This window comes from Halobacillus aidingensis, assembly GCF_900104185.1.
GTDB lineage: Bacteria > Bacillota > Bacilli > Bacillales > Halobacillaceae > Halobacillus > Halobacillus aidingensis.
This window is the reverse complement of record NZ_FNIZ01000006.1, coordinates 122,454-179,990: the sequence shown is the minus strand read 5'-3', so window position 1 is coordinate 179,990 and position 57,537 is coordinate 122,454. Positions and strand designations below refer to the sequence as shown.

The window sequence follows — 57,537 nt, the reverse complement described above, 5'->3', positions numbered from 1 at the left end:
TGGGAGTGGCGGTCAAGCACATGAAGAAACGCCCGAACAACCGCTATCGAACATCAAAGAGGAAATGCGCAAGCTTGATGGGGGATGATCAATCACCTGGAGTCAAAGCCTTGCTGAAAGAAATGATGGAACTACACCTGCCGACATTGTTGAACTATCCAGACATCATGAAATCCCATGAACGGGCGGAATTCAATCATGAGCGCCATGGAGAAGTGGTAGCAGAAACGTCCGCTCTCCTTGAGCATTTTGCCATTAAGAAAATTAAGCGGATGATCAAAGATAAACAAGTGACTTCTGTCGTTGATTTAGGTTGCGGACATGGAGGTTATTTAAGGAAGCTCGCCATGGAATATCCACACCTGGAGATGATCGGGGTAGATATCAATCAGAAGGTCATTGAAAAAGCGCGTACCTTATCAGAAGGTTATCCGAACATCAGCTTCGAAGTCGGGGATATTAATGAGTGGAAACCACGTGAAGGTGAGAATGTGGATGTTGTTTTACTGCATAACATCTTTCATTATATCCATCCGGCAGACCGCAGGGATCTATTGAACCATCTCCACACCTACGTGAAAAACCAAGGGCTGATATCTGTAATTACACCGATCAATGAAACGGAACATGGAGAAGCATTCTCTTCAGCATTTAACAGCTTCTTTGTCGCTCACTCCAACCTTTTTGCCTTGCCAAACAAAGGAGAATTGAAAGAGATCTCTCAAAACTGCAAATATGAACTGTTCGACCTTGATCCAATTATTAAAGAGGGATCGTGGTACACGTTTTGGTTGACCCCTACGAGTCCGGTAAGGGAAATGAAACATACGCAGATGGCGGGAAGTAGTGAACAAACACTTTCTACAAGCACTTCCTCTACAAATGAACTGACACGCAGCTCATAAATAAAAACCGCTATGGACGCGCCCATAGCGGTTTATTTACATTGACTATAATCGCCCACGGCCTTGCACAAGACGGACAATGAGTACAACGAGGGCTACCACAAGCAAAATATGAATCAAGTTTCCTGCAATACCCCCGAGTAAGCCTAATAGCCATAGAACGAGGATAATAATTAAAATCGTCCAAAGCATCGCAGCGGCCTCCTTTTTTGTAATAAGTAAACTTACTAGTATATTTTCCCTTAAGTGCATATTTAAAACGGACCCTCAGAAAAACTTTGTCCCTGGCTTGTGCTTCTTTTATAATGAAAGCATGGAATAGGAAAGGAGTCAGATTATGCTGGACATACAACAAATCAAAGAAATTATCCCACACCGTTATCCCTTTCTACTAATTGACCAAGTAGAAGAGATTGTAGAAGGCGAGCGCGCGGTCGGATACAAGAATGTAACGATGAACGAGCCGTTTTTCCAGGGGCACTTCCCTGATTACCCTGTCATGCCAGGAGTCCTGATTACAGAAGCCCTCGCCCAAATGGGTGCGGTCGCTATGTTGAAAAAGGAAGAAAACCAAGGGAAGCTGGCCTTTTTCACAGGAATCGACAAATGCCGTTTCAAGCGCCAAGTAAAGCCTGGTGACCGTTTGAAATTGGAAGTGGAAATCGTCCGTTTGAAAGGTCCTGTAGGAAAAGGAAAAGCAACAGCCTCTGTCGATGGAGAAGTCGCATGTGAAGCGGAAATCATGTTTGCCTTGAAATAACTAAGAAAAAGAATGCAGCCGCCGCTGCGTTCTTTTTTAGTATATGGCAGGATTGTGGAAGACTCAGTTTCGATACTTTTGTTGAGTGGATGGGGGCTTCGGGGAATGGCTCGTTTTCCGCGGGCCCCACACGAGGTGGGGTCGTTCGATGTTGGCACAGGACGTGCTGAACTTAATCGAACTTCCTCGTTCTCTTGAGCCTCCTCGAGCTTCGCTCTGCGGGGTCTCACAAAGCACTTTTTTCCTCTTAGATATCCGATTCCGGCGCCTAGCGGCTAGTGAGACTTCCCTCGCTTCTGTACGATAAGTCAACATCGAATCACTCCGTTCTTCGTGTTTCCTTTATCTCCTCCAGCTCAGTCCAGTCCATACGCCGCTGATCGAGGCGCCTGCACACTTAAGGTAGGAGTCTCGCCATTCCCCTCCGCCCTTTTAGCATGGGAGTGTCTCGAAACCACTTCTCGGAAACTCTGCTGGTATGCTCAAGCGAAGTGGATCATATAATACTCTCCCCAGTGTGAATCCGAATGTGAAAGCTTGGTATAGAGCGTTTTATACCTACTTCTAAGTGGGGTGGGAGCCGCCCCAGTGGGTAAAGGGGATCGTTTCTCACATGCATCGAATGGGGTTGTTGGGAAGCTGCGAGACTCCCGTGGGAGAAGGAGATAGACGAGATCCCACAGGACGAAGTCCGAGGAAGCTCGGCGCTCCCCCACAGGAAAGCGAGTGGCTTCCCAACCACCCCTGACACCAAATACGGCAAACGAACCCCGGTTATCACCAAACTGAGTCTTCCAGAAAAGGGAGCGTTACTGGAATAAGGGGATAGATGAAAAAATTTTAGTATATATGGATGAACTTACAGGATATGGACATACTAGTTTGGGAAATCATTAAAAGGAGGAAACATCGATGAAAGCATTACTTATGAAACTTTTGGTCGCGTTTTTTGCCGTATCCCTACTAGGAGCTTGTGCTTCTGAAGAAGAGCCTCAAGAAGAAGAGAACAACATGGAAGAAGAAGAAAATATGGAAGAAGGAAACAACAACGAAGAGGACAACATGGATGACGCTACGGAAGATGAAGGCGACATGAACGAAGAAGAAAAAGAACAAGATGATATGACTGACGGCGAAAATGGCGGAAATGGTGAAGACGGCCAAGACGGCATGACAGATGATGGTGCCACAACAGACGAAGAAAATAATAACGAATAAAAGAAAGCCGCCCTCTCAGCGGCTTTTTTTCATGGACAGAAAGGTGGCAATGGCAACCATACATATTCCTCCAATTGTAAAAACAGGGATGAAGAAATCCACAATGCTTAATGGTTGGAGGAGGTAGAGCCCTATGCCTACCATAAATAAAGTGAAACCGCTCAACGCTAATCCTTTCCCTATTGACATCACCCTCTTAAAGAGGAGCCAGTAGGAAAGTTTCCTACCAGCTCTAACTTTTTTATCCCTTTAAATCAATCCGGTTGCCGAGATCAGGGTGAGGAGCGGATTGGTTAAGCATTTCCACCATTTGGTTCCCCTTTTCTTCTGCATCCCCTTTTACTTTATCCATCAAAGCTAGACTGGATTGTTGCTTCAGGCTTGTTGTACTCATAGCCATTGATATTGCTGCGATGTCCATCTTATCCCTCCTTTTCTTATACCATCGGTTGGTTCTTCATAAACTCAAGCGAGAGAGGGGACGAACTATATCTTAGTCCGGATCTTTGAAAACCTTTGGAAAACGTTAGAATCTTATGTAGAATGGAAGTAGAAATATTCATAAAAACTTTACAATCAGGAGTTTTCAGGTTTCTCATGTGTGGAATAAGCGAATAGAGGTGATTATTGATGAAATACAGAACGGCAAGCGACCTGAAAGATTTGATCTTGGAAGACTATGAAAAAGTGGTGAACCGGATTCCACTGGAAAAATTGGATGTGTATCTCTATCTTCATACCGTCTTTCAAGATACTTATGTACCGGACGATACGCTCTATCAATTCATCTTTCGGCACTTCTTCCGCCTCGACAATCCAAGTCTGACGAAGGAGTTTGAAACGTACTATTTCAAACTGATGGAAGAACAACGTGGATATGAACGCCCGAACATCGTCCACATTACGAAAAGCCTTTATGAGGTGAAAAATCACAAAGGAAACCCGACGATGCAATTTCCATTAGCTGCTTCTATGCTGCATACCATTAATCCGAGTTTCCCAACGTACGATAGTGATATTGTCAAAGCCTTCGACTACTCATCCACGTATCATTTATCAGGCTTTGATAAAAAGATGAAGCGTTATATCGGACAGTATCAACATACATTCCGGACTTATGAAGAACTACTGGAAGATGAAGCACTAGAACCTGTTTTCGCCCACTTTGATGAACGTTTTCCAGGCTATGAGCTCCCGAAGGTCAAAAAGTTGGACTTGATCGTCGCCCAGCTCGGTAATAATCTGCAATAATACGAAGAAGCTGAACCTGATCCAAGAGGTTCAGCTTTTTTGTGCACTTTTTTATGCCGTTCATTTGATAACTAACTATTCATAACCGGTACGAGGTGCATGTCGGTCGGTACCAGGTACAGCTTTTTATCCTGCCGTACCTGGTACCGGAAAAAGCAATGGAGGGGCCAGGTATGAAAACGAATCACTTCCAAAATTAGTCACAATTTTGTCATTTTCGTAGGAATACTACAAGTTGCATTACAAATCGCGATTTAGTAACATTAATCGTAATTATGACTACATGGTCAGTGCGTTTGAATAGGGTATCCTCTCATCGGTTGAGGGGGAAAATAGAGAAGAAAAAGAAGATAAGTCCGGGAGATTTACGAGAGTCTGATATGGAGAGGAAGTCTTAGATGAAACGGTTGATTTTCATGTTCATGGTGCTCTTCTTTGTAACCGCTTGTAATCAGGAAGAAGCCAATGAAGAAATAGAGGAGCGGATCACGCCGGTCAAAGTGGAGTCCGTGAAAAAAGAAGATTTTGTCGTGGAACGTAAACTGGTGGCCCGTGCGACCGCTGCTGATACTTCACCTGTCCTGCCTGAAACCCCAGGAGAATTGGCAACCTTGAACGTTGCCAAAGGGGACAGAGTAGAAGAAGGTGAAACAGTGGCCGTCGTCCGTCCAGGAGGCAATGTAGATAATCAGGTAGAATTGCAGCAAATCGCCCTACGTCAAGCACAAACACAGCTTGAAAATGCTCAGGTATCAAAAGAGCAAGCGGCACAGGGTGTTGAAAATGCGAAGGAGCAGGTCGACCTTGCTAAGCAGGCCTCGCAATCGGAGGCAAGTCAAACCGCTCAGGCAGCGGAAGCAGCGAAGCAACAATACGAACAAGCCAAGCAACTGGCTGATGAAACGAAAAAATTGGCCGATGAAGGGACCATTCCTGATGCGCTCTATCAACAAGCGAAGAACCGTGCTGATCAAGCGTATGCTCAATACCAGCAGTTAAATGGACAGCAGCCTCAGTCTTCGTCTGCAGTAGCGCAAGCAGAGGCGCAAGTCGATCAAGCAGAACAACAATTGGAGCAGGCGCGTGTAGCCGTTGAGCAGGCCGAGCTTCAGGTAGAACAAGCCAATGTTCAATTAAACCAGGCGCAGGAACAAGCCGAAAATGAAGCGATCACTGCACCTACTTCCGGCGAAGTGTCGACATTGAATGCTAGTGAAGGGGATATGGTAAGCAACCAACAGCCACTTGCCACCATCGTCAGTCTGGATCCCATGACGATCACAGCTTCTGTCACCGCCGATCAACTCTCTCTTTTTGAAAAAGGAGCGGAGCTCACCGTCGATCTTCCTTCTTTGGAAGAACAGGTATCATCAACCGTCAGCTACGTCTCTTCCGTTCCTGATGATACTGGACTTTACCCGGTCGAAGCAACGGTGAGTAATGGAGATGAAAAGATTAAACCAGGAATGATGGCGACTTTCTTACTTCCAGAAAATGTTGTGGAAAATACACTCATTGTCCCGACAGACAGTCTGGTAGAACAGAATGATGAAACCTTCGTTTATCAGGTTGTCGATGAAAAAGCAGTCCAGGTTATTGTATCAGTTTTAGAATCTCAGTCGGACTTTACAGCGGTGTCCGGGAACATCCCTGAAGATGCGACGGTGATTACAACAGGGCAGCTGACCCTGTCAGACGGGGATCAAGTCACCATCATGGAGGAGGATTCCTGATGAAGCTTGTAAACCTTTCCGTCAAAAGACCAGTCGGAGTCATCATGATCGTTGCTGCGATACTTGGTCTGGGATTTGTATCTCTAAGAAGTTTGACCATTGATTTATATCCGGAAATTGACTTGCCGATCGCAGTGGTATCGACTTCCTATGAAGGAGCAGCACCACAGGAGGTCGAAAAACTCGTCAGCAGGCCAGTGGAGTCTTCCGTCAGTAGTATTGAAGGACTCGAGGTGCTCCAGTCTCAATCACAGGCTGGGGCCTCGCTCGTTCTTATGCAGTTCAATACAGGGGTGAATCTTGACAGCACGCTCTTACAAGTCAGGGAAAACGTTGATCAGGTGACAGGGCTTTTACCAGAAGGGGCGTCAGATCCAAGTGTGCTCCGTTTTGATCCGCAACAGCTTCCAATCATGACGGTCGGCCTTTCAGGAGATACGCCGGATGAGCTACAAAAAGTAGCAGAAAACCGGCTGGTTCCTTTTCTTGAACGGCAGGAAGGGGTCGCTTCGGTCAGCATTGAAGGCGGACAGACAAAAGAAGTGCAAGTTCTCGTCGATCGCGCCCAAATGGCTACATACGGCTTGGATTCCCAAACGTTGATTCAGGCGCTGAATGCAGCCAATCAATCAGCCTCAGCAGGAACCATCGAGAAAGGGCAGAAGGATCTGCAAATTCGGATTGATGGAGAATTCACCTCTGTGGAAGATGTGAGAAACACAAGGATTCAATCTCCTTCAGGGGCACAAGTGACGCTTGATCAAATTGCTGAAGTGAACGATACACTTACCAATTCCAACACCATCAGCAAGGTCAACGGTTCGTCTTCTGTCGTGCTCTCCATTTTGAAGAAAACGGATGCGAACACCGTTGAAACCGCCGATAACGTGAGGGAAGCGATGGATGAGCTGGAAGCAGATCTTCCCGAAGGTGTTGGCACAAGCATTGTTTTAGATACATCAGAATTTATTAAAATATCGATCAACAGCGTTGTATTGAACATCATCCTCGGCGGTATTTTTTCCGTCCTGATTCTGCTGTTGTTTTTGAAAAGTGTACGCGCGACGCTCGTCATCGGGTTGTCGATACCGATTGCAATCATATCGACATTTACTTTAATGTACTTCACCGGTGAAACATTGAACGTGCTGACGATGGGGGGACTCGCCCTCGGGATTGGAATGATGGTGGACAGTTCTATCGTCATTTTAGAAAACATCGTCAGCTACCGTCAGCGAGGATATTCGATGGTCGAAACGGCTAAACAAGGGGCGTCAGAACTTGCCCCCGCTGTTGTGGCCTCAGCGACAACGACACTCGTCGTCTTTTTACCGATTATCTTCGTAGAAGGCATTGCATCTGAATTGTTCACACCGCTTGCGTTGACGATCATGTTTGCGCTCATTGCTTCCTTAGCGGTTTCTGTGACTTTGATTCCCATGCTGTCTTCGAAACTGTTAACAAAATCTTTGAAAGAAGAAGGACGCCGGTACTGGTTTAACCGCTTTTTAGAAAAAGTGAATGATGGCTACCGCTCGATTTTAAGGTGGGTATTGAAATTCAGAAAAACGACCATTGCGATTACATTTGCTCTTATCGCAGGGAGTGTAGCCCTCATTCCATTGATTGGAACAGAATTCATTCCCCCTTCCGATCAAGGGCAGGTGGAAGTGCGAGTGAACATGCCTGAAGGGACATCTCTTGAGGAAACGGAAGCTCTCACAGAAGAAATTGACACAGAGATTGAGAACTATAGTGAAATCATAGATGTCAGCTACCTTTCTATTGGCGGAGGTTCGATGGGAAGCATAGGGAACGGCTCGTCTGACTTTGCTTCCTATACGATTCAGCTTGTCGAACCTTCACAGCGGGAAAAAACGACCCAAACCGTCATGGAGGAAATGAGTGAATCCCTCTCCAACATTCCAGGTGCTGAAATAGAAGTGAGTGAATTAGATGCTGGTCTCGGAACTGGTGCACCATTGCAAGTGCAAATCAATGGTGGAGAATATGAAGTATTGGACGAGCTTGCTGGCCAAGTCGCTTATTTGATGAATGAAATTGACGGGGTGCAAAATGCTACGTCATCGACGGATGAAGGACGCCCTGAAATGCAGATTGAAGTGGACCAGGATAAAGCGGCCCAATACGGCCTGACTGAGCAACAAGTGATCAGCCAGGTACAGCTCGGTTTCAATGGTCAGGTAGCGACGCGATATCGAAATGGAACAGATGAAATCGATGTGCGTTTTATCCTTCCGGAAGATGAGCGCCAGACGATTGCAGATTTAGAAGGGATGTCGGTCCAAGCACCGAATGGGTCACTCATTCCACTCGCCACCATTGCGGAGTTGAAACAAGTTCAGGGACCTGTGTCTCTGCTCCGTCAAAACCAACAGCCGCAAGTGAATGTGGAAGCGGAGATTTCTAATATTGATCTAGGGACGGCAACAGAAGAAGTGCGGACAGAGTTGGAGCGTCTGAATTTTCCTGACGGCTACTCCTACACCATAGGAGGACAGGCGCAGGATATGCAGGAAGCTTTTGGCGACTTGTCTCTTGCCTTGATTTTTTCGATTTTCCTTGTCTATGCCGTCATGGCGATTCAATTTGAGAACTTCTTGTTCCCATTTATCATCATGTTTTCTTTACCGGCAACCATTATCGGAATTTCAGGCGGTTTATTTGTGACCGGCCTTCCATTCAGCTTGCCGGCCTTTGTCGGAATCATTATGCTGGCAGGGATTGTCGTCAACAACGCCATCGTGCTTGTCGATTACATCAACATCCTGAGACGGAAGTCGTACGATCGTTATGAAGCCATATTAGAGGCGGGACCTAACCGCCTTCGTCCTATCCTGATGACGACCTTGACGACAGTGCTCGGTATGGTCCCATTAGCGATCGGAATTGGACGAGGCGCTGAAGCACAACAACCTCTAGCGGTCACCATCATTTTCGGCTTGACCGTATCGAGCTTTTTCACGCTTGTACTCATCCCTGTCGTTTACACATACTTTGACGACCTATCCAACAAAATCACCGGCTTCTTCCGAAAAAGAGCCCAAAAAGAATAACTTACATTTTTTGGTGTACCAGGTCATCCAAATATTGGATGACCTGGTACACCATTTTTTTACATATCAACAATTCAATGGGTGCCAGGCACCAATATTCATAAAACTGTGCCTGGCATCCAAAACAATGGCCATCCCAAAATAAAAAAGCCTCCATTACGGAGACTTCGTTTCCATTGAATCATTCTGAACATTCTTAAGTGAATCCCCAAGCTTTGCAATGATCTCTTTTAGTTGATCTGGATATTCAAACACGTGTACACCACACGTCATATACTGCTCTTCCATTTTCATCCAAATGAGTCGCCCTTCAGCTGTAAATGTCTTATTTTCATAAATGAAGGTGAGGAACAACTCATCTTTCATAGACAATCCAGGTTGAGAATCACAGGAAAAACGTAATCCGTTCATACTGATGTCTTTCACTTCCATAGGACCTGACAAATGGCTGCTGAACTTTTTGTTGTAAAAACCCGGGAGAGGTGTTTGGAATGGATACCGAAAGGGTTCATGTCTGCGTTCATTCATGCTTACATCCCTCTTCCTAAACTAGGATGGTTTTATCATATCCTCTTAAGGATGAACGTTCAATAATTTTAGCTATATATCTTCGAAAAAACTCAATCTTCCTCACTTTCACGTCGGTCAACTTTAATTAGATCCCATGTAGTTACAATTCCCATCGGCATGTCATCAGGGTTTCCCGTTTCGGTCAAAATAACAGCCTTCAGTTTCCGGTTTTCATTTAAACTTCTCTCAAACCGTTCTTCCAGGTCAAATACAGTAGCACCCGCTTTTAAAAATTCTACACTACGATCCTTTTCAACGGGGAGGACGTCTGAAGCGCAAATGTTCTCAAGGACGATTCTTTCATTTTTATGATTTTGAGACAACCAACGGACGATGCCGTCATTGGTTAGTAACCCTGAAAAAGCCCGTTCTTTTGTGTAGATAGGGAACTGAGAGATCCCGTGCTGGTCGAACGCCTCCATCACGTGACTAAGCGCTGTATCTTCTTTGAAAAAAAGGACGGGACGAGTGGCGAATTCCAGGGCTTCAGGCGGTTGGTCAAGCGTTCGTTTAATTCGTTTCAATGCGTTTACGACATCCTCATGAGGGGTGGCGATAAAGTAATCCCCACTGATCCGTTCGTGAACGATCGCATTTCGGAGTTTTGCGTACTGCTTCAACTGGTCAAAGTGGATACGGATGACGCTATGCTTCAGTTTGGAACGCTGAAGAAGCTCCACGAAATTATCATTTTTCGGGAAGCCATTCAGTTCTTTCAAATGTTGATGGATCTGGTTGAATGTAATTTCAAACTGTTCCACAATGTCATTCATCTTGTTCACCTTTTTCCTAAGGATTCTCACTCATTTTTACAGTTAGTGTGTGAATCCTAGACGAAAGTGATTCATTTTTACTTCCATTCAATTTTGAGTCGGAGGAATACACTGTATGCTAAAATCATTGAAGTCACTGATAAAAGTATGAAAGTCACCGATAAAAGTACGAAAGCCACTGATAAAAATACTTAACCTACCGATAAAAGCTTAAAACCTACTGATATGGGGAATTTGTATTGTTCTATCAAGGTTTTTATTCGCTCTCCCAGCTTCCCCACCACCCTTGATGCTCAACATGAAAACGAACCGCGGTTATGTAGAGATCAAGTCTTACACAATCCTGATATATACTTGAACAAAAGCAAAAAAACGTTCGTTAAAGTAAAACTTTCACTAAATAATTTGTATGATTGTACGATAATAAAAGATAGGGAATAGGAAGTATACATATAGGGGAAATGAAAGCATACATAGGACTCCGTATTGATTTTTCGTGCTTTAAATAGAACGGTTGTTCAATCTGTGCTATACTCATATCAACAGGAAAGAAGGTGAGATCATGATCGGTGAACGCATTCAAAAAATTCGTAAAGACCGACATATGTCGCTATCTGAATTAGCCGAAAGGGCGGGAGTCGCAAAATCTTACTTGAGTTCGATTGAGCGGAATATCCAGACCAATCCTTCCATTCAGTTCTTGACTAAAATATCCCAGGAACTAGACGTTTCCATCAACTTTTTACTCCACGGAGAAAACGAACCTCAAGATGAAACGCTGGACAAAGATTGGATGAATTTGGTTCAGGAAGCGATGAATTCAGGGATCTCTAAAGAACAATTCCGTGAATATTTGGAGTTTAATAAATGGAGAATCCACCAGAATAAATAAAAAAAGCCTGACTCTTTTACGAGATCAGGCTTTTCTCTTTTTCTACCGGGAAACTCTGCTTGATGCTGAATATTTTAGAGATGGTAACGTAAAGAAAACCACCCAAAATAGCTCCAATCAGTACATCTGAAACATAATGGTGACCAAGGTATACTCTTGATACAAGAATAACCAATCCAGTAAGTAACCCAGCCCACCTCAGTCTGCTTCTGATTATCCACAGCAAAGCGATAAAGATTCCGACAAACAATGCTTGTTCGCTGGGGAAGGATGCACTCGCTTCTTTTTCAATTAATGGTGTGACTTCTTCAAGGGCTGCGAAAGGTCTTTCCCGCGGCGCAATCCAGCGAATGGTTCTGCTTATGACTAAGCCTGCTAGTGAGGCTGCGATCGCTGCGAGTCCGAGTTTGCGAGTCGCTTTCAACAAAGCCAGTAAAAAGAATAACCCGATTATCGCTTTGTAACCCCATGATGAAAAGAAGATCATAGGTGCATCCACCCATTCGGCTTCAGAAAAATCATAAATCCATGATACGAATGCTTTGTCCATTTGTTTCTCCTTACATAAAGAAGGAGCGTGAAGAAATCACGCTCTTCCGTTTATTTATTCAATTGAGGGAATTTCTCTTTTAAGTAATTCATACTGATTTCCAAGCTTTCTAAAGGTGTGCGTCTGCTTTCATCCTGCTCGACGATCCAATATTTCACCCCGGCTTTCTCACCAAGAACAAACACCGTATCTAAATCAACGCCGCCTGTCCCGAGCTCAGCGAAATATTGTTCTTCATCAAGGGTCATGTCCTTCAAATGAATCAATGGCGTACGTCCCTGGTAGCGGTCGATCCACGCAGAAGGTTGATCGCCTGCTTTTTGAAGCCAGTAGATATCGAATTCCGCCTGAACCTGGTTCTCATCGGTTTCCTCAAGGATCGCGTCCAGTGGCTTTCTTCCATCCGGCAGCGGCTCCAATTCGAAGTCATGATTATGATAGCACAAAGTAAGACCATGCTGACGGCATTCATCACCGATTTTTTTCAAATCCTCAATTAACTGCACATAGTCCGCTTCATTTCGATTCTCGATGTACGGACAGACGACATATTGGCTTCCAATCGTTTTTTGATCCTCGATGACCTGCGGAAGATTGTTTTTTAGTTCATCCAGCGGGACGTGGCTGGAAGCGGCTTTTAAACCAAGTTCATCTAATAAGCGTTTGACCTCGAGAGCTGTCATGTCACCAAAACCGGCAAACTCGACGGCATCAAAGCCTAAGTCGGCTACTTTCCTTAACGTTCCAGCAAAGTCTGCGGCGGTTTCATTTCGTAAAGTATAAAGCTGTACTGCGATAGGTATAGGTGTATTCATATCGATCCCTTTCCTTTCATCCTCATTGCATTTAATTTTCTACTCTTATCAAAATTAGATTTCCATTGTCGAATTCCCTTCCGAAAACGAAAAATAACCAGAAGAAAGTAGAAAAAGAACAACCAAAGGTAGGGGACAAAGGGCATTTTGCTGATTTTGAAAGTGTCTGGGTACCGCGTAAGATAACGCTATAGCCAAACAATCAAAGGTGGGATACGAATGGGTTGGAAAGAGACGATGCAGGAAATGAATGAAGTTCACAGCGTTTGCTGGATGTGTAAAAAAGAGCTTCGTGAGTATGAAGTGTGTACGGTTACAGATGGAGCGACTCTTGAGATTGATTTTTGCTTTGAATGTTACGGGAAGCATGGGGGTGATGTAGGTTTGTCCGAAAAAGACACATTCCAAATGTTCTAGAATAGGATATCAGAAGAAAAGGTGAGGTGAATAGGAATGCCCGTATCTGTCGTCTTCAATCAAATCGCTGTCAACTCCATTACTGAAAATGGAATCATATCCACAGGGCAGAACAATCAACCCGATTGGTCCTGGCAAGGGAAGAACAATAATGCTGCAGGAATTCCCGTCGGTTTTTTCATTGCGACCAACAATGTGAATACGATTATTGATAATGATGTTAATGATACACCGATCGTTAACCCTACCGTCAGCAACCCTCAACCAAACGTCCAATATTAGGGGGGGCTTCTGATCGATATTCAATTTGACTCCATCTATGTCAATCACATGACGAATAACTCCGGCATATTTGTCGGTCCGAACACCCAAACCCATTGGGAAGCGCAGGAAAAGCAAAATGCTGCCCTTGGTACAGTCGTAGGGGATGGAAACATCATTTCTTATAATGTGAATGTGATTCATGATAACGATGAAATCGATATGCCGATAACGAAAATGGCACGTCCATCCAAAAAGGAGAATGGAGCCGATCAATCTTCAGGATGATCCTCCATTTTCTTTTCAATGAGTTTTTTTACCCATTCCGGGATTTCCTGGCCGTTTTCTTGGGACATCAGGTCAAGAATGGCTGAGTCACTTAAAATGGAACGTAATCCTTCGAGGGTATTGCCATCTCCATAGACGTTCCCAAAGCCCTGGTTATGTTTTTGATAACTCTCAAATCCTGTCGGGATATTGTTTCCCATATTCAAACAGGAGGCATTTTCAATCGTTCCAATCCTTATGTTCCCTATGAAAAAGTAAGGAGTCAGACCGGCCATATTAGGAATCCTCCTTTGATTTGAAGCTGAACTTCAATCCATTGTCCGTTCGGCTCAATTCAGGACGTGAAGAGTTTTTCGGTTTGACGTTCACACCGAAATTGTTTCCCATATTAAGAGCTCCGCTCAATTCATCGATATCTAATTGATCCAACTGGAACGTCAATTGTTCAAGGTTGGGGTCATGGATATCGACTTGGTCAAAATGAATATGGTATTCCACATGCTTCCCCTGCATTCCTTGGATCACTTGTTTTAATTCATGAATCTCTTTTACAAGATGATCGATATCCGCTTGCTTGTCACGACGTTTTTTAAACAACATATCGTCTACACTCTTTTAGAAGGCCGTTTGATGACTAGATGTTTATTATGCTGGAGGGTGTTTTTATGACCAATGATTTTTCCGTTTCCCTCCCATCTCTGTTCCACGGCCTTAAATCCGGACTGGAGGTTGGTTCCTGAAAAGATTCCAGATGCATCACTGATTTGGTCAACGGACAAATTCTTAAATTGAATGTGACTCATATCATCACCTCCTATGACTAATGTATGAAAGGAAAAGATAAGCATGAAAGACATTATGAATTGGTTCAATCCTTTGGGGAAAGAGAGTTCTTTTCTTCCTGATGATTTGATGGATATGGGGAAAATGAATGATTTCGTGCAAAAGTCGATTCAGGATGCTCTGACGCCAAATGATCAACAAAAACCAAAACATCCGAGCAGTGATTATAGAGTGATGGAGCTGATGAAGGAAGTTGTCGTCACCATCCCTATTCCTTACGAAGTGGATGTAGAAGCGATAAGATTGAGTGTTGGAAGCGGGAAACTGTTTGTTAGCGGGATATGGGCTGAAAGGATGGAGATTGCGCTGCCTGCTCAGACGAGCAGAAGAAATGGGTATGCACAGTACCAGGACGGGGCCATCGAAGTTCGTTTACAAAAAAAGAGCTCTGATGAAAAAGAGATCTTTTTGCATTATTGATGATCCTCTAATTCAATGGGAATATCCTTGTTTTTGTGACGTTTAAAAATGGTGACGATCAACAGGCCTTCTTTGTAGGCGGTCACGATATCTTCTGCAGTAAAATGAAAGGGCACTGGGATCACACGTTTGAAGCTCCCTTTCAAACGTTCGTTATGGATTAAATCTTCTTCCGCTACGGGGTAATCGGGAGTAATCTCCCCCCGGATAATCATGGACGTGCCTTCCTGGGTCAGATAGACTGGGTCGTTCTTTGTTAAACCTGGCAGTTCAATCACAAGGACAGCCTGATCTTCCGTTTCAAAAAAGTCATAAGAAGGACCGCGTTTTGGAATAACATGATGCATGTCGTTCCAGAAATCTTCTCCTAACACCTTCTCCACATTTTCTGAAAAAGCCTCCCAATTGATCGGACCGTTCTTTTTCTTCATTTCTTTCACCTCACTCTTACAAAGTATGTGGAATCGCGTATGTTCATGACATGACACATAAAAGACGGAAAAAACGAATCCATGTAAACGCTGTCTATTTGGAGAATTATTTGAAAAATAGTGTTGTGTTTGGAAGACCCCCGTGTTATGATTTACTCAACTTCATTAATCAATGAATTTTGTGCAAACGTATTCACATCTTAATCAAAAGCATTTTTATAACTCATTGTTGGACAAGCGGATGAGTTTTTTAACTACCATTTGCGCAAACGTATGCGCGCATGTTGCACAAGTTAGAAAACTCTTTTCTTAGATGTGATATGTAAGCGGATTCAACGATTAATAAATTAATAGGGGTGGATCAGATGAAAAGAAACAAATTTTATTCTGGGATTGCGACAGCATTGTTGGCGTCTACTGTAGCTCTTACTGGTTGTTCATTTGGATCAGACGACAGCAGCAGTTCAGACGACAATGCTTCAGGCGATGCCGTTACCGTCGATGTCTTTCAGTTTAAAGTAGAGTTCAAGGACCAGTTTGAAGAGCTTGTCTCCATGTATGAAGAAGAAAACCCAGACGTGAACATCAACGTGAAAACCGTCGGTGGAGGAAACGACTATGGGGCTTCATTGAAGACTTCTTTCTCTTCTGGAGAAGAGCCTGACATTTTCAACGTTGGTGGACCGACAGATGTCGATGAGTATGAGCAGTACTTAGCAGACCTTTCTGATACAGATGCAGCAAACGCAGCACTTGAAGGGACGCTTTCCGGCGTATCCCGTAATGACCAAGTATTAGGACTTCCTTTCAACCAGGAAGGATACGGTCTTCTTTATAACAAAAAAGTTTTTGAAGAAGCAGGAATCAATGCTGAAGAAATCACAACGTTTGAAGCTCTAGAAGAAGCTGTTCAAACGTTGGAAGATCAAAAAGGCGAGCTTGGAATCGATGCACCATTTGCCTTCCCGGCTAAAGAGAAGTGGGTCATCGGTAACCACTTAGCCAATGCGTATATTGCAGATGAATTCAACAATGACATTATGGAAGCTTATGAAGCGGACACGATTGAGTTTCAGATGGGTGACCAAATGAAACGTTTCGTAGACCTTCAAAATGAGTACTCTGTTCAGCCAACACTTAGCCTTGACTATTCTCAACAAGTTGAAGAAAACTTCTCTCTTGGAAAAGTTGCGATGATTCAGCAAGGAAACTGGGTTTATAACACGATTGAATCCATGGATCCTGAATTTGCTGAGAACAACGTCGGCCTTCTTCCAATCCCTGTAGAAGGTTACGAAGGAAGCATCCCTGTTGGTGTACCAAACTACTGGGTTGTAAACAAAGAGTCTGAAGATGAAGTCGTACAAGCAAGTAAGGATTTCTTGGACTGGATGTACACATCTGATCAAGGTAAGAAATTCGTAACGGAAGAATTCAAGTTCATTCCGGCATACGAAGGATATGAAGATCAGGAAATCGCAGATCCGATTTCTCAGGAAATCTATGAGTATGCAAACGAAGGCAACACACTTGGATGGGTCTTCCTTGGCGCGCCTACTGGCTGGACTGAGGACGCATTCGGAGTAGCTGTACAAGAATACCTTGCTGGAGATATCAGCTGGGAAGAAGTAGAACAAAGAGCAACGCAAGCTTGGGAAGATGCTCGTCAATAATTAGTAGAATTGGAACCAGTAAGGGCTTGCTGCCCTTACTGGTACTATAAAAAATCCCCTCTATTAGGATATTTAAATAGGTAAGTATGTTAATAGATGGGATGTTTTATCCAATCATATGAGATCGATATCATAACGCGCGGTTCGTGCCGCTTAAAGCATTGGAGGAGTAATACATGCAGAATCGAAGTTTATCTTTCTGGCTGTTCCTGACGCCGGTGATCATGGGTCTTGGTATAGTCGTCGTCATTCCTTTCTTATATGGTCTCTTCTATTCCTTCACGGATTGGAACGGGATTACAGCAAATGCATTCATAGGTTTTGAGAATTACATTAACCTTTTCCAAGAAAGTGAATTCATGGATTCGATTTGGTTTACGGTTAAATTCGCCGTTGTGACCGTCATCCTCTTGAACATTATGGGCCTTGGACTGGCTCTTCTTGTTACTCGTAACATCAAGTCAGGCAACCTTCTGCGTACCGTATTCTTTATGCCGAACTTGATCGGTGGGCTGATTTTAGGATTTATCTGGCAGTTCATCTTCATCAGCGTTTTTGGAGATATTGCCGGTCTTACTGGAATTGAAGGATTGAACGGTTGGTTGTCTACAACGAACACTGGTTTCTGGGGTCTAGTCATCCTGACCGCATGGCAGATGGCTGGGTATATCATGATCATTTACATTGCTTACCTTGAAAACATTCCGAAAGAGTTGATCGAAGCAGCGAAAATCGACGGAGCAAGCAGCTTCCAACGCTTCAAAAACATCACGTTCCCGCTCGTTGCACCGGCCTTTACGGTCAGTATGTTCTTGACGCTTTCCATGGCCTTCAAGATCTATGACCAAAACTTGTCCCTGACAAACGGCGGACCATTCAACTCGACGCAAATGGTTGCGATGGAAATTGTCCGTACCGCGTTCTCTGATAATCAAATGGCTTACGCTCAGGCCAAAGCCGTTATCTTTTTCTTGATTGTTGCTGTTATTGCATTGACTCAAGTGTATTACAACAAGAAACGGGAGGTTGAGATGTAATGAAAAAGAATAAAGAAAAACGGAATTTAATCTCCATTGAAATTCTCGGCCTTCTGCTTGGTCTCATCTGGATTGCGCCCTTCTACTTGATGATTGTCAATGCGTTTAAAACAAAGCGTGACATCTTCTCAGGCGTTTTAGGGTTCCCGGAAGAAGTTGTATTCTCAAACTTTGTAGAAGCATTCATTGATTTGGCATTCTTGAAGTCACTGTTCAACTCTGTCTTGATTACAGGCTTGAGTATCGCCATCATCATCCTGTTCTCTTCTATGGCCGGATATGCCTTAGCAAGGAACAAAAGTAAACTCAGTGGCATCATCTTCTTCATCTTCGTTGCTGCAATGTTGATTCCGTTCCAGTCCGTTATGATTCCACTCGTCTCTATTTTCGGGCAGGCGGACATGTTGAACGCTGGTGGATTGATCTTCATGTACCTTGGTTTCGGTTGTAGTTTGTCGATCTTCCTTTACCACGGAGCGATGACAGGGATTTCGAAGTCCATGGACGAAGCGGCCATCATCGATGGAGCGAACCGTTTCCAAACGTTCTGGTACATCATTTTCCCATTGTTGAAGCCGATTTCCGTAACCGTAGCGATCTTGAACGTCATTTGGATCTGGAACGACTATCTCCTTCCATCTCTTGTATTGAGTGAGTCCAATGCAACGATTCCATTGAAGATGTTCTACTTCTTCGGTCAATACACGAAACAATGGCACCTGGCACTTGCAGGTCTGACCATCGCAATCCTGCCAGTCATCGTCGGCTACTTCTTCGCTCAGAAACAAATCATCAACGGCGTATCCGAAGGAGCCGTTAAATAGGGTAGAAAATGAAAGATGAATAGAGGAAAGGAGGCGATGGACGTGTCTGTCACGATTAAAGATGTGGCGAGAGTTGCGAATGTCGCTCCTTCTACGGTATCCAGAGTCATCTCCGATAGTCCGCGTATCAGCGAACGGACAAAACGGAAAGTGAGAAAAGTGATGGAGGAACTGGGGTATCACATTAACTACAACGGTCGCGTCCTTGTCAGTCAATCGACACAGACGATCGGCATTGTAACCAAAGTTTCTACCGTTCATTCTTTCGATAACCCCTTTTTCTCAGAATTGTTGAGGGGAATCAGCGATGCATGTCATGAAGAGGATTACAGCATTTATTTGACGACAGGCAACACGGAAGAAGCGATCTTCAAAGAGGTTGTCAAAATGGTGCAGGGGAAGCGGGTCGATGGTGTCATCGTCTTGTACTCCCGTGAAGATGACAAGGTCGTTCCGTATCTAAGGGATTGCAATTTTCCTTTCGTGATGGTCGGAAAACCTGTGAATCGAGCAGGTGAAACGATGTTTGTAGATAATGACAACATCCTCGCAAGTAAAGAAGTGACGGATTATTTGATTCAACTGGGTCATGAGAGGATCGGCTTTATCGGAGGGGATTCTCATTTTGAAGTAGCCAGGGACCGTTTAGAAGGATTTCGACAAGCTTTGGCGAATGGTCATTTAGAGGAAGACAAGAATTTACAGAAAAATATTCAATCGGGACTGGCGGATGCCGATCAAGTGGTGGAGGAACTGCTTCAGGTAAAGGACCCGCCGACGGGCCTTGTCATCACCGATGATTATAATGCATTGACCGTCATGAGAGCTTTAACCTCCAAAGGTTTGAAGCTGCCGGAGGATATGAGCATCGTTGGGTTCAACAACACGATGATTGCCCGTTTATCAAATCCCGCACTAACAACAGTAGATACACAGTCGTTTCAATTGGGTCATGAATCAGCCAGGAGCTTGATTGATTTATTGAACCGTCCGGACATGATCAAAAAAAGTGTGATCATCCCGACGGTCATCGTAGAACGGGATTCCTGTCACCCAAGGAAAACGATCAAACAAAAAGATTAATTTTTTTCGCATAAAGAGAGCGCTTATTTTACAGAAAAGGGGAATGAACATGAACGTACTAGTATGGAATGAAAACCGTCACGAAAAAGAAAACCAGGTCGTTGCTGATATTTATCCAGAGGGCATTCATAGTGCAATCGCTGATTTTCTTGGGGAAGATCATGAGAATGTGAAAACAGCGACATTGGATGAGGAAGAGCATGGATTGACCGATGAAGTACTTGCAGAAACGGATGTACTCGTTTGGTGGGGACACAAAGCCCATGATGAAGTGCAGGATGAAATCGCGGAAAAAGTAAAGCAGCGCGTACTCGAAGGCATGGGACTGGTCGTTCTTCACTCTGCCCACTTTTCTAAGCCATTCAAAAAGTTGATGGGCACATCCTGTGACTTGAAATGGCGCGAGGCGGATGAGAAAGAACGCATCTGGGTCGTCGATCCAAGCCACCCGATCACGGAAGGCATCGGCGAGTTCATTGAAATTGAAAAAGAAGAAATGTATGGCGAACATTTTGATATCCCTACACCTGAAGAATTGATTTTCGTCAGCTGGTTTGAAGGTGGAGAGGTGTTCCGTAGTGGGGCTACTTTCCGTCGTGGCAGAGGAAAGGTCTTTTACTTCCGTCCGGGACATGAAACATATCCTACCTATTACAACAAAGAAGTACAAACCGTCATCCGTAATGGTGTGAAATGGGCGAACAACACAGAAACGCCGACACCTGTTTACGGTAATGCTCAACCTTTAGAAGAAATTTCAACTAAATCATAAAGGAGCTTTTAACTATGACACAATTGAAAATTGCTGTAATTGGATGCGGAAGTATTGCTCAAAATCGTCACCTTCCGGAATATGTTGCAAATGAAAATGTTGAAGTCACGGCCGTATGTGACATCGTTGAAGAACGCGCGCGAGAAGTAGCGCAATTGCACGGTGCGACTCTTTACACAGACTATGAAGAGCTATTACAGAAAGAAGAAGTGGACGCGGTGAGTGTTTGCCTGCCGAACTATTTGCATGCACCCGCTTCGATTGCTGCACTGAATGCCGGTGCTCATGTCCTTTGTGAAAAGCCGATGGCAACGTCCAAAGAAGAAGCAGAAGAAATGATTCAAGCGGCTGAGAAGAACGGAAAGAAATTGATGATCGCTCACAACCAACGTTTTGTTCCATCTCACGTGAAAGCGAAAGAACTGATTGAATCAGGTGCAATCGGAAAAGTGTACAGTTTCCGTACGGCTTTCGGTCACGGTGGACCGGAAGGATGGAGTGCAGAAGGGGAAGACAGCTGGTTCTTCAAAAAAGATCAAGCGTTCATCGGTGCCATGGGTGACTTGGGAGTACATAAGGCAGACTTGCTCCGCTACATCCTTGGCGAAGAATTCGTCGATGTGGCAGGTTTTGTCGAGAACAATGCGAAGAAAGACATTACGGTTGATGATAATGCTGTCTGTATTCTACGTTCTCAATCCGGTGTCGTCGGAACGATGGCAGCGAGCTGGGCCTACAATCCGAACGAAGACAACTCAACAGTGATTTACGGGGAAAAAGGAACACTTCGCCTTGAAGACGATCCAGAATACTCCTTGATCGCTCAATACACGAATGGCGATATCGTCAATTATCAGCTTGGAAAAATTCAATCCAATGAAGAAGGCGGACAAAGCAATTCTCATGTCATCGACCACTTCGTTGAAAGCATTGTGAATGATACCGAGCCGCTCATCACTGGCGAAGAAGGTATGAAATCACTGGAAGTCATCCTCGGTGCCCTCCGCTCAGGCGAAACGAGACAAATCAGCAGCCTGGAGAAAATCACGAAATGACTCGCTTAAAAATGGGAATCATCGGAGTAGGGGGAATTGCCCAAGGACGGCATATTCCCTCTTTCCTTGATTTAAAAGACAAAGTGGAGCTTACGGCTGTCCAGGATGTGAAAGAAGAACGAGCGGAAGAAGTAGCCGAAGCCCATCAGGTTCCCTATGTTTTCAAAGATTATAAAGATATGTTCTCAAAAGTTGATGCGGTCACAATCTGTACGCCGAACAAGTTCCATGCAGAGATTTCCATTGCCGCCCTTGAAGCTGGTGTGCACGTGCTATGTGAGAAACCGATGGCGATTACGACAGAAGAATGCGAAGCGATGATGAAAGCCGCGGAGAAGAATGACCGTCTTTTATCGATTGCTTATCATTACCGGTACACACCGGAAGCGCAGCTGGCGAAAAAAGCGATCCTAAATAATGAAATTGGCGATCCTCTTGTTACAAGAGTCCAGGCCATGCGGCGCCGAAAAGTTCCAGGCTGGGGTGTATTTACGAATAAAGATTTGCAAGGCGGCGGCAGTTTGATTGATTTTGGCTGTCACTTGCTTGACCTTGCGCTTTGGCTTCTGGATGATCCAAAACCTGTAGAGGTGATGGGACGCACCTACGATCGATTGAGTAAAACTCCGGGACAGGTGAACGACTGGGGAGCGTTCGATCATGAATCGTTCAACGTTGATGATCATGTGACGAGTTACATTACGTTCGAAAACGGAGAGTCGCTTCAATTTGAGTGTTCATGGGCGGCTAATATCAAGGAAGACCACACGTCGCTTTCGATTTCTGGTGTCGACGGTGGCCTCAGTGTTTATCCATTTGAACTCTATCAAGCCAAATACGGGGCGCTGCTCGATAGTACAGCGAAAATCCGTGAAGGCGAACCAACCCCTGGTCTCGCTCAGGCAGAAAATTTTATCGACAGCTGTTTAGGGAATGACGAATTAGTCGTGAAGACGGAACAGGCGTTAAAAGTGACGAAACTGATGGAAGCGATCTATCAAAGTAGTGAAACAGGTACGAGTGTGAAACTATAAACCTAGCAGGAGGAGATTGATCATGAAATTAGGCGTTTTTACTGTATTATTTTCCGATAAATCCTTTGAAGAAATGTTGGACCATGCAAAAGAAGCAGGTTTGAAAGCGGTCGAAATCGGGACAGGCGGCTACCCTGGCAATGCTCACTGTAACGTTGATGAGCTCTTGGAAAGTGAAGAGAAACGAAACGAGTACTTAAAGAAAGTTCATGATCGCGGACTGACCATCAGTGCTTTCAGCTGTCATGGAAATCCGGTTTCACCGGACAAAGCTTTCGCAGAAGAGTCTCATGAAGCATTTGTAAAATCAGTGAGACTAGCAAGCTTAATGGATGTCCCTGTCGTGAACACCTTCTCAGGTACACCAGGCGGGCACGAGAACGATACCGCTCCCAACTGGCCGGTCACTCCATGGCCACCGGAGTATTCAGATGTGTTAGAATGGCAGTGGAACGAAAAACTGATCCCTTATTGGAAAGAACAAGGGAAGTTTGCCGAAGAACATAACGTCAAAGTCGGTCTTGAACTGCACGCAGGATTCCTTGTCCACACGCCTTACACGATGTTGAAGCTTCGTGAAGCAACAAGTGATGCCATCGGGGCGAACCTTGACCCAAGTCACTTATGGTGGCAGGGCATCGATCCAGTAGCGGCTATCAAGATTTTGGGTAAAGAAAATGCGATCCACCATTTCCATGCGAAAGACACATACATCGATCAGGATAACGTCAACATGTACGGTCTGACAGACATGCAGAATTACGGAAACGTGCAGACACGCGCATGGAGTTTCCGCTCCGTCGGTTACGGTCACGGAATTGAAGAATGGTCCAACATTATCAGTGCACTTCGTACGTACGGCTATGATCATGTCGTCAGTATCGAGCACGAAGATCCGATCATGTCGATCAACGAAGGATTCAATCAAGCCGTGAAAAACTTGAAGTCTGTGCTGATTGAAGAACCAGCAACGGAGATGTGGTGGGCTTAATTTAGAAACAGCAAAACCCCTCTGACTTTTGAGGGGTTTTTATATTTAGGAAGGGGAAACGTATGAAACAAACATCAGGAATCAGAGGCGGCCTTTATGCCGTCAGCGAGTGGATCAGTAAATTTGCATTAACCAACCTTCAGTGGGCGTTGTTCAATCTGCCTGTTGCGCTATTATTGTTGAGCTTATTGAACATTGGAGACGTAAAAGAATTGTGGTATTTGCTGCCACCACTTGTCCTTTTGCTGCCTTTCATATTTTTCCCTGCTACCACCGCCATGTTTGCAAAAGCACGTGACTGGGTGAGGAAGGATCATAAAGAAACCGCTGATCGGTCTTATCTCAGCTATTACAAAGAGAATTATAAAAACAGCATGAAGGCTGGAATCGTTCTTACAATCTTGTGGAGTGTGCTGGCAGCCGATCTTTATTATTTTTCTACGACGAGTTCCCTGCTCATGAATCTGTTTCTGATCTTAGGAATCTTATTGTTCGTGTACACGATCAACACATTCAGTACGCTTGTCCATTTTGATTTGAAAGCAGGAGCGGTGCTGAAAAAAGCGTTTATGCTTACGTTTGTCAGTCCGGTGTTGTTCTTGACGGTTGCGATTAGTTCAGGGTTCATTCTGGCCGTCAGTCTGTACATCTTCCCGCTGATTATTCCGATCTTCACAGGATCAATCATCGCCTTTCTCGCTTTCTCCGCCTACTACAGGCTATACTTGAAACTGAATAATATGGAAAATACTGTATGACCTGGTCCATTTGGATGAGGTCATCTTTTTTGTATTGCGGACAATTAAGAAAGCGGTTACAATTTAAGTAGTTATTAGTGATGAGCAGGGTGGAGATGAGATGATCCAAACAGTGAAAATAGGGAAGCTTGCGATGCTGCTTGCTTCTCTGAATGAGAGTGAGATGGAGTATTTTGCGCCCGCGTTTGAACAGGTGAATTACTGCCAAGGGAAAGCGGGTTCAATGGAAGTTCAAAAAGTGATTGCTGCAGTCGAGACCGCCGCCAAACGAAACGGCATCATTGCAGAAAACGTCTACAGGGAGACGCATGCGTTATATCATGCGATCTTAGAATCCTTGCAGGGCGTGACGCGGGGGCAGATCGGTGTCGGCAATATGATGCGCACCGTCGGTTTGCGCTTTGCCGTCGTGCGTGGGAAACCTTATGACCGGAAGGAAGAAGGCGAGTGGATCGCTGTCGCTTTTTACGGAACAATCGGTGCTCCGGTAAAAGGTTTGGAACATGAGACATTTGGACTCGGAATCAATCATATATAAAGAATAGGTGGCCTATAGTCATGAGCGATGAGGGGGCGACAATGGTATTTCCTATGCCATTGTCGCCTCTTTTTGTAGAAAATCCACCAGAATCTTTTCAAGCGAAAGGGGGATTGTGGATGATCGAACTTAATGGAAGAGACTTAACAATCGAGCAAATGAAGGAAATCTGTTTCGAGAGTGCCAAAATCGGCTTATCAAAAACGAGCCTGATCGATGTCAGGGCAAGCAGAGAAACCGTCGAAGAAATCGTCACCCGAGGGCACTCGGTGTACGGCATCAACACAGGTTTCGGAAAATTAAGTGATGTCCGAATTGCAGCGGAAGACGTCGACAGCCTGCAGCACCATCTGATCCGTTCGCATGCGTGCGGAGTGGGGGAACCTTTTTCTGAAGAAGTGAGCCGTGCCATGATGGTGCTCCGGTTGAATGCCCTTATGAAAGGCTACTCGGGCGTCCGGGAAGTGCTCGTCCAAAGGTTATGTGATCTCGTTAACCTTCACGTCCATCCGGTCATTCCTTCACAAGGGTCACTCGGGGCTTCCGGGGACTTAGCTCCGCTCGCCCATTTGGCGCTCGTCTTGATGGGAGAAGGGGAAGTATTTTATGAAGGAGATCGACATGCAACGAAGGATATATTACAGAGGCTGTCGTTGAAGCCATTATCGTTGAAGGCAAAAGAAGGGCTTGCGCTCATTAACGGAACCCAGGCGATGACGGCGGTCGGAGTCATCAGTTATATCGAAGCGGAGCGGCTGGCTTTGCAGTGTGACTGGGTGGCAAGTCTTACGTTGCAGGCGTTGGAAGGCATACGTGATGCTTTTCATCCGAGCATACATGAAGCGCGTGGCTATCCGGAACAAATGGCTGTCGCCGAAAGGATGCGTCATTTGATCAACGGCAGTCATCTTGTCACGTTTCAAGGAGAAAAAAGGGTGCAGGACGCTTATTCCTTACGATGTATTCCACAAGTGCACGGCGCGACATGGCAGACGCTGCATTACGTGCGGCAGAAATTAACGATTGAAATGAATGCGGCAACGGACAATCCACTGCTGTTAGAAGGTGGGAAAGTCGTCGTATCCGGTGGTAACTTCCACGGCCAGCCGATCGCTTTTGCGATGGACTTTTTAAAAATCGCGGTCAGTGAGTTGGCTAATATTTCAGAGCGGAGAATTGAACGTCTCGTTAATCCACAGCTCAATGATTTCCCCCCGTTCCTCAGTGCGAATCCGGGGTTGGAGTCAGGGTTGATGATCGTCCAGTATGTGGCCGCATCGTTAGTTTCTGAAAATAAAACCCTCGCCCATCCCGCAAGTGTCGACTCGATTCCATCGTCTGCGAACCAGGAAGATCATGTGAGCATGGGCACAACGGCTGCCCGGCACGCGGCCATGGTCATCGACAACGCGACAAAAGTTGTAGCGATTGAGTTAATATGCAGTTTGCAGGCGTTGGAACTGAGGGGAATTGAGCGCGCATCGGTACTTGCTCAGGACCTTTGGAAATCAGCAAGGACTGTCGTTCCGAAAGTGACGAAGGACCGGGTGTTTTCCAAGGATATCGAAAACGTGGAGAAATGGTTGAAGGAGAGTGCTTTTGACTGGAGAAAGTGGAAATCCGTTCATGAAGGAGGAGAAACGTATGTCGACAACACGTAAAGTGAAAGCCAAAACAGGAACAACGTTGGAATGCAAAGGATGGGAGCAGGAGGCTGTCTTAAGGATGCTCTGCAATAACCTTGATCCAGAGGTCGCAGAAATCCCTGAAGAACTCGTCGTCTACGGGGGCATCGGTAAAGCGGCAAGGAATTGGGAAGCTTTTGATGCGATCGTTGCAACCCTGAAGCGTCTGGAAAAAGATGAAACGATGCTCGTCCAGTCCGGGAAACCTGTGGGTGTTTTTAAAACTCATGAAAATGCGCCGAGAGTGCTGTTGTCCAATTCCGTGCTGGTTCCGAAATGGGCGAATTGGCAGCATTTCCATGAACTCGATCAGAAGGGTCTCATGATGTACGGACAAATGACGGCAGGAAGCTGGATCTACATTGGGTCGCAGGGCATTTTGCAGGGAACATATGAAACGTTCGCATCTCTTGCTGAAAAACATTTCGGAGGGTCATTGAAAGGGACAATTACCCTGACGGCAGGCCTTGGCGGAATGGGAGGGGCCCAACCGCTTGCAGTCACAATGAACGGCGGTGTGGTCATTGCTGTCGAAGTGGATCCTGACCGGATTTCCAAGCGTCTGCAGTCCGGCTACTGCGATGTGAGCACAGAGTCTCTGGAAGAGGCGGTTTTATGGGCGAAGGAAGCGAAGGCGAACGGGGAGGCTCTTTCAATTGCTCTATTAGGAAACGCGGCTGAAACGCATGAACGGCTTTTACAAAATGGGTTGGAAGTGGATATCGTCACAGACCAAACATCTGCCCATGACCCTTTGAATGGCTATGTACCTGTTGGATATTCGCTGCAGGAAGCGGCCGTATTGAGGAAAAAGGATCCGGGTAAGTATGTACGCCTTTCATCAAAATCCATGGCCAAACACGTTGAGCTCATGCTCCAGTTCCAAAGAAAAGGCCGCATTGTTTTCGACTATGGCAACAATATCCGTCAGGTTGCATTAGAAGAAGGTGTAAAGGATGCCTTCGACTTTCCAGGTTTCGTTCCCGCCTACATCCGTCCATTGTTTTGTGAAGGGAAAGGGCCGTTTCGCTGGGCAGCTTTGTCAGGCGACCCGAAAGATATCTATCGTACGGACCAACTTATCAAGGAACTTTTTCCTGAAAATGAGAAGCTGCTGAGATGGATTGACATGGCACAGGAAAAAGTCCAATTTCAAGGGCTTCCATCAAGGATTTGCTGGCTCGGGTACGGGGAGCGGAAAAAGATGGGGATGGCGATCAATGAACTGGTGAGAAAAGGGGAGTTGAGTGCACCTGTGGTCATAGGAAGGGATCACCTTGATTGTGGATCAGTCGCTTCACCGAACAGAGAAACAGAATCGATGTTGGATGGCAGTGATGCGGTTGGGGACTGGGCGGTGTTGAATGCACTCATCAATACAGCGGCCGGTGGCTCTTGGATTTCCTTCCATCATGGCGGAGGCGTTGGAATGGGATACTCGCTCCATGCAGGAATGGTTGTTGTGGCAGATGGCACAGACCTCGCAGAAGAGAGACTGGAACGGGTCCTCACGACTGACCCAGGCATGGGCATTCTTCGTCACGCCGATGCTGGCTACGATAAAGCCATTGAAGAAGCGGATAAGCATGAAATTGATATCCCGATGAAAAGGAGGGGACAGTGATGTACGATACGCTGATTGAAAATATCGGACAGTTGATTTTACCTGCAGAGGGTCCGCTAAAAGGGAATGCGATGAAACAGTTGAAAGTAAAAGAAAACATGGCGATCGCTTTTAAAGATGGCAAGGTCGCATGGATAGGCACAAATGAAGAAAGCCAAAAACTAAAAGCCAGCGAGCGGGTCGATGCTATGGAAAAAACTGTAACACCTGGTCTCGTCGATCCGCACACCCATCTTGTTTTCGGAGGGTCGCGGGAACATGAGCTGGCGTTGAAGCAGGCCGGTGTTCCTTATTTGGAAATTCTACAAAAAGGGGGCGGGATATTATCAACAGTAAAAGCGACGCGGGCGGAAAGTGAAACGCAGCTTTACGAAAAAGCGAAACAGACGTTAGAGCAGATGGCTGCTCATGGGGTGACGACACTTGAAGCGAAGAGTGGCTATGGACTTGAGCGCCAAGCAGAGTTGAAACAGTTGCGTGTCGTCAAACGATTGAACGAAGAAAGCATACTCGATTTGGTTTCGACTTTTCTAGGTCCTCATGCGATCCCACCGGAGTATAAGGGGGAGGAAGAAGCGTTTCTTGATGAAATGATCCGTCTGTTGCCGGAGATTAGCGATGAAGGGTTGGCGGAATTCACGGACATTTTTTGTGAGACGGGTGTCTTTACCATCGAACAGTCTCGGCGGTTTATGAAAGCTTCCCAGGAACTCGGCTTTCAAACGAAAATCCATGCCGATGAAATCGATCCGCTTGGAGGAACGGAGCTTGCCGTTTCCATGGGAGCGGCATCGGCAGATCATCTTGTTGCGGCTTCTGACGCGGGGATCGACAGCCTTGTCGAGGGTGACACGGTGGCTGTGCTGCTTCCGGGAACGACCTTTTACTTAGGAAAAGACCATTACGCGAATGCTAGAAAAATGATTGATAACGGAGCGGCCGTCGCCCTGGCCACCGATTTCAATCCCGGCAGCTGTGTGACATACAACCTGCAGATGATCATGTCGCTTGCCGCCTTAAAAATGAAAATGACACCGGAGGAGATATGGAATAGTGTGACGGTGAATGCCGCACATGCGATTGGAAGAGGAGACGTTGCCGGGTGTTTGAGTATAGGGAGAAAAGCGGATGTCGTTTTGTGGGATGTCCCGAATTATAAGTACATTCCGTATCACTATGCAGCAAATCATGCGAAGGCTGTATGGAAGAATGGAAGAAAGGTGTGGGAGAGGAGGGGCGCTCGTGTCTTTTCAGTACCTCAACCCGGGCAGGGATGCTAGATTCAAAGATCGTTTTACGACAAAGGTGGATGAAACGTTCTCACATTACAAGCCGGGGAAAACTGGGGATATAGGGGTCATTGGACTTCCTTTATCTAAAACTTCCATTTCATTGTCGGGTGCATCAGAAGCACCTGCAACTATAAGAAGGGCATTGGGATCTTACAGTACGTATTCAGGGGAGAAAGACAAAAGTTATGAAGATGTGCAGATGTTGGATTTTGGGGACGTTCGCGTGCATCCGACGGATAACGAGGAAACACGGAAACGTTTGAAGATGAGTGTGAAAGAAATGATCGACACCGAAGCTTGTTCCAAGTATGTAATGCTTGGCGGGGATCATGGGGTTAGTTTTCCTAGTATTTCTGCCTTTCATGAAAAATACGGGAGAGTCGGCGTCATTCAATGGGATGCTCACCATGATTTGCGGAATGTGGAAGATGGAGGACGAACAAACGGGACCCCATTCCGCAGTTTAATCGAAGGGGGAGTCATTCGCGGAGAAGATCTCGTCCAAATCGGCATCCGCGACTTTTCCAATGCCAAAGCCTACGCCAACTATGCTAGAAAACACAACATCCACACCTACACCATGGCCGACGTCGAAGAGAAGGGCATCCATAATCTAACAGACCAGGTCTTACAGATATTGGGAAATAAGTGCGACTGCATTTATTTGTCTGTCGATATGGATGCAGTTGATCAAGCGTATGCACCTGGATGTCCAGCCATTGGGCCAGGAGGTTTGACGGCAAGGGAGCTGTTAAGCAGTGTGTCCCTTGCGGCCGCCCATCCCCTTGTCAAAGGAATGGACATCGTAGAAGTTGATCCTACCAAAGATTTCAGGGATATGACGAGCAGGCTTGCTGCTCACGTCATGCTAAGGTACATGTATGTTTGATATGGAAATAACTGTTAGACCTGGTCATCCATGAAATGGATGCCCAGGTCTAACAGTATTTGTAAGAAAGCATATACAAGCGTTTCTCCTTATGGTATTTTTAGTTTAATCTTGTGATTTGTTTTAGCTTTTGAGATGGGAGAATGAGAGACTAGCAATGAGAGAAGTTATTTTATTGTTGGCTGATGTAGTCAATGTTTGGCATGACGTCATTTTGAAATTCACGCAAATGATGGGGTGGAATCTGACAGATAAGGACCTCCACTTCTGGGTCATTGGTATCCTTGGAATTATCGGTCTTATTTTCGTTGATATTCTTTTCCATGCCATAGCAAAATGGAGCATAACGGCCATTTCGTTTTTATTTACATTCGCCATGGTGCTTGTTTTTGTTTTTGCCGTGGAGATTCAGCAGAAAATAACCGGCAGTGGAAACATGGAGTTTGCAGATGCCTTTGTCAGTGTGCTGGGCTTCTTTCTGTTTTCCGGCATTTATTTTGTTTTCATTGGGATTATCCGTGCCATAAAAAAATATACAGCAAATAAAAAGGAAGATCAGGATGCTGCCTAAGCAAGGCGTCCTGTCTTCAAATGAAAAGCCCCCTTCTCAGGCGAGAAGGGGGCTTTGTATTATTCAGAACCAAAATTAACAATCATGTCATGTGTTTTTTGTATTTCTTCTTCAGGCATGTCGATCAAATACATGCCGTTAGCCCGGAAGTTTTCTCCCTCCATTTGATAGGTGGTCGAATTTTTACGAGCACTGCTGTAATTCGTGACGAGTCTGCGCATATCCGCGAACTGCATGTTTGTGCTCACATTGTCACCGAGCACATCCATAACGTCACCGACTTTGTTCACAGCGTCAAGACGCGCTCCTTTATCGATGATGCCCTGGATGACCTGACGTTGCCGTTCATTACGGCCTAAGTCTCCGTTTGGATCATTCTTGCGCATGCGGACGAAAGCAAGCGCTTCACGACCATCCAGTTTAATTTCGCCTTCTTTGAAATCAAATGGACCTGAGCTGAAGGCACGATCGTTATTGACTGTGATTCCATTCACAGCATCGACAACTTGAGATAATCCTTCCATATTGACCCGGATGTAATAATCCAACTCAATATCAAGGAAGTTTTCGACTGTATTCACGGCCATGTCACTACCCCCATAGGCGTAGGCATGGTTGATTCGTGTCTTACGTCCGTCGCCTGCAATTTCTGCATACGTATCCCGCGGGATACTGACCATCTGCATTTGGTCGTTATTCGGATCAAGAGTCATGACAATCATCGTATCGGAACGACCGACATCATTCTCCCTTTCATCAACACCGAGAAGGAGGATATTCAACGGTTCCTTGTTATCTACTTTTTCTTTGGTTTCATCTGTATCGATCGAAGTTACATCTTCGTGTAAATCCTGGTTCACCGTCGTACGAACTTCATTATAGATGGTATATAAATAAACGCCTCCGATTAAAAATATGAGTGCGACTACAAATAGGAGGACTTTCCAACGTTTGCGTTTACGCCTTTTCTTTCTCTTCAGTTCCCTGCGTTCCATTCACCCACCTCTTTCTATAAACTACTATCCTATTATACGATTTTTGTAGATACATGTAAAAACTCTCCCATAAAGAGAGGGAAATTTGGAATGTAATTGTTAAATATTGGTGTACCAGGTCATCCAGAATATGGATGACCTGGTACGTTATTTTCTGGAAGGTGTGGTACGAGGGGAGGGTTCGGCATATAGTGGTATAAGCTATTCTTTTGGAGGAATGTAAATTGAGAAAGTGGTTGGGACTGGTGCTCGTTTTGGGTCTTTTAGTGGGATGTGCACAGAATGCGACAGAGAGGTCGATCCAACAGTTTACATCCTCAATGGAGAATGAACTGCATTTTGTTTATTTTTATGATCAAGAGCCGCCCGATAAAAAAATCCGTTCGCAATTGAACGGAATGAAGGTGTATCTGGCTCGAAAAAATATCATCGCAACCATCAGCTATCAAAAAATCGTGTCCGAAAAAAATTATGAGGAACTCCTCAATGTGAAAGATAGCCAGATTCTTGTTTTTGATTTCAAAGGGATCCGGTACAACGCAAGGAACATCCATGTGTTAGAAGGAATGGTCCTGCAAATGCAAATGAATCCATAAAAAAAGATCCTGCCGTATGCTTCAAATTGCCGGCAGGATCTTTTATTATCTCGAGAAAAATTCTTCTAATATCAATACGCATGCCCCGATCGCTGATGCGTGCTCTTCTAATTTAGATAAAACGATATGCGTTTCCTTCGCTTTACTTGTCAGTCCCCTGGAATGGATCGTTTCTTTGATTCCATCCATCAGAAAGTCCCCGGCCTTCGAAACGCCCCCACCAATAATAATTCGCTTCGGGTTCAATGTATGAATTAAGTTGGTCAAGCCGATACCGAGAAACCTTCCTGTCTGATTCAACAGTTCAATGCTGAACTCGTCCCCTTCACAGGCTGCTTCATAAACAAGCTTTCCGTCCACTTTTTCAAAATCGTGATCCACAAGGTCACGAATCATGGATGGCTTCCCTGTTTTCAATTCTTTGCGAGCTCTCTCTGCAATGGCTGGACCAGCAGCAAGCGTCTGCAGACACCCGTAATTGCCACATGTACATTTCGGTCCGGAAAGGTCAATCGTGATGTGGCCGATTTCTCCTGCGATATTGTTTTCTCCGTGAAAAAGTTGTCCTTTGATCATCATCCCAGCGCCGATCCCGTTCCCGACGTTGACACCGACCATGTTATCCGCATCGTTTCCGTTACCGAACCAATATTCTCCAAGCGTCATCGCCTTCGCGTCGTTCTCAACTTTGACAATCATATCAAACTCATTTTCAAGTTCCGCTTTTATGGGGATATCGTAAAGCTGGAATGATGGAGCGAAACGAGAGACTCCTTCAATCGGATCCACGATCCCGTGCATCCCGATGCCGATGCCGAGAAACTTTTCTGGATCGCATTTACCTGACGTGAAAAATTCACGAATACCGCTTTTCATCGTATCTAGAATATCCTCTTTTGACGGGTAAGAAGGAATGTCTTTTTTTGCGACATCCTTCAGTTCTCCATATAAGTTCGTAACCACAAAGTTCATATGGAAGGTCCCTACATCGACTCCGATGATGTAAAAATGATCCGCGTTGATCTCCAGTAATGTTGGTTTACGTCCACCTTTGGACTGCCCCTGTGTCGTTTCAATAACAAATTGTGTTTGGATAAGTTCTTTCACGATATTGCTCACTGTGGGTGGAGTCAATCTCGATTGCTTCGCGATATCCGCACGGGAAATAGGCCCATGCTCGCGAATCATATTCAAAATAATCGAGCGGTTCATCGATTTCATCAACTGAAAACTACCTCTAGTATAGTGCGTGCTCATACGATTCCTCCAACTATGTTCTACTACTTCCATTTTACCACAAAAAGAAACTTATTAAATTTATTTTACTAAGTTACTGTCATTAACGTTGTCTCTATGGTATCTATTATAGAACAGCCTTCTCTTTAAAAGAGTTAATTTTGAAAAAACTCTTTTCATTTGCATGGTTCTGTGCTACCTTATAACTAGTTAGTTAATTTATTTTATTAAGTTTTGAAAACGCTATCAAATATGGGGGAGGAAGACAGAATGAAAAATTGGTTGAAAAGTTTTCTTTTGGTAGGCCTTGTGGCTGGTGGACTGGCTGCTTGTTCCGGTGAAACAGGGGGAGAATCCTCTGGAGAGAGTGGAGAAAGTGGAGAACCATCCGGCGAAATTACCGTTTGGGGCTGGAACGTAGCTGCTGAATCGATGGAGCTTGCTGTTGATGGGTTCAAAGAACAATACCCAGATGTTGAAGTGAATGTGGAAGATATCGGACGTTTGGATGTTTATGAAAAGTTAACCGTAGGCCTGGCATCCGGTGGAAATGGACTTCCTGACGTAGTGATGGTCGAGTCTGATCGTCTAGCGAACTATCATGATCAATTCCCAGATGCGATCGCTAACCTCTCTGAGCTCGGTTATGATGAGCACGCAGATAAATTCGGAGAGTATAAAAAGTCTGTGACTCAAAACGAAGACGGTGAGTTTTTCGCAGCTCCTTGGGATGTAGGACCTGCAGGTGTCTTCTATCGTACAGATATTTTTGAAGAAGCAGGCGTCAACCCAGATGATATCAAAACGTGGGACGACTACATTGAAGCAGGTAAAACGATTCAAGAAGCAACAGGAACAAAAATGGTTCCAATTGACATCGCAGCGGACGATGCACTTTACCGTATGATGATGAACCAGCAAGGTGCTTTTTACTATGATGAGGAAGGCAACATTGATGTAGCTTCCGAAGAATCACAAAAAGCATTTGATGTGATCCAGCGTTTGCATGAGGAAGACCTTGTCCTGAACAACAACGGTTGGGATGGCGTCGTTTCTGCAACGGTTAACGGCGAAGTGGCCACCGTTCCATTCGGAGTATGGTATTCCGGTACGATCATGGACCAGGCCCCTGATCAAAGCGGCAACTGGGATGTCTTCTACTTGCCGGCATTTGAGGAAGGCGGCAACCGCGCAGCAAACCTTGGTGGTTCTGACTTAGTGATTCCATCTTCTACGGACAACGAAAGTTCAGCCTATGCATTCGTTGAGTATTTCACAACAGAAGTAGATCCGCAGATGAAGGCGCTTAAAGAAAAAGGAATTTTCCCATCTTTGGAAACAACGTATGAAGAAGACTACTTCAGCCAGGAATCCGAATACTTTAACAGCCAACCTGTTTTCCAACTGTTTGCGGATGAAGTATCTGATATTCCTGTAGCGAATTACACGTCGGATTATGCACGTGCGTTCGATACGATGTCTGATACACAAGCATCCATCCTGCTTGATGGCACGCCGATTGAAGAAGCGCTTCAAAACGCAGCGGACAAGCTTGAAAGTGAGACAGGACGCAGCGCCAACTAATCCGTTTCATTGATCTCCCTATATCAAATAGAATGAAAAAAGGTCGATCTCCCAACATGGAGATCGACCTTTTAGTTTCAACCCTTTATTAAAGTATATAGCAGGATTCTTGAAGACTCAGTTTCGAGACTTTTGTTGAGTGGATGGGGGCTGCGGGGAATGAGTCGCTTTCCGTGGGAGCGCGGTGAGCCTCCTCGGACTGCGTCCTGCGGGGTCTCACCATGCACTCTTTTCCCACAGGAGTCTCTCCATTCCCCTCCGCCCCTTTATCATGTAAGTGTCTCGAAACCACTTCTCAGAAATTCTGCTTGTATGCTCAAGTGAATGGGATAATATAAACGATCCCCCAGTGATCATTTTGAGCATGGAAGCTTGATGTAGAGCGCTTTATACTTCTAAAAGTGGGATGGTGGAAGACAATCCAACTTGGTAAAGGGGTTCGTTTCTCACATACATCAAATGGGGTGGTTGGGAAGCTGCGAGACTCCCGTGGGAGAAGGAGATAGACGAGATCCCGCAGGACGCAGTCCGAGGAAGCTCGACGCTCCCCCACAGGAAAGCGAGTAGCTTCCCAGCCACCCCTGAGTCCCGTTATGGCAAAACGAAGCCCAAAAACATCTCGAAACGGAGTCTTCCACAATCGGGAGCTTTATTGAAGTGAAAATGAATGTAATTTTTCTGAAAATGGAGCAGACAAACGGAGGAGGCTATGTTACTATTAAGTAAATTAAATTAATTAACAAAGTCTGAAGCCGCGAAAATGAAAGCGCTTTTAGTACTAACCAATATCTTTGAGGGGGTAGAACATTGTGAGTCAACCGAATGCTGAACAGATGGCAAATACCAACCAGGAAACGAACAAGCAGCCATCTAAGAAACCGGGTCCGTCCAGCCAAAAACCGAAATCCCGTAAGAAATGGATTACACCGAAAACGGTGCCGTACTTATTTATTCTTCCAGCCGTAACCTTCTTCTTGATCTTTACCGTTTATCCAGTCATTTCGTCTTTATTATTGAGTTTTCAAACGCGTGCAGGATCAGGGTATGAATTCGTTGGACTAGATAACTACATTCGTTTGTTCCAGGACACATTATTTTACAAAGCCCTCGGGAATACGTTCCTCATTTTGCTCATTCAAGTACCGATCCAGTTGTTCTTAGCTGTTGTCATCGCAGTGGCGCTTAATTCGCAACTGGTAAAAATGAAGAGCTTTTTCCGGATTGCTTTCTTCATGCCGGCGATTACAGCATTGGTCGCATCCTCAATCATCTTCATGATCATTCTTGATGAAAACTATGGTCTTGCCAACTATGTACTTTCACTGTTTGGTATTGAAGCGATCGCTTGGTTGTCCGATCCATTCTGGGCAAAAGTTGCACTGATGGCAGCGATCACGTGGCGCTGGACCGGTTACAACATGGTTATTTTCCTTGCAGGTCTCCAAAACATCCCTGTTTCGCTTTATGAAGCAGCAGAGATGGACGGGGCAGGAAAGGTCCGTCAGTTCTTTTACATTACTGTGCCACAGTTAAAGCCGATTTTCTTGTTCACTTTCGTCTTATCAACGATCGGTACGCTGCAGTTGTTCGATGAGCCTTACATTCTTACACAGGGTGGTCCAAACAATGCCACACTGACCATCACCCTTTATTTGTATCAAAATGGCTTCCGTTACTTTGATTTCGGTTACGCATCCGCCATTGCTTACGTTCTTGTATTAATCATCGGGGTCCTTTCCTGGGCACAAATGAAATGGGCAGGTGAAGATAAATGAAGCAACAGATCAGTCCGCTTAAAAAGACGTTTCTATACGCTTTCTTATTCCTAGGGGTTATCATTTCCGTCTTCCCGTTCTATTGGATGTTTGTCGGGGCGACGAACCCGTCAGGAGAAATTTTCAAGGTTCCGCCGAACTTCCTTCCTGGTGATTATGGATGGGAAAACTTTAAAAATCTGAACGAAAACATTGGCATCATCCGCGTCATGGGGAACTCCTTGTTCATTACACTGACCTTTACTGCCATTTCCGCCATCGTTTGTACGGCGGCAGGCTATGCGTTTGCGAAGTTCCAATTCAAAGGACGTAACGCGATTTTCTTCATGCTGCTTGTCGCGATCATGATTCCTTATCACGTAACGTTGATTCCTTTGTTCGAAATCTTCGGAAGTGTCGGCTGGCTGAACACGTTCCAGGCGGTCATCCTTCCACAAGTCGCTTATCCATTCGCGATTTTCCTAATGAGACAGAACATGCAGTCCATTCCGGATTCTTTGCTTGAAGCTGCGCGAGTGGACGGGGCCGGAGAGTTTCATATTTTCTTCCGGATCGTACTTCCAGTCATGCGCCCGGCGCTTGCCGCTGTTGCGATTTTCTTGTTCATGTTCCAGTGGAACAACTTTATTTGGCCGCTCGTTGTCCTGCAATCACAGGAGATGTACACCTTGCCGGTTGCCCTCTCCAGTCTTGTCGGAATGTCACGGATCGACTACGGGCAGGTCATGATGGGAACGACACTGTCTACCTTGCCGATCATGATTTTCTTCTTGTTGCTGCAAAAGCAGTTCATTTCCGGTATTCTCGGCGGATCTGTCAAAGAGTAGAAGGAGGAGCAGCCATTGATCTTTATTAATGAAGAAACACAACAATTTCATCTAACCAACGGTCAAATCAGTTACATTTTCCACGTCATGAAAAACGGCCAGCTCGGTCATCTCTACTATGGCAAAGCACTCCGAGACCGGGACTTCCGCCACTTTCAAGACTATGAAAATACCAACCCTTCGACGACACATACGTTTGAAGGGGATCTTGGTTTTTCATTGGAAACCGTCAGGCAGGAAGCACCGGTTTATGGAAAAGGAGATTTTCGTACGCCGGCGCTCATTTTAGAAGAACAAAACGGCGCATCCATCGCTGATTTTCGTTATAAACACCACCATACAATACAAGGGAAGCCGAAGCTGGAAGGTCTTCCAGCAACTTTCGCTGAAAAGTCTGAAGCAGAAACGCTTGTGGTTACGCTCGAAGATGACCAAGCGCAGGTGGAGTGGGCGCTCATGTACACGATTTTCCGTGACCTACCTGTCCTCACAAGAAGCAACCGCCTCACCAACCATGGTGAAGAGTCGGTGACCTTGAAGCATTCCATGTCTTCATCCATCGACCTCCCTGACGCTGATTATGAAATGGTTCATCTATCAGGCGCATGGGCCCGGGAACGTCACATCGAAACGAGAAAACTAACGCCCGGCGTTTCATCAATAGGAAGTGTGCGCGGGGCGAGCTCTCATCAGCACAATCCTTTTCTCGCTTTGAAAAGGGAAGAGACGACCGAAGACAGCGGGGAGGCGATTGGGATGCAATTCGTCTACAGTGGGAACTTTCTCGCTCAGGCTGAGGTCGATCATTATGATACAACACGCTTGACGATGGGCATCCATCCACAGGCTTTTCAATGGAAGATAGCACAGAATGAAAGCTTCCAAAACCCGGAAGTGATTTTGACTTATACAGAAAACGGTTTGAACGAAATGAGCCAGACGTTGCATGACTTACACCGCAAGCATTTGATTGCACCACGGTGGATGGAAAAAGAACGTCCGATTTTAATCAACAACTGGGAAGCGACGTATTTTGATTTTAATGAAGAAAAGTTGGATCGTTTCACCGATGAAGCAAGAGATCTCGGAGTCGAGCTGTTTGTCCTTGATGACGGCTGGTTTGGACAACGCAATGATGATACCACTTCGCTTGGCGACTGGTTTGTCGATGAAAAAAAACTCCCAAACGGGATCGGAACGTTAGCGAAAAAAGTAAAAGAGAAAGGACTTCAGTTCGGGCTCTGGTTTGAACCGGAAATGATCAGTCCTGAAAGTGAACTGATGAAACAGCACCCGGAATGGGTCGTCGGTCCACCACACAGACATCAGACGTTGGAACGGAATCAAAAGGTGCTCGATTTCGCCAACCCTCAGGTGGTCGATTACTTGTTCGAACGGATGAGTTCTCTCATCGAAGAGACTGGACTCGACTACATCAAATGGGATATGAACCGCAATATCACAGAACCACATTCCCAATATCTGGATGACCAGGTCAACTTTTTTCATCAGTACATTCTCGGAGTTTATGAATTGTATGAGCGTTTGACGACGAAGTACCCGGATGTATTGTTCGAATCTTGCGCGGGCGGAGGCGGACGTTTTGATGCCGGGGTTCTTTATTATGCTCCACAGGCTTGGACGAGTGATGATACGGATGCCGTTGAACGGTTGAAGATCCAATACGGCACCTCTCTTGTGTATCCACTGTGCAGCATGGGATCGCACGTATCCGCTGTACCGAACCACCAGACCTACCGTAACACACCATTAAAGTTCCGTGCCGATGTCGCCTACTTCGGAACGTTCGGCTATGAATTCGATCCCAGTCAACTGACTGACGAAGAAAAGGCCATCGTAAAAGAACAAATTATCGAATTTCAATCACTTCGTCGTTTGATTCATTCCGGCACATTTTACCGACTGTCCAATCCGTTCAACCATCAGGATACGGCCTGGATGGTGGTCTCAGAAGAAAAAGCACAGGCAGTGGTCGGCTGGTATCGGGCTCACTATTACCCGAATCCGAAGAACGATCAGGTTTTAAAACTGCGCGGTCTGGATTCTGAAAAACAGTATGAAGTAGAGGGAACAAGCTCAACATTTTATGGTGACGAACTGATGTATCACGGACTCCCACTTGGTGTGGAATTTAATGGAGCGAATCATCAAAAAGCAGAACGCAGCGGAGATCACCAGTCTCAGCTTTTCGTTATCAAAGAGAAAAAATGAAGAAGGAGGGAATAGAAATGGAAGATTTACTTTCCGTTTTTTATGAGAAATTCAACGGAGAACACGAAGCGCAGACGTTTTTCGCTCCAGGTCGTGTGAATTTAATCGGTGAGCACACGGACTACAACGGAGGACACGTTTTTCCATGTGCTCTGAGTGTAGGAACGTATGTAGCAGCAAGAAAAAGAGACGATCAGAAACTTCGATTTTATTCGATGAATTTTCCAGACAAAGGAATTGTCGAATCTCATCTAGAAGGACTTGTATATGAGGAAGATCATGACTGGGCCAATTATCCGAAAGGCGTCATCGATGTTTTTCGAAAAGCCGGCTACGACATCGATACAGGACTTGATCTTGCTTTTTATGGAAACATTCCGAATGGTGCTGGGCTTTCGTCTTCAGCATCGATTGAACTTGTCACAGGAGTTGTGCTGGAAGAACTGTTTGATTTATCGATCGACCGCGTCAAAATGGTCCAGCTTGCTCAACAAGCAGAAAACGAATTCGTCGGCGTCAACTGCGGAATCATGGATCAGTTCGCCATTGGCATGGGGAAGAGCGATCATGCCCTGCTTTTGAACTGTGACACACTGGACTATCAGTACACGCCTGTTCAACTCAAAAACCATGTGTTGATCATTGCGAATACGAATAAGCGCCGCGGTCTCGCCGATTCCAAATATAACGAGCGGAGAGAGGAATGCGAACAGGCGCTGAAGCAATTGAAACAAGTCGCTTCTATTAATAGTTTAGGAGATTTGAGTGTCGAAGATTTTGAAACACACAAATCACTCATAAAAGATGAGACCGTTCTGAAGCGCGCCAAACATGCCGTCTATGAAAACGAGCGCACGATTGAAGCGGTCCATCAGTTGAATGCCGGCGACATTGAAGGGTTCGGGAAGTTAATGAACGCCTCCCACGTATCACTGCGAGATGATTATGAGGTGACAGGAAAAGAACTGGATGCACTTGTCGAAGCGGCCTGGTACGAAGGGGCTGTCGGGTCTCGCATGACAGGGGCTGGATTCGGTGGATGCACCATCAGTATCGTCAAACGAACGCATGTGGATGGTTTTATCGAAGCGGTCGGACGACGGTATCAAGAACATACAGGCTTAGAAGCTGATTTTTATGTCGTAGAAATTGGAGATGGAGCGAAACGTTTGGAGGAGGAGAAAATATGACCGTACTTGTATGTGGAGGAGCAGGATACATCGGAAGTCACGCCGTAGCACAGCTCCTGGACCAGGGCGAAAACGTTATCGTCGTCGATAACCTCCAGACAGGTCATCATCCCGCAGTGCTGGATGGAGCGAAACTCTATGATGGAGACTTGCGTAATGAGACGTTCCTGAACACCGTATTCAATGAAAATGATATCGATTCTGTGCTCCATTTTGCTGCCGATTCTCTTGTTGGAGAAAGTGTAGAAAAGCCGCTTCAATATTATGATAACAACGTCGGGGGAGCTACGTCCCTTTTGAAAGCCATGGCTGCACATGACGTCAAACGGATTGTCTTTTCTTCAACGGCCGCTGTTTATGGAGAGCCGGAGCAGGTTCCGATTCAGGAAAACGATCCGACACAGCCGACGAACCCTTACGGGGAGACGAAGCTTGCCATTGAAAAAATGCTGAAGTGGGCCGAACAGGCTTACGGTATCCAGTACACCGTCCTCCGCTATTTTAATGTGGCGGGAGCGGACGTCCAAGGGCGGATCGGGGAAGATCATCGTCCGGAAACCCACCTTATTCCGATCGTTTTACAAGTAGCCCTTGGAAAAAGGGAGAAGATCATGATCTTCGGTGATGATTATCCAACTGCTGATGGTACTTGTATCCGCGATTACATTCACGTCGAAGATTTGGTAGCTGCTCATCTGCAGGCGATCGACCGCTTGAAAAAAGGAGGCGCAAGCACCATCTACAACCTTGGAAACGGGCAAGGTTTCAGTGTGAAAGAAATCATCGAAGCGGTTCGCAAAGTGACAGGACACCCGGTTCCGGCGGAAGTAGCTCCGAAACGCGCAGGAGATCCGGCTCAGCTTGTTGCCTCCTCTGAAAAAGCGAGGAAAGAGCTCGGGTGGGAGCCTCAATACCCAGAAGTCGAAACAATGATAGAATCCGCATGGAAGTGGTTTCAAGAACATCCACATGGGTACGAAGATTAAAAGGGTGGTGAGGATATGACGATTTATCAAGACATTGAACATCTCATTCAGTATGGGCTGCACAAAAAAATGATCTCGGTATGGGATGTCGATTATGTCCGGAACCGTTTATTTCATTTGTTCAAACTTGAAGGCGCTTCCGTGGAAGTTTCTCATGAAGACGAAGACTATACTACTCCTGTCGCCATCCTTGAACGAATGCTTTCTTATGCGGTTGAAAAAAAAATCATCGAGGAAGATACCGTCACGGACCGGGATCTCTTTGACGCGAAAATCATGGATATCCTCGTCCCGCGCCCATCGGAGGTGAACCGGGACTTCTACTACAAATTTGAAAAAGAAGGACCGGAAGCAGCGACGGATTATTTTTATCAACTATCCAAGAACTCCCATTACATCCGCACAGACCGCATTGCTAAAAACAAGCACTGGTACAGCCAGACGGAATATGGAGATTTAGAGATTACGATCAATCTATCAAAGCCTGAAAAAGATCCAAAAGCAATCGCAGCTGCGAAAGCGAAGAAACAAGCGTCTTATCCGGATTGTCTGCTATGTAAAGAAAATGTCGGGTACGCCGGCAGGCTCGACCACCCGGCTAGAGACAATCATAGGATTATCCCTGTCGATCTCGAAGGCGAGCACTGGTTCCTGCAGTATTCCCCGTATGTGTACTACAACGAGCATGCGATCGTTTTATCACGGGGACACCGTCCGATGAAGATCTCCAAGGAAGGCTTTGATCGTCTCCTTGATTTCACGGATCAGCTGCCTCACTATTTTGTCGGCTCGAACGCAGATCTGCCTATCGTCGGAGGGTCGATTTTGAATCATGATCATTTTCAGGGCGGTCACCATGAATTCCCAATGGCGAAAGCACCGGTGGAAGAAACGTGCGATATTTCAAGATTCAAAGATGTAAAGGCAGGAATTGTACGCTGGCCGATGTCTGTCATTCGACTGAGAGGGGAAGATCGTCACCGGGTATCTGAACTCGGAGACGTCATTTTACAGTCGTGGCGCAGCTATTCCGATGAAAAAGTGGAAGTTTATGCAGAGACGGAGGGCGAACCTCATAACACGGTGACCCCGATTGCCCGCTACAGAAATGGGCATTATGAGCTTGATCTCGTCCTTAGAAATAACCGGACGAACGAATCCCATCCGATGGGAATCTTCCATCCTCATGAAGAAGTGCATCATATTAAAAAAGAAAATATCGGTCTGATCGAAGTCATGGGTCTCGCCGTGCTTCCAGGACGATTGGTTGATGAAATGGAGCAGTTGAGCCGTTTCATCAAAGAAGAAAAGTTAGACGCTGCGGTGAATGATGGAGCTGTCGCGAAACACGTGCCGTGGGCGAAAGAGATCAAGTGGAAAACAACATCAGAACAAGCCGTTTGGGAACAAATGCAGAAAGAAATCGGCAAACGATTTTCTACAGTTTTGGAACATGCAGGGGTGTTCAAACGTACAGAAGAAGGGAAGGAAGCGTTCCGGCGTTTCATGAAACAATTAGGTTAAGGAGGCGGTGACCATGGTCGATGTTTGTACGTACCAGAAGACAAAATTCAAGAGTCTGGATGCCGTTGTACTGGAAAATGAGAGTGTAAGAGCGGTGATCCTACCGGGATACGGAGGGAAGATGGTCAGCTTTTTTGATAAAGAAGCCGATTATGAATGGCTGTATCAGACCGATCGTCCGAATCTCGAAATCCCGCCGTACGGAGCGGATTTCTCCAAGTATGATTCTAGTGGTTTTGACGAAATGTTTCCTGGGATCGACAAGGGCCCTCATCCGACAGACTGGAGGGAGATTCCCGATCATGGTGAAGTATGGACGCTTCCATGGGAATATAAAGCGACCTATGATGGGGTTTCGCTTGAGGTCCACAGTCCAGAATTCCCTTATGCATTAAAAAAGAAAATCTGCCTGCACGGCGATGGCGTCACAATCAAATATGAAGCGATCAACAAGAGTGATGAGCCTTTTCCATTCATTTGGACGCCGCATGCCTTGCTCAATCTTGATGAACACACAGCCATCGAAGTGCCGGAAGACTTGAAGAAAGTCATGAACGTGGAAAAAGGATCCCAGCACCTCGGCGACTGGGGAACGACACACGCTTATCCGGAAACAAAGTCAGCGAAAACAGGAAACACGATCAACCTCAGCGAGCTTGAGCCGATGGAAGAAGGGACGGCAGAGAAATTTTATTTCACAGAGCCACTTTCTAAAGGATGGTGCTCGCTCGTCCAACCCAACTTGAATAGAAAATTGACGTATCGTTTTCCTGAAAATAAAGTGCCGTATCTCGGCGTTTGGAAAACGCGCGGCGGCTACCGTGGAGAGCATAATATCGCCTTGGAACCTTGCACAGGCGTATACGACGATGTGTATCTTGCTGAAAAAATCGGCAAAGTATCTTACATCCCGGCCCACGGCTCTTATACGTGGACATTGAACATCGAGACAGGAGGCTTATAAATGACGTATTTAGGTGTCGATTACTATCCGGAACACTGGCCGGAAGAAATGATGGATGAAGACTTTCAAGGCATCAAAGACATGGGCGCGAACATCATCCGAATTGGAGAATTTGCGTGGCATCTCATGGAAAAAGAGGAAGGCGCTTTTGACTTTTCCTACTTCGATCGTGTGATTGAAAAAGCGAAACAGAACGGCCTGGATGTCATGTTCGGGACACCGACAGCGACATTCCCAGCCTGGCTCGCTCAAAAACACCCTTCCATTTTGTCTAAAAATGAAAACGGTAACACGAGGGTGTTCGGCGGTCGCCGTCAATACTGTTTCAACTCAGATAAATACCGTCAATACGCGGCGGGGATTACGAAAAAACTTGTTCAGCACTATAAGAACGAAGAAGCGATTGTCTCCTGGCAGATTGACAATGAATTCGGTCATGAAGGAAGTGACATGTGCTTCTGCGACCAGTGTCATGGCGCTTTCCATCAGTATTTGGAAAACAAATACGAAAGCGTGGATCAGCTGAATGACGAGTGGGGAACAATTTTCTGGGGACAGACGTACAACGACTTTTCTGAAATCCCGGTACCGAAGCCAACCGTGACAACTCACAATCCAACATTGAAAATGGAGTGGGCACGCTTCCGTTCCGCTTCTGTCAACGGGTTCACCCACGAAATGACAGCGATTGTGAAGGAGCACAAAGGAAGCCATCAGACGGTGACGACGAACGTTTCCGGTGGATTTTTCGATAAATGGTTCGACCACGAGGAAAATGTGAAGCCGATGGACTTCGTATCTTATGATAATTACCCGGTGTGGGGCGGCCTCGAAAAACCGATCCCTCCAGAAGCTATTGCGATGACGCATGATTTCAACCGTGGCTTGCTTGATCAAAACTATTGGATCGTCGAAGAACTGATGGGAGCCCAGGGCCATGATGTCATCGGCTATCTGCCACGACCGAATCAGGCGAAAATGTGGTCGTATCAAGCATTTGCACACGGCTGTTCCAACATGCTTTATTTCCGTTGGCGTGGCATGACGAAAGGCGCTGAGCAGTTTTGCTACGGTGTCGTTGATCATGACAACGTATATGGACGCAAATATAAAGAGGTACAATCCCTTTTCAAAGAAATCAAAGAGCATGACGAGTTGTTGAATGCGGACATCAAGTCTGATGTGGCGGTCCTCTATGATTATGACAACATCTGGTCATGGCGTTCACAAATCCAAAGCAAAGACTTCGACTTCAACGAAGAATTGCTTGCGAACGATCCTTCCCCTTGCAATTCAAGCTGATGCGCAGCTGTTAAGGATTCGATTTCCTCGACACGAGCACCGATCAGATCGCGGACTGGACCTGGCAGGACTTCAGGTACCAGCGTCTATTTCCGTCTGGCGCGACCTTCTCGTTCCTGAACAAGCAGAAACGCTTTATTCGTATCAGGATCAATTTTACAAACAATATGCAGCCGTGACGAAGAACACGTTTGGAAAAGGAAACGTCTACTACGTCGGCGGGGGCTTGAGTGAAGAGGCCTTGGAGAAGATTGCTGCCGATGTGACGAGTGACTGTGGTATTGAAACGATTGAATCCGATCGCGATGTGGAAGTGTACCGCCGTCATATCGGTGGAGATTCCTACCTATTCTTGATGAATCACAGCGATAAGGAAAAGTCGTGTGGGAATGAAAAGCTGGGTCCATTTGAAAGTAGAATTGTGAAGGGATAGAGAAAGTGCAGGAGAGAGCTCCTGCACTTTTTTAGTTTGATTGATATATTTTTGATTTGGCCGATATATTAGGAGTTTGGTTGATATATGTAGATTTTAATTGATATATCTAAAATTTAATTGATATATCGTAATTTTGGTTGATAAAAGCCTCCCGTATAAACGAGAGGCTCTATGGTTTACTTATCGCTGTTATTCTTCTGCAAAACTTTCAAACCTTGGTTCATGTCCGATCCGAGCACGTAGTTACGATCAACGAACGTCCCCCAGAAATAACCGCCTGCTGGATTATAAACACCAACCTGCTCCGGATTGCTGGGATCCGTGATATCTACGGCACGAATGCCTCCCGCATAGTGGGACAGATATAAGGTGTTGCCATGAACTTTTGGATCGTGGACGGTGTTAGCGAAGGTTATACCATCTTCCACGTCATCGACAAGCTCTGTCTTAAACGTGCTCAACAGCTTAGGATTCTGCTTATCTTTAATATCAAAAATTCTAGTGTAGCCGTAGGATTCTTCATAGCCTTCTTTCGTAGGGTTGTACACTTCGCGTGTCTCAATCAGCACATTCCCACCTTTCGCAAGGGCAGCGGAGTGTGCAGAACCCTGGACGTCCGGGGCATAGTCTGTCCGACCTTCAAACTTCACGTTGTAAGGATCAGAGATATCGAGAATGATCGTACCGAGATCCCAGAAGGAAAGAAGGGCGGTATCTCCATTGTTATCCGTCATCGTACTGTGGTTGAAGACGGGGCGTGTTTTCCCATCAGGAGAATTCCAATTGTATCCATCAAAGTCTTCATCGACTTCAGGAAGAATACGTGGGTCGAACTCGTAAATCGTTTTCGGAGCAGAAGGATCACTGACATCAACTAAAGCAAAATCTTTCTCTTCGCCGTGTGTTAAGAGATCCGCATATGGATTTGCTGCTAACACGAAAGGCTTTCCTTCTTTCACAGTCAGATAAAGTTCATGGGTGCCTGGCACGCGCTTGTCCATTTCCCAGAAACCAAGTTTTTCAGGGGACTCAGGATTGGATACATCATACAAAAGAAAACCACCCTTAGAGTCAGGGTTGCTGCGGTTAAGTTGTTGGACGCTTACGACAGCAAGGTCTCCTTTGAATTCTTTCGTGTTCACTTTTTTAACGATGACCTTCTCCTGCCATGTGCCCGGAATGTCATCGGCAAACTTGGCGATTTCAACAGGATTGGATGGGTCTTTCAAATCAAAGATACGAACGCCACCTTCGCCGCCGTTCTTTGTATGTGTACCAACATAAGCATAGCCGTCATAAGCATATACGTCAGCGGTATTATTTTGTACTCCGTCATATTTTTTCAACTGCGCAGAACCGACTTCGTTCCAGTTCCCCACGTTTTTCGTCCCTTCCAAAACAGGAATCTCATTAAGCGCTTGAGATCCCTCCTGCCCTTTCTCTACAAAGGCATCATCAAACATATCATGGGCAAACGTCGTCGGTGTAGCAGAAAAGACAAGAAGCCCAGCCATAGCTGAACTGAGAACGATGTGTTTTTTATTCATCAAATTTCCCCCTCTAATGAAATTACTTCCAAAATATAACACGAGAGGAATTTAATTTCATTAATATTCAGAAAAATGAATCAAATGAACAGGTAGTCCATAGGATATCTATCCTGATTCTCAAATCCTTCGTGTGTCTAAAGAAATACAAACCAAAAGTATAATTAAGGAGAAAAGGGTGATTGACAAAATTTGGTGTACCAGGTCATCCAGAAAATGGATGACCTGGTACACCAAAAAAAGGAAACTAAAACACCAACAAAGCAAAGGTTGTAGCGATGATTAATCCGAGCATGACTGGGAAGAAGTTTTTCCGCACAAGCTCCATAACGGGGACGCCGCAGAATCCGGCGATCGCGATCAAGGAGGACCAGGCGATGATGGTCCCGCCTCCTGTCCAGATGGATCCCATCTGTCCGATGTCAGCAAGGGTCGAAGCGTCAAGCGTGCCGTTTGCGAGTGAGGCAGATAACGCACCGGTAAGCGGAAGTCCTGAGAAACCGGAGCCATCCAATCCGGTAATGATTCCGATGATCAAAATACTAAACGCGGTCAAAAAGGCGCTCTGTGGCAAATAATCCTGACTTGATTGGACAAGGTCGAACAAGAAGGAAGGAGTCGATTCAGCAGGAAGGACAAGAATATCTTTGGCAAAATCACCACTGCCAAGAAAAAAGAAACCGGCAATCGGAATCACGGGCCCCATCGCTTTAAAGGCAAAAACGAACCCTTCCGTAATATGCTCACTCACATCATCGAGTGCTTTCTGCTTTCCGAATGCAACACTGGAAAGCAACAGTAAAACAACGGCGACGCCTCCAATGAAGGCCGCTCCGTTTCCTCCTTCAAATCCACCCATTCGTCCTGAGCCGAGCTTGGTCGAAACCATATAAATCATTACGGCAAGCATGGAAAGCGGGACGAGAACGGCAAAAACTTTACTCCAGACATGAACGCGAGAGCTTGTCGTTTCTTCTGTTTCTTTGAGCCCTTGCATCTGAACAATTTCCTGTTGGTTCTGAGGGTCATCTTTGGTACGGAAACTTTTCCTGTTGAAAAAATAAGCAAGACCAATGGCTACGACACCTGTAACCACCGATAAAAGAAGGGCCTGGTCCATGACGCTGCCCGTATCGATCCCAGCTGATTTTGCAGAGAGCTCAGGAGCCACTTGGATGATGTAGTCCGAAGACAACGCCATTCCCTGTCCGGCAAGCGCCACAGCCATCGCAGCCACCATCGCAGGCATCCCCGTACGGATGGCAGCAGGTACAAGGAGTGCGCAAATGAGCGGAACGGCAGGAGTCGGCCAGAAGAAAAGCGAGACGACATAAGTGACCCCAACGAGAATGAAAAACGATACATGACTGTTGATCATCACTTTTTGAATCGGCTGGATCATCCTTGTATCTGCCCCGAGATCTTTCAAAGAACGCAGCAGGGCGACCATAAAGGTGATGATCAAAAAGATATTGAACAATTCTTTTGCCGCCACAAGGTTGGCATTGAAAACACCGACAAACCCGCTGATCAAACTTCCATTAAACATCCAGGCGACCAAAAAAGTACCGAGTAAAGTGGGGAGCACGACCCCTTTACGGAAAATCATCGTCAAGATGATGAGAAGTGTGAATAACCCGTAAATCCAATGAGACATTGTCAATTCCATAAAAATGCCTCCTCTTTTTACATAGGCTATTCAATCAGTTCTGGAGGGGTGAACCGGGAGGACTCTCTTTTTGTCAAAAATTGACCTTGAAATAAATTTTCTGAACATTATAATGATTAGTATTATTTATTTTTTTAGGGGGGATCATCGATGAAACAACAACTGACGAACATTTGGAAAGATTGGAGGCTGCATGCCATTGTACTCGCCATCGTCTTACTAACGGAAACGATCGGTACACACTCCTTCAATGTCGGCCCTGGTGTCGTTCTTTTATTACCGATGCTTTATGCCATCATTATTGGTCTTGCTTTATTTTTCACACCAGTGATTAAAGAGAAACAGTCGAAAAATGCGGAACCGCTCATCGTGCTTGGAGTCACAGTCCTCATTGCGAAAATTGGTGTCATCATCGGTCCGTCGCTTCCGCAGATCATTGAAGCGGGCCCTGCTTTACTCTTACAGGAATTCGGAAACCTCGGAACGATTTTAATTGCCTTGCCTGTAGCTGTTTGGCTGGGGCTGAAACGCGAAAGCATCGGGATGGCCCATTCGGTTGCGCGTGAACCGAACGTAGGATTGATTATGGACAAGTATGGATTCAACTCACCCGAAGGGCGCGGAGTCATGGCGATTTACATATTCGGGACCGTGTTCGGAGCTGTCTTTATGGGGGTGATCTCAGGTTTTCTTGCTACGTGGACACCGCTCCACCCGTTATCTTTCGCAATGGCTTCTGGAATCGGGAGCGGAAGCATGATGGCAGCTGCCAGTGGGTCTCTCGTTGCGGCCTTTCCGGGAATGGAAAATGATATCCTCGCCTTTGCAGGGGCGAGTAACCTTTTATCCTTATCGACAGGGTTGTATATGAGCATCTTTATCGGCCTGCCACTTACGGAACGTTTATATCAACTCATGACAAAGAAGAAAAACAACACAAGTGTAAGGAAAGGGGCGTAAACGATGCTGAAAAATATACAAGAATGGGTTTTGCTGCTGGGGATTTTCGGAGTGGTTGCGCTTGCTGGAAACTGGATCGGCTATGAAATCCTACCAACAAGCGCTATACCTGGAATGCTTATTCTCATCGGTATTTGCCTCGTTGGATTAATCTTAGGTGACGTCCTTCCAGGTTCGCTGCCAAGTATCGCTTACGTGGCACTCGTCGGCGTGCTCCTTTCTATGCCGTGGATGCCGGGATCTGAGTATATCGTGTCCGCAACAAGTGAGGTGGAGCTGCTTGCATTGACGACACCGATTCTCGCTTATGCAGGAATCGCGATCGGCCGCTCCTGGACAGACTTTGTCAAACTCGGATGGCGCAGCATTGTCGTCGCGGTTTGTGTCATGCTTGGCACATTTTTAGGTTCCGCACTCATCGCTGAAGCCATCTTAACGTTCCAGGGAATCATATAACGCCTAACTCAAGTAAGCAACGATTTAACCTGATGCAACAAAAAAAGCCGCGGAACCCCCGCGGCTTTCTTCCTATTTATTTTCCCCAGGCACTTCACAGCCATCTTCTGTACAAGCCGCTCCGCTCTCACTAGATAAATCCTCAAAAGCAGGTGTCTGTTCTTCCTCTGCAAAAGCTTTTTCAAGCCCTTGAACGAACACTTCCGTCGGCTGAGCGCCAGAGACGGCGTATTTCCGGTTGATGACAAAAAACGGTACGCCCTGGACGCCGATTTGCTGTGCTTCTGCTTCTTCACGGCGAACCGCTTCCGAATAATCCGCCCCCTCAAGGACAGAAGCCACGACATCACGGTCGAGTCCTACTTCTACCGCGAGCGTTGTAATCGTTTCATGATCGCCGATATCTTTGCCATCCGTCAGAACCGCCTTGAAAAAGCGTTCAGCAAAAGCTTTGCCTAATCCTTTTTCATTGGCTAATTGAGATACTCGATGAGCATCGAACGTGTTCGTCGGTACGACTGAATCAAAGCGGAAATCGAGACCGACCATCTTCGCCTGCTCGGTCATGTTCTGCGTCATCTCACGCGCTTCTTCCAAAGACCGGCCATATTTAGCGGCAAGTTTCTCATGCATGTTTCTTCCCATGTTGCGCTCGGCATTCGGGTCAAGTTCAAAGCTTTTATAGACGACATCCACCTGTTTGCCCGGAAAATGTTCCAATGCTTCTTCTAACCTGCGTTTTCCGATATAACAAAAAGGACAGACGAAATCTGACCAAATTTCTATTTTCATTGACGTTCACCTCTTCATTAGATTCCCTTCCATTTTACGATGCCCGTCGACGGAATTCCATGATTCTGTTTGAGACCAATCCAGCGTATATATGGGGAAAAAGGAGGTTGGACTTTATGGGGATTACGTTGATTAAAATTTCAGCCGTCTATTTTGCCATAGGAGTCGCGATTGGTTATTACATGTCGAGTGCGCATGACTATGCGCTCACACCGGTTCACGTCCACATCAATTTACTCGGATGGACCGCCCTCACGCTTGCAGGTATTTTATATCATACTTTTCCTATCCTTGCGAAATCGTTATCGGGAAAAATTCATTTCTGGCTTCATAACATCGGTCTTCCGTTAATGATGCTCGGCTTATTTTTCGTCGTCGTTTTTGAAAATGAAGCCTTGCTGCCGCTTGTGGCAACCGGAGCAACGGTGACATCCCTCGGTATTTTTTCCTTCGTCTTTAATGTGTTGAAAAACTTGAAAGCTTCCTGACACCAAATCCCTCTCCGCTTCGATTATAGAAGCAGGGAGGGATTTTAATGATTACTGTGGACACATTGAAACAACGCAGCCTGAACAAAATGGGAAACGTTCAACCGATTGTGAAAGAAAACGCGTGGAAAATGATCAAGCAAGCTTATAAGGATGGGATTTTTGTTCAAATCTCCTCCGGTCATCGCACGTATGAAGAACAGGCTCACCTGTATGGACAAGGCCGCCCGGACTATTATTGGAACGGGAAAAGGTATGGACATAGCGGCAACATCGTTACTTATGCCAAACCCGGAAAAAGCAATCATCACAGCGGCCGGGCGATCGACTTTTTCCTCGTCAGTTCAGATGGAAAAAAAGCGCTCTGGACGGTGAATCAGGATTGGCGCCACGTAGCTGATATCGCTAAGTCTCTCGGTTTTCAGTGGGGTGGGGACTGGTCGAGCTTCAAAGATTATGCCCATCTCGAATGGCCGGAAAAATCCCATAATATCCGTGATCTTCAAACAAAGCTGCAGAAATTAGGCTACCAACCCGGACCGATTGATGGCATTTATGGGCCGCGAACAAAACAAGCGATCATCGCTTTTCAACATCAGGAAGGGTTGGAAGTAGACGGGAGCGCAGGCCCGTTGACCACAAACAGACTCCACGCACGCACCTATCCCGGCTATCCCGTTCACTTCGGCTCCAAAGGGTCCGTGGTCCAACGAATCCAACGAGTAGTGGGCACAAAGGATGACGGCCACTTCGGCCCATTAACAGAAGCTGCCGTCTGTGCCTTCCAACAACAGCACCGTCTTAAAGTGGACGGGGTCGTCGGACCAAACACGTGGCGCAAGATGTTCGGTAACCAGCATCCCTCGTAGGGTGCTGGTCTTTTTTAAAAGAATCGCTCAGATAAATGTGGAAATCGATCAAACTCAAGGGGGAATCGCTCAAAGTAGCGTAGAAATCGATCAACCTCGAGAAAGAATCATTCAAAGTAGCTTAGAAATCAATCAAACTCACGAAAACTTCACACAAACGAGTTGGATAATTACACAAATCCTCGAAACTTGTCTAGTCATATCGTACCTGTTGACAAATAATGAGAATTTTAGAATAATACAAGTTGTAATATTCAGTTAAATCTAAATATTCACAAAAATTTTTACACAATTATGTTAACGCTTACATAAAGGAGGGTAGAGTCGTTGCTGATTCCGATTATTCTTTCTGTCATAACCGTACTTTCTGTTGTTTTCGCACTGAAAAAGAAGCGGCCTTTCTTACTGGCGGTTCCGTTCATTGCGCTCTTTGGTGTCGCTCTTGCCAAGATCATTATGGTTCCGATGCCGTTCTGGGAAACAGTACAATTCATTTTTAACTTAAGGGGATAATTCGAAGGGAGGTGAACCGTTGTGAAAAAGATGGATCCACAGAAGGCGAAAGCGTATTTCCGTTTACGTACGACTTTGATTATCATCTATCTCGCCGTTGGGGCAATCGTATCTTTCGGTGTTGTTCTTTTCGCCGAAAGCCTTCAGTCCTTTACAGTGATGGGCATTCCCCTTCCTTATTACATGGGAGCCCAAGGAGCCATTGTTACCTTTATTGCACTCCTTTTCTTCAATGCCATTATCAGTGATGTCGTCGATAAAAAATTCGGTTTAATTCCAAAAGAAGATTCCGGTCAAAATCAAGCAGTTAACCAATAAGATAGGGGGAGAAATATGGACGTACAGTTTATAGTCTCCCTTGCTTTAATTGTCGCTACTTTTGCTCTGTACATAGGTATCGCTGTCTACAATAAAGCAAGGGCTACATCAGATTTCTACGTTGCCGGCCGCGGGGTGCCGCCCGTTTACAATGGCATGGCCATTGGAGCGGATTGGATGAGTGCGGCTTCATTCATCGGACTCGCCGGTACGGTCATGATTCTTGGATATGATGGACTCGCATACATTATGGGATGGACGGGCGGATATTTGCTGCTTACGTTCCTTTTAGCTCCACAGTTAAGAAAATATGGACGGTACACGGTGCCGGAATTCATCGGAGACCGTTACCGCAGCAACACCGCTCGATTGATTGCCGCTGTAGCAACGATCATCATCAGCTTCACCTATTCTGTAGGACAACTGTCCGGATCGGGCGTGGTTATCGGGCGTCTGTTCGAAGTCGACACCGTGATCGGGACATTGATTGGCGTTGTGCTGATCGCCTTTTACTCAGCGATGGGTGGTATGAAAGGAATCACCTGGACACAGGTCGCACAATACTTGGTATTGATCATCGCGTATTTGATTCCGGTTATCTTCATGTCGCTGCAGCTGACGCAGAACCCTGTACCTTGGATCTCTTACGGGGATGTCGTTTCGGAAATGCGTACGATCGATCAGGAGTTGGGCATTTCTGAATACATCGTTCCATTTACTGAAGGATCGAAATGGCAGTTCATCGCCCTGATGTTCACACTGACGGCGGGAACAGCTGGTTTGCCACACGTCATCGTCCGTTTCTATACGGTAGCGACGATGAAAGCCGCTCGCTGGAGTGGAGCCTGGGCTTTGCTATTCATTGGATTACTCTATTTGTCCGCTCCTGCTTATGCTGCTTTTTCCCGTTTCATCTTGATGACCGAAGTGGCTGGATCACAATTGAACAATCTACCCGCCTGGACACAGGCCTGGGTGGATACCGGCCGGCTTTCCCTTGCGGACAATAATAGTGATGGCGTGCTGCAATGGTCAGAACTCGTCATCAGTAATGATATTGTTGTCATGGCAACACCAGAGATCGCGAACCTTGGCATTTTCGTCATCGGTTTGATGGCTGCCGGTGCGATGGCGGCTGCCTTATCGACGGCCGGTGGTTTGATGATTGCCATCTCCGCAGCCTTGTCCCACGACATTTATTTCCGCTCCATCAATCCGAATGCGAGTGAGAAAAAACGTCTCGCTGTCGGACGCTGGTCGATCGTCCTTGCTACTGTAGCCGCAGGTTTAATCGCTTTGAACCCGCCAGGTGCCATCACGCAAATCGTTGCATGGGCTTTCGCCTTAGCATCAGGATCGTTCTTCCCGGCCCTGCTTCTCGGGGTATGGTGGAAGCGGGCCAATGGGCCTGGGGTTATTGCCGGTTTGGTTGTCGGACTTTCCGTGACCCTTGGGTACATTTTTGCAGCAAAATACGGAGGATTTACTATCCTTGGAATCATCGATACAGGTGCTGGAGTCTTCGGAGCGACAGCCGCTATTTTAGCGAACGTCATTGTCTCCCTCATGACTGCACCACCATCCAAACAAACCCAGGATGAAGTCACAGACCTCCGCTACCCGGAACAAATCGAATACAAAGACGGAGAATACTGGCTCAAAGAAAACGTCAAATAAATAATGGAAAAAACAGGTGTACCAGGTCATCCAAATATTGGATGACCTGGTACACCATTTATTTACATATTACAGACGGTGAAGTTTGGCAAAGTCGGTTTGCAGTTTTCCTGAAACGGATTCGTACACTTCAAAGAGGGCTTTGTATTTCTCATGATTTTCAGCGTTCGGTTCATACTGTTCCTTCATTGGAATGGAGGATTTAATGGATGCTAAGCTGTCCACATGACCAAGGCTATAGAGAGCTACCCACGCGGCTCCCCATGCGGAACTTTGGTGACTCACCGGGATATCGATCCGCTTGTTGAAAATGTCTGCAAGCATCTGAACCCACATTTCTGAACGGGCAAATCCGCCGCTTGCGTAAATTTTGTTGTGCTTGTTGCCGAGGCGCTCCAGGGCACTTCCAATATGTAAAATGGAAAATAGTACGCCTTCCATCGCTGCTCTCATCATATGACCCTTGCCATGAGAAGGCGTCAGGCCGATGAAAGATCCTTTCGCTTCCGCGTTCCAGAATGGCGCGCGCTCCCCGTTCAAGTAGGGAAGAAAAATCAAATTCCCTGCACCAGCTTCCACTTCACTCGCAAGCTTCGTCAGTTCTTCTACTGGAATTTTATCCTCATTCGAGAACAGCTGCTGGATCCATTTCAGCACAAGGCCACCATTATTGGACGGTCCGCCGGTAATCCACAAATCATTGGTGAAGCTGTAAGAGAACACTTCCTGTTGATCATCAAGTAGCGGTTCACTGGAAAATTGACGGATCGCTCCACTCGTGCCAATGGTTATCGCTGTCTCGCCAGGTTGAATCGCACCGATTCCAAGGTTCGCCAAAGGTCCATCACTTCCCCCGATGACAAAAGGAGTTCCGGAATCCAGACCAGACTTTTCAGCGGACTCCGCACTCATGCCTTTCATTACATATGTAGGTTCGACCGGTTGGAAAAGCTGCTCGCGGCGAATGCCTGCAAGGGCCAGTGTTTCTTCATCCCACTCGTGTTCGTGAATGTTGAAAAGACCAGTGGCTGCAGCAATCGAATAGTCGACCACTTTTTCCCCGAACCAGCGATACAACAAAAATTCTTTCACAGAAACAAAGTAATCCGCCTTCTGCAGTGGTTCGTAGTGGTTGTTTTTCATCCATAGTAGTTTTGATAATGGAGACATCGGATGAAGCGGCGTCCCTGTGCGCCTATACACATCGGGATGGTTTTCCTTCAACGTGGATGCTTCATCAGCACTGCGTGCATCCGCCCAAATCATTGACGGCGACAGAGGTGCTCCTTTTTCATCCATACAAATGAGAGAATGCATGGCAGCAGAGATTCCCACACCGACAATGTCCTCTCGATCGATGGATCGTGTACTCAAACTCAACGCTTCAAGTGCGGCTTGTTCCATTTGAAGCGGGTCCTGTTCGGCGTGGCCGACGACAGGGTAGGAGAGAGGATAGGCCACTTCGTATTCAGCAGCAACCTCTCCATTTTTATGAAAGACGACGGATTTCGCACTCGTCGTTCCAAGATCTAATCCAATCACATAACTCATCTTAAACTTCCTTTCTACAC

59 protein-coding genes and 1 pseudogene (2 of these 60 running past the window's edge) are annotated in these 57,537 nt (G+C 45.9%); 43 read left to right on the top strand and 17 right to left on the bottom strand.

Features of this window, described 5'->3' with window-relative positions; genetic code table 11:
* Positions 1-905, top strand: the 3' portion of a protein-coding gene (locus BLS23_RS08125) for a class I SAM-dependent methyltransferase (RefSeq protein WP_089652045.1). It extends 190 nt beyond the left edge of the window; only the last 905 of its 1,095 coding nucleotides appear in the window; the start codon falls outside the window, past its left edge; it ends in the stop codon at positions 903-905.
* Positions 906-950: 45 nt separating this feature from the next.
* On the opposite strand, the gene BLS23_RS21350 is transcribed toward BLS23_RS08125, so the two are convergent.
* The gene (locus BLS23_RS21350) at positions 951-1,097 is read right to left on the bottom strand and encodes a lmo0937 family membrane protein (RefSeq protein ID WP_115823967.1); all 147 of its coding nucleotides are present in this window, start codon (positions 1,095-1,097) and stop codon (positions 951-953) included.
* A 145-nt stretch (positions 1,098-1,242) separates the two neighbouring features.
* Between BLS23_RS21350 and fabZ the strand changes: the two genes are divergently transcribed.
* Positions 1,243-1,665 (top strand): 3-hydroxyacyl-ACP dehydratase FabZ, encoded by a 423-nt coding sequence (fabZ, locus tag BLS23_RS08120; RefSeq protein ID WP_089652044.1) that lies wholly within the window; start codon positions 1,243-1,245, stop codon positions 1,663-1,665.
* Positions 1,666-2,577: 912 nt separating this feature from the next.
* Positions 2,578-2,883 carry a hypothetical protein gene (locus BLS23_RS08115; protein WP_089652043.1) on the top strand — a complete coding sequence of 102 codons (306 nt, stop codon included), beginning with the start codon at positions 2,578-2,580 and terminating at the stop codon, positions 2,881-2,883.
* 241 nt (positions 2,884-3,124) lie between these two features.
* On the opposite strand, the gene BLS23_RS08110 is transcribed toward BLS23_RS08115, so the two are convergent.
* Positions 3,125-3,304, bottom strand: a complete 180-nt coding sequence (locus tag BLS23_RS08110; RefSeq protein WP_089652042.1) for a YjfB family protein — start codon at positions 3,302-3,304, stop codon at positions 3,125-3,127.
* Between the two features lie 209 nt (positions 3,305-3,513).
* Between BLS23_RS08110 and BLS23_RS08105 the strand changes: the two genes are divergently transcribed.
* The 3 genes from BLS23_RS08105 to BLS23_RS08095 all read left to right on the top strand — a co-directional run bounded on the left by BLS23_RS08105 (position 3,514) and on the right by BLS23_RS08095 (position 8,944).
* Positions 3,514-4,134, top strand: a complete 621-nt coding sequence (locus tag BLS23_RS08105) for a hypothetical protein (protein ID WP_089652041.1) — start codon at positions 3,514-3,516, stop codon at positions 4,132-4,134.
* A gap of 398 nt (positions 4,135-4,532) precedes the next feature.
* Positions 4,533-5,867 (top strand): efflux RND transporter periplasmic adaptor subunit, encoded by a 1,335-nt coding sequence (locus BLS23_RS08100; RefSeq protein WP_089652040.1) that lies wholly within the window; start codon positions 4,533-4,535, stop codon positions 5,865-5,867.
* The gene (locus BLS23_RS08095; protein WP_089652039.1) at positions 5,867-8,944 is read left to right on the top strand and encodes an efflux RND transporter permease subunit; all 3,078 of its coding nucleotides are present in this window, start codon (positions 5,867-5,869) and stop codon (positions 8,942-8,944) included. The genes BLS23_RS08100 and BLS23_RS08095 overlap by 1 nt, the downstream gene beginning before the upstream one ends.
* Positions 8,945-9,100: 156 nt before the next feature.
* On the opposite strand, the gene BLS23_RS08090 is transcribed toward BLS23_RS08095, so the two are convergent.
* Positions 9,101-9,472, bottom strand: a complete 372-nt coding sequence (locus BLS23_RS08090; RefSeq protein WP_089652038.1) for a PilZ domain-containing protein — start codon at positions 9,470-9,472, stop codon at positions 9,101-9,103.
* Positions 9,473-9,564: 92 nt separating this feature from the next.
* Positions 9,565-10,287 carry a CBS domain-containing protein gene (locus BLS23_RS08085; RefSeq protein ID WP_089652037.1) on the bottom strand — a complete coding sequence of 241 codons (723 nt, stop codon included), beginning with the start codon at positions 10,285-10,287 and terminating at the stop codon, positions 9,565-9,567.
* 562 nt (positions 10,288-10,849) lie between these two features.
* Between BLS23_RS08085 and BLS23_RS08080 the strand changes: the two genes are divergently transcribed.
* On the top strand, positions 10,850-11,179 hold the full coding sequence (locus tag BLS23_RS08080) for a helix-turn-helix domain-containing protein (RefSeq protein WP_089652036.1): 330 nt from the start codon (positions 10,850-10,852) through the stop codon (positions 11,177-11,179).
* Positions 11,180-11,195: 16 nt separating this feature from the next.
* Here BLS23_RS08080 and BLS23_RS08075 read toward each other — a convergent pair whose 3' ends face one another.
* Both BLS23_RS08075 and BLS23_RS08070 read right to left on the bottom strand, forming a co-directional pair.
* Positions 11,196-11,729, bottom strand: a complete 534-nt coding sequence (locus BLS23_RS08075; protein WP_089652035.1) for a phosphatase PAP2 family protein — start codon at positions 11,727-11,729, stop codon at positions 11,196-11,198.
* Positions 11,730-11,779: 50 nt separating this feature from the next.
* Complete coding sequence (locus BLS23_RS08070) at positions 11,780-12,544, bottom strand: sugar phosphate isomerase/epimerase family protein (RefSeq protein WP_089652034.1); 765 nt, start codon at positions 12,542-12,544, stop codon at positions 11,780-11,782.
* A 219-nt stretch (positions 12,545-12,763) separates the two neighbouring features.
* On the opposite strand from BLS23_RS08070, the gene BLS23_RS08065 reads away from it, so the two are divergent.
* Genes BLS23_RS08065 through BLS23_RS08055 form a run of 3 tightly spaced genes read left to right on the top strand, consistent with a single transcriptional unit; the run spans position 12,764 to position 13,510 of the window.
* Positions 12,764-12,961 (top strand): hypothetical protein, encoded by a 198-nt coding sequence (locus BLS23_RS08065; protein ID WP_089652033.1) that lies wholly within the window; start codon positions 12,764-12,766, stop codon positions 12,959-12,961.
* A gap of 36 nt (positions 12,962-12,997) precedes the next feature.
* Entirely contained in the window at positions 12,998-13,243 is a 246-nt protein-coding gene (locus BLS23_RS08060; RefSeq protein ID WP_089652032.1) for a hypothetical protein, read from the top strand.
* A gap of 48 nt (positions 13,244-13,291) precedes the next feature.
* Positions 13,292-13,510, top strand: a complete 219-nt coding sequence (locus BLS23_RS08055; protein WP_089652031.1) for a hypothetical protein — start codon at positions 13,292-13,294, stop codon at positions 13,508-13,510.
* On the opposite strand, the gene BLS23_RS08050 is transcribed toward BLS23_RS08055, so the two are convergent.
* The 3 genes from BLS23_RS08050 to BLS23_RS08040 are packed head-to-tail and all read right to left on the bottom strand — an operon-like array spanning position 13,495 to position 14,313.
* The gene (locus BLS23_RS08050; RefSeq protein ID WP_089652030.1) at positions 13,495-13,785 is read right to left on the bottom strand and encodes a hypothetical protein; all 291 of its coding nucleotides are present in this window, start codon (positions 13,783-13,785) and stop codon (positions 13,495-13,497) included. The genes BLS23_RS08055 and BLS23_RS08050 overlap by 16 nt on opposite strands.
* A 1-nt stretch (position 13,786) precedes the next feature.
* On the bottom strand, positions 13,787-14,110 hold the full coding sequence (locus BLS23_RS08045) for a hypothetical protein (RefSeq protein WP_089652029.1): 324 nt from the start codon (positions 14,108-14,110) through the stop codon (positions 13,787-13,789).
* Positions 14,111-14,115: 5 nt separating this feature from the next.
* Entirely contained in the window at positions 14,116-14,313 is a 198-nt protein-coding gene (locus tag BLS23_RS08040) for a hypothetical protein (protein ID WP_089652028.1), read from the bottom strand.
* A gap of 43 nt (positions 14,314-14,356) precedes the next feature.
* On the opposite strand from BLS23_RS08040, the gene BLS23_RS08035 reads away from it, so the two are divergent.
* Positions 14,357-14,773, top strand: coding sequence for a hypothetical protein (locus tag BLS23_RS08035; protein WP_089652027.1), 417 nt, complete (start codon positions 14,357-14,359; stop codon positions 14,771-14,773).
* Here the strand turns inward: BLS23_RS08035 and BLS23_RS08030 are convergent.
* The gene (locus BLS23_RS08030) at positions 14,767-15,204 is read right to left on the bottom strand and encodes an Hsp20/alpha crystallin family protein (RefSeq protein WP_089652026.1); all 438 of its coding nucleotides are present in this window, start codon (positions 15,202-15,204) and stop codon (positions 14,767-14,769) included. The two genes, BLS23_RS08035 and BLS23_RS08030, sit on opposite strands and share 7 nt — an antisense overlap.
* A 365-nt stretch (positions 15,205-15,569) precedes the next feature.
* Between BLS23_RS08030 and BLS23_RS08025 the strand changes: the two genes are divergently transcribed.
* The 15 genes from BLS23_RS08025 (at position 15,570) to BLS23_RS07955 (ending at position 31,030) form a co-directional block, all read left to right on the top strand.
* Positions 15,570-16,877 (top strand): ABC transporter substrate-binding protein, encoded by a 1,308-nt coding sequence (locus BLS23_RS08025; protein ID WP_089652025.1) that lies wholly within the window; start codon positions 15,570-15,572, stop codon positions 16,875-16,877.
* A 176-nt stretch (positions 16,878-17,053) separates the two neighbouring features.
* Positions 17,054-17,914, top strand: coding sequence for a carbohydrate ABC transporter permease (locus BLS23_RS08020; RefSeq protein WP_089652024.1), 861 nt, complete (start codon positions 17,054-17,056; stop codon positions 17,912-17,914).
* Positions 17,914-18,738, top strand: a complete 825-nt coding sequence (locus BLS23_RS08015) for a carbohydrate ABC transporter permease (protein ID WP_089652023.1) — start codon at positions 17,914-17,916, stop codon at positions 18,736-18,738. The genes BLS23_RS08020 and BLS23_RS08015 overlap by 1 nt, the downstream gene beginning before the upstream one ends.
* A gap of 42 nt (positions 18,739-18,780) precedes the next feature.
* Entirely contained in the window at positions 18,781-19,821 is a 1,041-nt protein-coding gene (locus BLS23_RS08010; protein WP_089652022.1) for a LacI family DNA-binding transcriptional regulator, read from the top strand.
* 49 nt (positions 19,822-19,870) lie between these two features.
* On the top strand, positions 19,871-20,593 hold the full coding sequence (locus BLS23_RS08005) for a ThuA domain-containing protein (protein WP_089652021.1): 723 nt from the start codon (positions 19,871-19,873) through the stop codon (positions 20,591-20,593).
* Between the two features lie 14 nt (positions 20,594-20,607).
* Complete coding sequence (locus tag BLS23_RS08000; RefSeq protein ID WP_089652020.1) at positions 20,608-21,648, top strand: Gfo/Idh/MocA family protein; 1,041 nt, start codon at positions 20,608-20,610, stop codon at positions 21,646-21,648.
* Positions 21,645-22,682, top strand: coding sequence for a Gfo/Idh/MocA family protein (locus BLS23_RS07995; protein WP_089652019.1), 1,038 nt, complete (start codon positions 21,645-21,647; stop codon positions 22,680-22,682). The genes BLS23_RS08000 and BLS23_RS07995 overlap by 4 nt, the downstream gene beginning before the upstream one ends.
* A 22-nt stretch (positions 22,683-22,704) precedes the next feature.
* Positions 22,705-23,673 (top strand): sugar phosphate isomerase/epimerase family protein, encoded by a 969-nt coding sequence (locus BLS23_RS07990; protein ID WP_089652018.1) that lies wholly within the window; start codon positions 22,705-22,707, stop codon positions 23,671-23,673.
* Positions 23,674-23,735: 62 nt separating this feature from the next.
* Positions 23,736-24,431, top strand: a complete 696-nt coding sequence (locus BLS23_RS07985) for a YesL family protein (protein ID WP_089652017.1) — start codon at positions 23,736-23,738, stop codon at positions 24,429-24,431.
* Positions 24,432-24,531: 100 nt separating this feature from the next.
* Positions 24,532-24,969 carry a hut operon transcriptional regulator HutP gene (gene hutP / locus BLS23_RS07980; protein ID WP_089652016.1) on the top strand — a complete coding sequence of 146 codons (438 nt, stop codon included), beginning with the start codon at positions 24,532-24,534 and terminating at the stop codon, positions 24,967-24,969.
* Positions 24,970-25,088: 119 nt separating this feature from the next.
* Complete coding sequence (hutH, locus tag BLS23_RS07975; protein ID WP_089652077.1) at positions 25,089-26,630, top strand: histidine ammonia-lyase; 1,542 nt, start codon at positions 25,089-25,091, stop codon at positions 26,628-26,630.
* On the top strand, positions 26,614-28,278 hold the full coding sequence (gene hutU / locus BLS23_RS07970) for a urocanate hydratase (RefSeq protein ID WP_244157124.1): 1,665 nt from the start codon (positions 26,614-26,616) through the stop codon (positions 28,276-28,278). The genes hutH and hutU overlap by 17 nt, the downstream gene beginning before the upstream one ends.
* Entirely contained in the window at positions 28,278-29,558 is a 1,281-nt protein-coding gene (hutI, locus tag BLS23_RS07965; RefSeq protein ID WP_089652015.1) for an imidazolonepropionase, read from the top strand. Before hutU ends, hutI begins: the two co-directional genes overlap by 1 nt.
* Entirely contained in the window at positions 29,521-30,459 is a 939-nt protein-coding gene (hutG, locus tag BLS23_RS07960) for a formimidoylglutamase (RefSeq protein ID WP_244157122.1), read from the top strand. The genes hutI and hutG overlap by 38 nt, the downstream gene beginning before the upstream one ends.
* Before the next feature lie 157 nt (positions 30,460-30,616).
* On the top strand, positions 30,617-31,030 hold the full coding sequence (locus BLS23_RS07955; RefSeq protein WP_089652013.1) for a hypothetical protein: 414 nt from the start codon (positions 30,617-30,619) through the stop codon (positions 31,028-31,030).
* A 59-nt stretch (positions 31,031-31,089) separates the two neighbouring features.
* Here the strand turns inward: BLS23_RS07955 and BLS23_RS07950 are convergent, their stop codons facing one another.
* A complete protein-coding gene (locus BLS23_RS07950) occupies positions 31,090-32,025 on the bottom strand; it encodes an LCP family glycopolymer transferase (RefSeq protein ID WP_089652012.1) in 936 nt (311 codons plus the stop codon).
* Between the two features lie 224 nt (positions 32,026-32,249).
* On the opposite strand from BLS23_RS07950, the gene BLS23_RS07945 reads away from it, so the two are divergent.
* Positions 32,250-32,621, top strand: coding sequence for a hypothetical protein (locus BLS23_RS07945; protein ID WP_089652011.1), 372 nt, complete (start codon positions 32,250-32,252; stop codon positions 32,619-32,621).
* 45 nt (positions 32,622-32,666) lie between these two features.
* Here the strand turns inward: BLS23_RS07945 and BLS23_RS07940 are convergent, their stop codons facing one another.
* On the bottom strand, positions 32,667-33,878 hold the full coding sequence (locus BLS23_RS07940) for an ROK family transcriptional regulator (protein ID WP_089652010.1): 1,212 nt from the start codon (positions 33,876-33,878) through the stop codon (positions 32,667-32,669).
* A 249-nt stretch (positions 33,879-34,127) separates the two neighbouring features.
* Here BLS23_RS07940 and BLS23_RS07935 point away from each other — a divergent pair, with 249 nt between their 5' ends.
* The 9 genes and pseudogenes from BLS23_RS07935 to BLS23_RS07895 all read left to right on the top strand — a co-directional run bounded on the left by BLS23_RS07935 (position 34,128) and on the right by BLS23_RS07895 (position 46,674).
* Positions 34,128-35,441: an ABC transporter substrate-binding protein gene (locus BLS23_RS07935; RefSeq protein WP_089652009.1), complete on the top strand. Its 1,314-nt coding sequence runs from the start codon at positions 34,128-34,130 to the stop codon at positions 35,439-35,441.
* An 809-nt stretch (positions 35,442-36,250) separates the two neighbouring features.
* Positions 36,251-37,216: a carbohydrate ABC transporter permease gene (locus BLS23_RS07930; RefSeq protein ID WP_244157121.1), complete on the top strand. Its 966-nt coding sequence runs from the start codon at positions 36,251-36,253 to the stop codon at positions 37,214-37,216.
* Positions 37,213-38,043 (top strand): carbohydrate ABC transporter permease, encoded by an 831-nt coding sequence (locus BLS23_RS07925; RefSeq protein WP_089652008.1) that lies wholly within the window; start codon positions 37,213-37,215, stop codon positions 38,041-38,043. The genes BLS23_RS07930 and BLS23_RS07925 overlap by 4 nt, the downstream gene beginning before the upstream one ends.
* Before the next feature lie 15 nt (positions 38,044-38,058).
* On the top strand, positions 38,059-40,275 hold the full coding sequence (locus tag BLS23_RS07920) for an alpha-galactosidase (protein WP_244157120.1): 2,217 nt from the start codon (positions 38,059-38,061) through the stop codon (positions 40,273-40,275).
* 17 nt (positions 40,276-40,292) lie between these two features.
* Positions 40,293-41,465: a galactokinase gene (locus tag BLS23_RS07915; protein ID WP_089652007.1), complete on the top strand. Its 1,173-nt coding sequence runs from the start codon at positions 40,293-40,295 to the stop codon at positions 41,463-41,465.
* Positions 41,462-42,451, top strand: coding sequence for a UDP-glucose 4-epimerase GalE (gene galE, locus BLS23_RS07910; protein WP_089652006.1), 990 nt, complete (start codon positions 41,462-41,464; stop codon positions 42,449-42,451). The genes BLS23_RS07915 and galE overlap by 4 nt, the downstream gene beginning before the upstream one ends.
* Positions 42,452-42,466: 15 nt before the next feature.
* Positions 42,467-43,975, top strand: a complete 1,509-nt coding sequence (gene galT, locus BLS23_RS07905; RefSeq protein WP_089652005.1) for a UDP-glucose--hexose-1-phosphate uridylyltransferase — start codon at positions 42,467-42,469, stop codon at positions 43,973-43,975.
* A gap of 13 nt (positions 43,976-43,988) precedes the next feature.
* Positions 43,989-44,939: an aldose epimerase family protein gene (locus BLS23_RS07900; protein WP_089652004.1), complete on the top strand. Its 951-nt coding sequence runs from the start codon at positions 43,989-43,991 to the stop codon at positions 44,937-44,939.
* Positions 44,940-46,674, top strand: a pseudogene (locus BLS23_RS07895) (beta-galactosidase).
* A gap of 179 nt (positions 46,675-46,853) precedes the next feature.
* Here BLS23_RS07895 and BLS23_RS07885 read toward each other — a convergent pair.
* Positions 46,854-48,224: an LVIVD repeat-containing protein gene (locus BLS23_RS07885; RefSeq protein WP_089652002.1), complete on the bottom strand. Its 1,371-nt coding sequence runs from the start codon at positions 48,222-48,224 to the stop codon at positions 46,854-46,856.
* 247 nt (positions 48,225-48,471) lie between these two features.
* Positions 48,472-49,893, bottom strand: coding sequence for a hypothetical protein (locus BLS23_RS07880; protein WP_089652001.1), 1,422 nt, complete (start codon positions 49,891-49,893; stop codon positions 48,472-48,474).
* Between the two features lie 150 nt (positions 49,894-50,043).
* Here BLS23_RS07880 and BLS23_RS07875 point away from each other — a divergent pair, with 150 nt between their 5' ends.
* Entirely contained in the window at positions 50,044-50,853 is an 810-nt protein-coding gene (locus tag BLS23_RS07875; RefSeq protein ID WP_089652000.1) for a DUF3100 domain-containing protein, read from the top strand.
* 3 nt (positions 50,854-50,856) lie between these two features.
* Positions 50,857-51,309, top strand: coding sequence for a hypothetical protein (locus BLS23_RS07870; RefSeq protein WP_089651999.1), 453 nt, complete (start codon positions 50,857-50,859; stop codon positions 51,307-51,309).
* A gap of 72 nt (positions 51,310-51,381) precedes the next feature.
* On the opposite strand, the gene BLS23_RS07865 is transcribed toward BLS23_RS07870, so the two are convergent.
* A complete protein-coding gene (locus tag BLS23_RS07865; protein ID WP_089651998.1) occupies positions 51,382-52,101 on the bottom strand; it encodes a DsbA family oxidoreductase in 720 nt (239 codons plus the stop codon).
* Positions 52,102-52,217: 116 nt separating this feature from the next.
* On the opposite strand from BLS23_RS07865, the gene BLS23_RS07860 reads away from it, so the two are divergent.
* From BLS23_RS07860 to BLS23_RS07840, 5 genes are all read left to right on the top strand, one after another.
* Entirely contained in the window at positions 52,218-52,589 is a 372-nt protein-coding gene (locus tag BLS23_RS07860; protein ID WP_089651997.1) for a cytochrome-c oxidase, read from the top strand.
* A 47-nt stretch (positions 52,590-52,636) separates the two neighbouring features.
* Positions 52,637-53,458: a peptidoglycan-binding protein gene (locus BLS23_RS07855; protein ID WP_089651996.1), complete on the top strand. Its 822-nt coding sequence runs from the start codon at positions 52,637-52,639 to the stop codon at positions 53,456-53,458.
* A 327-nt stretch (positions 53,459-53,785) separates the two neighbouring features.
* On the top strand, positions 53,786-53,971 hold the full coding sequence (locus BLS23_RS07850; RefSeq protein ID WP_089651995.1) for a hypothetical protein: 186 nt from the start codon (positions 53,786-53,788) through the stop codon (positions 53,969-53,971).
* A 21-nt stretch (positions 53,972-53,992) separates the two neighbouring features.
* Positions 53,993-54,289 carry a DUF4212 domain-containing protein gene (locus BLS23_RS07845; protein ID WP_089651994.1) on the top strand — a complete coding sequence of 99 codons (297 nt, stop codon included), beginning with the start codon at positions 53,993-53,995 and terminating at the stop codon, positions 54,287-54,289.
* Positions 54,290-54,304: 15 nt separating this feature from the next.
* Positions 54,305-55,966 carry a sodium:solute symporter family protein gene (locus tag BLS23_RS07840; protein ID WP_089651993.1) on the top strand — a complete coding sequence of 554 codons (1,662 nt, stop codon included), beginning with the start codon at positions 54,305-54,307 and terminating at the stop codon, positions 55,964-55,966.
* 69 nt (positions 55,967-56,035) lie between these two features.
* On the opposite strand, the gene BLS23_RS07835 is transcribed toward BLS23_RS07840, so the two are convergent.
* Both BLS23_RS07835 and BLS23_RS07830 read right to left on the bottom strand, forming a co-directional pair.
* Positions 56,036-57,517, bottom strand: coding sequence for a gluconokinase (locus tag BLS23_RS07835; protein WP_089651992.1), 1,482 nt, complete (start codon positions 57,515-57,517; stop codon positions 56,036-56,038).
* 14 nt (positions 57,518-57,531) lie between these two features.
* Positions 57,532-57,537, bottom strand: the end of a protein-coding gene (locus BLS23_RS07830) for a MurR/RpiR family transcriptional regulator (RefSeq protein ID WP_089651991.1). The gene runs 852 nt beyond the window's last position; the window shows 6 of its 858 coding nt (coding positions 853-858); its start codon lies beyond the right edge, outside the window — the gene reads right to left on this strand; its stop codon occupies positions 57,532-57,534.

Bases quoted from the DNA above. Each gene is read 5' to 3' on its own strand.
- BLS23_RS07995 (WP_089652019.1), top strand. From the start codon at position 21,645: ATGACTCGCTTAAAAATGGGAATCATCGGAGTAGGGGGAATTGCCCAA.
- BLS23_RS08065 (WP_089652033.1), top strand. From the start codon at position 12,764: ATGGGTTGGAAAGAGACGATGCAGGAAATGAATGAAGTTCACAGCGTT.
- BLS23_RS07950 (WP_089652012.1), bottom strand. From the start codon at position 32,025: ATGGAACGCAGGGAACTGAAGAGAAAGAAAAGGCGTAAACGCAAACGT.
- hutU (WP_244157124.1), top strand. From the start codon at position 26,614: ATGTCGACAACACGTAAAGTGAAAGCCAAAACAGGAACAACGTTGGAA.
- BLS23_RS08075 (WP_089652035.1), bottom strand. From the start codon at position 11,729: ATGGACAAAGCATTCGTATCATGGATTTATGATTTTTCTGAAGCCGAA.
- BLS23_RS07940 (WP_089652010.1), bottom strand. From the start codon at position 33,878: ATGAGCACGCACTATACTAGAGGTAGTTTTCAGTTGATGAAATCGATG.
- BLS23_RS08000 (WP_089652020.1), top strand. From the start codon at position 20,608: ATGACACAATTGAAAATTGCTGTAATTGGATGCGGAAGTATTGCTCAA.
- BLS23_RS08025 (WP_089652025.1), top strand. From the start codon at position 15,570: ATGAAAAGAAACAAATTTTATTCTGGGATTGCGACAGCATTGTTGGCG.
- BLS23_RS07840 (WP_089651993.1), top strand. From the start codon at position 54,305: ATGGACGTACAGTTTATAGTCTCCCTTGCTTTAATTGTCGCTACTTTT.
- BLS23_RS08115 (WP_089652043.1), top strand. From the start codon at position 2,578: ATGAAAGCATTACTTATGAAACTTTTGGTCGCGTTTTTTGCCGTATCC.
- galT (WP_089652005.1), top strand. From the start codon at position 42,467: ATGACGATTTATCAAGACATTGAACATCTCATTCAGTATGGGCTGCAC.
- BLS23_RS08030 (WP_089652026.1), bottom strand. From the start codon at position 15,204: ATGAAGAAAAAGAACGGTCCGATCAATTGGGAGGCTTTTTCAGAAAAT.
- hutP (WP_089652016.1), top strand. From the start codon at position 24,532: ATGATCCAAACAGTGAAAATAGGGAAGCTTGCGATGCTGCTTGCTTCT.
- BLS23_RS08045 (WP_089652029.1), bottom strand. From the start codon at position 14,110: ATGTTGTTTAAAAAACGTCGTGACAAGCAAGCGGATATCGATCATCTT.
- hutH (WP_089652077.1), top strand. From the start codon at position 25,089: ATGATCGAACTTAATGGAAGAGACTTAACAATCGAGCAAATGAAGGAA.
- BLS23_RS08080 (WP_089652036.1), top strand. From the start codon at position 10,850: ATGATCGGTGAACGCATTCAAAAAATTCGTAAAGACCGACATATGTCG.
- BLS23_RS07855 (WP_089651996.1), top strand. From the start codon at position 52,637: ATGATTACTGTGGACACATTGAAACAACGCAGCCTGAACAAAATGGGA.
- BLS23_RS07875 (WP_089652000.1), top strand. From the start codon at position 50,044: ATGAAACAACAACTGACGAACATTTGGAAAGATTGGAGGCTGCATGCC.
- BLS23_RS08090 (WP_089652038.1), bottom strand. From the start codon at position 9,472: ATGAATGAACGCAGACATGAACCCTTTCGGTATCCATTCCAAACACCT.
- BLS23_RS07955 (WP_089652013.1), top strand. From the start codon at position 30,617: ATGAGAGAAGTTATTTTATTGTTGGCTGATGTAGTCAATGTTTGGCAT.
- BLS23_RS08060 (WP_089652032.1), top strand. From the start codon at position 12,998: ATGCCCGTATCTGTCGTCTTCAATCAAATCGCTGTCAACTCCATTACT.
- BLS23_RS07915 (WP_089652007.1), top strand. From the start codon at position 40,293: ATGGAAGATTTACTTTCCGTTTTTTATGAGAAATTCAACGGAGAACAC.
- BLS23_RS08005 (WP_089652021.1), top strand. From the start codon at position 19,871: ATGAACGTACTAGTATGGAATGAAAACCGTCACGAAAAAGAAAACCAG.
- BLS23_RS21350 (WP_115823967.1), bottom strand. From the start codon at position 1,097: ATGCTTTGGACGATTTTAATTATTATCCTCGTTCTATGGCTATTAGGC.
- BLS23_RS08105 (WP_089652041.1), top strand. From the start codon at position 3,514: ATGAAATACAGAACGGCAAGCGACCTGAAAGATTTGATCTTGGAAGAC.
- BLS23_RS07885 (WP_089652002.1), bottom strand. From the start codon at position 48,224: ATGAATAAAAAACACATCGTTCTCAGTTCAGCTATGGCTGGGCTTCTT.
- BLS23_RS07990 (WP_089652018.1), top strand. From the start codon at position 22,705: ATGAAATTAGGCGTTTTTACTGTATTATTTTCCGATAAATCCTTTGAA.
- BLS23_RS08050 (WP_089652030.1), bottom strand. From the start codon at position 13,785: ATGGCCGGTCTGACTCCTTACTTTTTCATAGGGAACATAAGGATTGGA.
- BLS23_RS08035 (WP_089652027.1), top strand. From the start codon at position 14,357: ATGAAAGACATTATGAATTGGTTCAATCCTTTGGGGAAAGAGAGTTCT.
- BLS23_RS07865 (WP_089651998.1), bottom strand. From the start codon at position 52,101: ATGAAAATAGAAATTTGGTCAGATTTCGTCTGTCCTTTTTGTTATATC.
- BLS23_RS08100 (WP_089652040.1), top strand. From the start codon at position 4,533: ATGAAACGGTTGATTTTCATGTTCATGGTGCTCTTCTTTGTAACCGCT.
- BLS23_RS07835 (WP_089651992.1), bottom strand. From the start codon at position 57,517: ATGAGTTATGTGATTGGATTAGATCTTGGAACGACGAGTGCGAAATCC.
- BLS23_RS08110 (WP_089652042.1), bottom strand. From the start codon at position 3,304: ATGGACATCGCAGCAATATCAATGGCTATGAGTACAACAAGCCTGAAG.
- galE (WP_089652006.1), top strand. From the start codon at position 41,462: ATGACCGTACTTGTATGTGGAGGAGCAGGATACATCGGAAGTCACGCC.
- BLS23_RS07860 (WP_089651997.1), top strand. From the start codon at position 52,218: ATGGGGATTACGTTGATTAAAATTTCAGCCGTCTATTTTGCCATAGGA.
- BLS23_RS07935 (WP_089652009.1), top strand. From the start codon at position 34,128: ATGAAAAATTGGTTGAAAAGTTTTCTTTTGGTAGGCCTTGTGGCTGGT.
- BLS23_RS08095 (WP_089652039.1), top strand. From the start codon at position 5,867: ATGAAGCTTGTAAACCTTTCCGTCAAAAGACCAGTCGGAGTCATCATG.
- BLS23_RS07925 (WP_089652008.1), top strand. From the start codon at position 37,213: ATGAAGCAACAGATCAGTCCGCTTAAAAAGACGTTTCTATACGCTTTC.
- BLS23_RS08055 (WP_089652031.1), top strand. From the start codon at position 13,292: ATGACGAATAACTCCGGCATATTTGTCGGTCCGAACACCCAAACCCAT.
- BLS23_RS07985 (WP_089652017.1), top strand. From the start codon at position 23,736: ATGAAACAAACATCAGGAATCAGAGGCGGCCTTTATGCCGTCAGCGAG.
- BLS23_RS08040 (WP_089652028.1), bottom strand. From the start codon at position 14,313: ATGAGTCACATTCAATTTAAGAATTTGTCCGTTGACCAAATCAGTGAT.
- BLS23_RS07870 (WP_089651999.1), top strand. From the start codon at position 50,857: ATGCTGAAAAATATACAAGAATGGGTTTTGCTGCTGGGGATTTTCGGA.
- BLS23_RS08070 (WP_089652034.1), bottom strand. From the start codon at position 12,544: ATGAATACACCTATACCTATCGCAGTACAGCTTTATACTTTACGAAAT.
- BLS23_RS08015 (WP_089652023.1), top strand. From the start codon at position 17,914: ATGAAAAAGAATAAAGAAAAACGGAATTTAATCTCCATTGAAATTCTC.
- BLS23_RS08020 (WP_089652024.1), top strand. From the start codon at position 17,054: ATGCAGAATCGAAGTTTATCTTTCTGGCTGTTCCTGACGCCGGTGATC.
- BLS23_RS08085 (WP_089652037.1), bottom strand. From the start codon at position 10,287: ATGAATGACATTGTGGAACAGTTTGAAATTACATTCAACCAGATCCAT.
- fabZ (WP_089652044.1), top strand. From the start codon at position 1,243: ATGCTGGACATACAACAAATCAAAGAAATTATCCCACACCGTTATCCC.
- BLS23_RS07880 (WP_089652001.1), bottom strand. From the start codon at position 49,893: ATGGAATTGACAATGTCTCATTGGATTTACGGGTTATTCACACTTCTC.
- BLS23_RS07900 (WP_089652004.1), top strand. From the start codon at position 43,989: ATGGTCGATGTTTGTACGTACCAGAAGACAAAATTCAAGAGTCTGGAT.
- hutI (WP_089652015.1), top strand. From the start codon at position 28,278: ATGTACGATACGCTGATTGAAAATATCGGACAGTTGATTTTACCTGCA.